This is a genomic window from Amazonocrinis nigriterrae CENA67, assembly GCF_016056305.1.
GTDB lineage: Bacteria > Cyanobacteriota > Cyanobacteriia > Cyanobacteriales > Nostocaceae > Amazonocrinis > Amazonocrinis nigriterrae.
In genome coordinates this window covers 255,303-312,973 of the sequence record NZ_JAECZC010000007.1, presented here as the reverse complement: position 1 = coordinate 312,973, position 57,671 = coordinate 255,303, and the positions used below count along the sequence as shown (strand labels likewise).

The following is a 57,671-nucleotide window of genomic DNA, read 5'->3' as shown; positions in this document are numbered from 1 at the left end:
AAGTAGAAAGACACTAAAAGTCAATAGACCACCGGCTGTATCTCCTACTATCATTAAAAATTTACGGTTTATTTTATCTACAATTACACCAGCGATCGGAGTAATTAAAAATTGTGGTATTTGTGCAAACAAATGAAATAAAGCTAATGCTGTAGCTTGATGTGTTAGTTCCCACACCCATATAGAAAAAGCAAAGGCAGTCATAGTACTGCCAATCAGAGAAATCATCTGACCCAGCCAGATGATAATAAAAGTTTGCATAATATAAAAGCTAGATTATAGCTTTGAGATTTACAAATGATTGATGACTGTAAACAGATGAATATTATTTTTTTTGCAAGTCTCTAAACTATTGGTGACTTTGTGATTGCATTTTGGGATTTAGTTTTATTTTTACGATATTTGTACATGACAAAACTAGTCACAAAAAGAATGGTAGGAATCAGCCCAACAAAAATATAGAAGATACGGCTTCCTAGCCCCCAAAATGTTCCATAATGTAAATAATGAAATGTAGAGAATATCCGGTCTGCCAGTGATAACTTTAGACTATCGACTACCTGCAAAACTTCACCACTATACTGGTCTATATATACCCCGCTTTCACCATAAAATAGATGTTCATGATTTTGACGTTTGCTGATATAAATTGCGTCTTCCGGTTTGCTGGGAATAGTTACCGAAAATGTGGTTGCATTGGGAAAGACTTGATGAGAATTTTTCAGTATTTGAGATAGCTTTAAAGGTTGTTGATTGTCAAGAGGTTTGGAAGTAACTTCTTCTGGCTGGGGAGTAAAAGTAGCTGCGTAGATCACAGGATATGTCCAATCAGAAAAATTCCAGCAAAAACCTGTAAAAGCAGTACAAGCAAGAAAGATTGCTGTGACAATTCCCGTTACTTTGTGAATATCAAAGTTTACGCGTTTAGGATGAGCATTCCATTTGATTTTGAAACCAGTAATTAGTTTGCGCCAACCAGGCCATAAAATTAATCCTGTAATGCACAGGATGAACAGCAATAGACCTGTAATCCCAACCAAAATTTGACCATTTTTACCTAACATCAAATTATAGTGAAGGTAAAGAATCACTCGCTCTAAACTGGAATCGGCTTGATTCCAATTTATGATTTCACCAGTGTAAGGATGGATGAATAGTCGAATCAGTTGATTGTTCGCGTCAAACAAATCTGCTTGGTATGGTGAAGAAACAGTTGCAGGCAATCTGATTGAATAAAATGTGAGATTAGGACGATTTGCAATTGCATATTTAACCGTTTCTAAGATTGTATCAATAGAAACCATTTGTTCTTGAGGCACAATACGTCCAACTCGCTGGCTAATCAACAATTGTTCTATCTCTGGTTTGAATACCAAAAAGCTACCTGTCAAACCGACAAAAGCTGTTAATAATCCTACAGCTAAACCAATATAGCGATGTAGCATGAAGGCTATGTCACGGAATTTACGCGATTTCATCATAGGATTTTGGATTTTGGATTAACTCCATGCTTAAGTCCTTGTTATTTAATTGAGATTTATTTCACAAAAAAGTTCTCTTATTTTCAGATATTTTTGAAAATTTTAAATTTTGAATCTTCATGCCAAAATCCAAAATTTAAAATCTAAAATTCGGAAATTTAGAACTTGATTGAGACTGTTCCCAAAACTGTGAACGGTGCGCCAGGAGAAAGCAAGTATCCTTGAGAATCGTAGTACTTGACATCAAAGAGGTTTTTAAAACTCAGCCCCACTTCATAGTTAGGTTGCCGATAAAAGACTGTAGCATCGGTTCTGACGTATGAAGGAATTATGAGAGTATCTTCTTGTTGAGTAGCTGCGCGATCGCCTACAAAAAATAATCCTGCACCAAAACCTAAACCTTTCAAATTACCGCTTTGAATTTGATAGGTTGTCCACAAACTGGCGCTATCTCTTGGTGCATTCTCCAATCTGTTACCTATTAATGAACGGTTAGTATCCTCACTCACATAGGCATCGTTATGGGCATAAGAAGCTATGATATTCCAACCAGGCAAAATTTCTCCAGCTACATCTAGTTCAATGCCTCGACTTTTAACTTCTCCAACAGGAATGGAAAAGTCAGGATCGTTGGGGTCAGTTACAGCTACGTTAGTCTTAGTAATCTCATAGGCTGCTAAGGTTGCCGTCAACTTACCATCCAAAAACTCACCTTTAACTCCTACTTCGTATTGCGTACCACGTTCTGGTTCTAATGGCTGTCTGCTAAAAACGGAATCATTCGGTTTAAAAGAACGAGTGTAACTAGTATAAAGAGACAGATTTTTGATTGGTTGATAAACTAGCCCAATTCGAGGTGAAAATGCATCATCATAACGCCGTGTAGTATTAGTTTGATCGGCATTGATGTCAGGTCTCTCTTCGCTTCTGAGTCGCACAAAATCAAGTCTTCCGCCCAGCAATATCTTTAAATTAGGTAGCAGTGCTACCTGATCTTGCACATAAAGACCTACCTTATTTGTATCATTTTCTTGCTCGAACCCTTCAAGGTTAGTCGGAGTTGCTGCACCATATACCGGATTCAAAATATCAAGTGCTGGTACTTCATAAGAAAACTGAAATGGATAACCAAAAACACTTCTGCTTAACTCAAAACCTAACAATAGTTGATGGTCAATTGAGCCAGTCTGAAATTTTCCTGTTAAGTCATTTTGCCAAGAATATTCTCTAGAGTAATCACCCACTTTGTTGTATCTTCTAGCAACAGTACGACCATCCGCAGCAATTGGATTTGCAAAATCAGCTGGCTGAAAGTTAGAACGCGCTGTGTCAACAGTTTGTACAGAAACCCCACTGCGAAATTGCCAATTTTCACTGAATCGATGATCTAAAGCAACATTTACCCGATTGGCAAAGAGTTCATAGCGATCGCTTGGTTCACCAAAGTTAAAATTAATTGGCAGATTAAAGGATCTGGTTATCGGTGGGAAGCCTCTGTCATAAGATTGGTTAAGGTTCAGGTATTCATATTGCAAATCTAAATTTGTACTATCAGCTAACTTCACTCTTAAGCTAGGAGCAAAAGTATAAAGCTCTTTAAAAGCAAAATCTCGAAATCCACCAGAGTTTTCGTAAGCAGCAATAAAACGATACAAAGAAGTGTTGTCTTGGGTGAGTGGCCCGGAAATATCAATTTCTGGGCGATAGTAACTATAACTACCAAAAGAAAATTTTGCAGAATAATAAGGTTCGCTCAGTGGTTGTTTAGTGATGTAGTTGACAATACCCCCTGGTTCTAATTGACCGTAGAGTACCGAAGCTGGGCCTTTGAGAACTTCCACTCTTTCTATAGTGGCACTATCAGTAAATCCAGTGAAATTATCTTGTCTAAAACCATTTCTGAGGTTGGCATTAGTATTAAATCCACGAATGGTATAGGTATCAGCACCAACTAAATTTATTTGTGGTGTGACACCACTGACGTTCCGCAAAGCGTCTGCAACTCTTTGTACTTGTTGATCCTCAATCACCTGTCGAGGAACTACTTGAATTGCTTGGGGAATCTCTAAAAGAGGTGTATCAGTTTTAGTTGCAGTATTCGCATCTGGAGCGTTATATCCTGAATCTGGTGAACCTGTCACTACAAGTTCAATTGGTTCATCTGCTGCGGCTGCTGGTTGTTCTGACTCTGTTTCGCTTGTTGGTTGTTCTGGTTGTGGTGTAGAAGCAGCTGGTTGTTCTTGTTGTTGTGGTGTAGAAGCAGTCGGTGCTTCTTGTTGTGATGTAGAAGCAGGTGCAATTCCTGTGAAGCCAAAAATTAAACCTTCATCACTATCAAACAACTCAACAGTTGGTAAACTCACCTCGCCGATTACTATCACCCGAATACTATTAGTATCTTGATTGGTAACGGTTATTTCTGTAATTCCTACAACTGGCTTCTCTTGACGAAAACTATTGTTGTTAGGTAAACGTAGTTGAGCGTTAGGAATATCGGCGATGTAGCTATTGCCTAAACTGCGATTCAATACTTGCAGTTGATCTCCTTTGGTGGTTTCTAAAATGATTTCTACACCATTGTCGGTAGGATTTACCTTGACTGTCGTCACTTCTATGACTTCTACCGACGACTGTACTAATAAATAAGCACTCCTGTTTGGTATGTTCTGCCCTGATGCGTCTTGTATTTCCTCCCCAAAGGCAGGATTTGTTGCCAATACACAAACAGAACTTGTCAATAATGAAATTTTGAGGATTTGACGCAGTTTCATTTCTAGCTTTACACCTAATTGAGAAATTCACGCAGTAGCTTGTCAGAGAGCATTTGTACCTGTAGAGATCATAAGCATCATTATTTTTACGATTTTGCTTATTGATAATGACATTTATTATGAAGTGCTAACTTTATTGCAAAATTTTCTTCTTTCTACAGATCTATCAGTATTGTTGTATTGCAAAGTGCAAAGTGCTGAGTAGAGACGATTCGGCGAATCGTCTCTACTGCTGAGTGCTGAGTAAAAACCAGTTGGTATCCTACGGGAAGCCGCTTTGTGTCTACAAAGTTTTGAAGAATCAACACTGTCCCAACCTATGCGGCTACGGTTATATTGAAAAACAAAAAGGCTCCACCACAGAAGCGTTAACAACAAAAACGCTCCTTAAGGTATCTATAAAACATGCAACAAGAGTTTTTGCACTCACAAACAACTTAAGGTTGTGGCGCTTTGTTTTGGTTCAAAATGCTGGTTTACATTTACATCAAGGCATAAATCACAGATTAGAGGAATCGACAAAGGATATCTTACGTTATTGAGAATTATTTGTGAAGAGGATGTTGATAATTGACAAAAAGAGTATTAAAGTAATGAGTGGAATTGAGAAAGACTTTTAATAAGCTCACAAATACTAAATTTAGTATTTACATAACTGATGCTTATGATTGTCTGTGGTTGATGATACCGCGTGGATTTGACGAACAAGGTATCTGCAACTAGGTTTCAGGTTTTTATCAGGCAAGATTCTGCATTTAAAAAGGGTGCATCCCAATGCCAGAAAGTACAACGCATCTAGATGACAATTGCAAAAAACTCTCACTTAGGAAATTTTCTACATTTGTAGAGATACTGCGGTACAGAAGTAACAGACAATCAGATATAGAGGCTTTTACCTTTCTGCAAGATGGCGAAACGCAAGCAGCAAGCTTGACTTACCAAGAGTTGGATCGGTGCAGTCGAGCGATCGCAGCGCAACTCCAAGAGTTAAACTTGAGCGGGGAACGTGCTTTATTACTATATCCACCAGGATTAGATTATCTAGCTGCTTTTTTTGGCTGTTTATATGCTGGGGTTGTGGCTGTTCCCGCCTATCCACCACGCAATCAACGCAACACCCCCAGGATACAGGCAATCATTGCAGATGCACAGGCTAAGATTGCCCTGACAACAACAGCGCTTTTACCAAGCTTACAATCTTTACTAAAAGACAAAGCAGACTTAAATAATTTGCAGTGGCTTGTCACCGACAACCTACCAGACGGTAAAGAAGAAGCTTGGCTTGAACCTGCAATTGACATAGATAGTTTAGCTTTTTTGCAATACACATCAGGTTCCACAGGTACACCCAAAGGCGTGATGCTGAGTCATGGTAACTTGTTGCATAATGCTGCGGCAACATACGAATTGATGGGACATTCCCCTAATAGTGTGTTCGTCTCATGGTTGCCTACATATCATGACATGGGATTAATTGGTGGGATTTTGCAACCTCTTTATGGTGGGTTTCCTTGCATCTTAATGCCGCCAGCGTCCTTTCTCCAGCGTCCTTATCGTTGGTTGCAGGCGATTTCTGAGTATAAAGGTACGACGAGTGGCGCACCTAACTTTGCTTACGAGTTGTGTATGCAAAAAATTACACCAGAACAAAAACAAACTCTGGATTTGAGTAGTTGGAGTGTGGCATTTAACGGTGCTGAACCCATACGACACGAGACTTTAGAAAGGTTTGCGTCTAGCTTTGCCGACTGTGGTTTTCGTAAACAAGCATTCTATCCTTGTTACGGTATGGCGGAAGCAACATTGATGATAGCTGGGGGTGATAAAGCTGTTTTCCCTAAAATCAAAACAGTGGAGAAAGCTGCATTAGAACAAAATCAAGTAATTGACAAGATTATTGGCGAAGAGGTACATAGTTTAGTTAGCTGTGGTCAAACTCTGCCACAACAACAAATTGTGATCGCTAATTTAGAAACTTTAACTCGCTGTCAACCAAAAGAAGTAGGGGAAATTTGGGTATCTGGCCCCAGTGTGGGGAAAGGTTATTGGCATCGAAAAGAGGAGAGTAAAGAGGTTTTTCAAGCCTTTTTATCAGACACCGGTGAAGGGCCTTTTCTTCGCACCGGTGACTTAGGCTTCTTGGATAATGGGGAAATTTACATCACCGGTAGGGCTAAAGATTTAATTATCATTCGTGGGCGTAACCTTTATCCCCAAGATATAGAACTGACCGCAGAACGTAGTGATTCTTCATTGCGTATTGGTAGTGGTGCAGCTTTTGCAGTAGAAGTAGAAAATGAAGAACGGTTAGTAGTAGTTCAAGAATTAGAGTTTCGTGCTAAACCGAATTTAGCAGAAGTTACTACTGCTATTCGCCAAGCAGTCGCCCAAGAACATGAAATACAAGCTTACGCAGTTGTTTTAATTCAAGCGGGTACTATTCCCAAAACTTCCAGTGGAAAAATTCAACGCCGCGCTTGTAAAGCAGAGTTTCTTAATGATAGTTTACAGGTGGTAGGTAAAAGTATTTTGGATAGTGAGGAGGCAAGCCTTACACAAGATAGAAATTCTCTAACCTCATACTTGCAAGAATTAATTGCCCAAGCATTAAAAATACCAGTATCAAAAGTTCAAACCCAACAACCATTAACAGCTTTGGGAATTGATTCCTTGATAGCTTTTGACCTCAAAAATCAAATTGAGGTAGATTTTGGGGTGGATGTATCTATTAACGAACTTTTACAAGATGCGAGTATTGAACAACTAACAAAACAAATCTTAACTCATAGAGATAGTAAGCAAAAACGGCTAGAACTTCAGCCAATTTCTCGTCAAGGACAACTACCCCTGTGTTTACCCCAAGAACGCCTATGGTTTTTGGAACAATTAGAACCAGGAAATCCATTTTATAATGTAGCGATCGCAATTCAACTCAATGGCGTTCTCAACCTAGACATTCTTCAACAAAGTCTCAATGAAATTATCCAGCGTCATGAAAGCTTGCGAACCAGTTTTGTCTCTGTAGAAGGTCAACCCGTGCAAATAATTCATCCTAGTTTGGATGTGAAACTAGCGAAAGTTGATTGTACTTACCTCGACAATACCACATATGTAGAAAATTTAATTTTAGCAGAAACTCAACAACCTTTTGACTTATGCCAAGCGCCACTATTACGCACTCAAATTTTGTGTATAGCAGAAAATAAACATTTGCTATTATTGACCATGCATCACATTATCTCTGATGGCTGGTCAGTCGGTATTCTGATTCAAGAACTTGCAGCATTATATCAGGCTGTATTGGAAAATAAACCTTCACCTTTATCTGAGTTAACCATTCAATACGCCGATTTTGCTTACTGGCAAAGACAATGGTTGCAACAAGAAAATTTAAAAACCCAACTTAATTATTGGCAACAGCAACTTAGCAATAGTCCACCTCTATTGCAATTACCTACAGATCGACCGCGCCCGAAAATTGCGACTTTCATCGGTAAAAAGCACAATATTACATTACCTCAATATTTGAGTCCAGCGGTGAAAGAATTGAGTCAAAAAGAAGGTGTCACCGTCTTTATGATACTCTTAGCAACTTTTCAGACATTATTATATTCTTTATCTCATCAAGAAGATATTGTTGTTGGTTCTCCTGTGGCTGGTCGTAACCATCCTCAAACACAAGGATTGATTGGCTTTTTTATTAATACTTTGGTGCTGCGTACTAACTTCAGTGGAAATCCTACTTTTCGAGAGTTATTAGTACAAGTCAAACAAGTAGCATTAAAAGCCTATGCCCATCAAGACGTACCTTTTGAAAAGCTGGTAGAAGAGTTACAGCCTAAACGTAATCTCAGCTATAACCCTTTGTTTCAGGTAATGTTTATTTTCCAAAATGCACCTATACCATCAATTGAATTACCTGGGTTAACATGGCAACCCCAAGAGGTAGATAGTGGTTCCTCAAAATTTGATATGAAACTGAGTATTTGGGAAAGTGCAACAGGATTTCAAGGTTCATTTGAGTATAAAACAGACTTATTTCAATCTTCTACTATCAGTCGCATAGCAAGTCATTTTGAATTATTGCTGCAAAGTATAGTCAACCAACCAGATATGCATTTACAGGAGTTAGCTGCTATGGTGATAACAGCAGAAAAAGAACAACAAACTCTGCAAGATAAAGCATTAGAAAGTATTAGTTTACAAAAACTGAAGTTGAGCAAGCGGACTGTAATTAGATAAAAATTAAACAATTGATGATATTTAATATTTATAGGAGTAATTACAATGAACTTTGTACAGTATTGGCAAAATATCTACCAAAAACTCCAACAGCAATTCTTGCCCTTAGTTTATAGCGATGATTTAAAGAAATTATCATTATTTTATGGTACAAAATGGGGGAATGAAAGTGGCGATCATATGTATGCCCAGCATTATGAAAAGCATTTTGCGCCTATTCGTAAACAGGAATTAAAAATTTTAGAAATTGGGATTGGAGGTTATGACAATCCAGCAGATGGTGGTAGTTCATTAAAATTATGGAAAACTTACTTTCCCAATAGTATGATTTATGGAATTGATATTGTAGATAAAACAGCGTTTGCAGAAGACCGGATTAAAATATTTCAGGGTAGCCAAGATGATGAAGATTTTTTAAAAGAAGTTATAGATGAAACTGGCAAACTAGATATTATTATTGATGATGGTAGTCATATTAACCAACATGTAATCAAATCCTTCAAAACGCTTTTTCCTGCTTTGAAGGACGGTGGTATATATATTGTGGAAGATACCCATACTTCCTATTGGCCTAGTCTAGTAGGTGAAGGGTGGTCAAACTTTGGTAAGGGAAACGTATATTTAGAAAGTTTGGCAAAAGTAGGCGGTAGCCTGGATTTAAATCACCCACAAACAAGTATGAATTTCTTCAAAAGATTAATTGATGGATTAAATTATGAAGAGTTTTTATTTCCGGGTTATGTTCCTTCTTATTTTGATAAACATATAGTTGCTATGCACTTTTACCACAATTTAGTTATTCTTTATAAGGGTAATAATATTGAAGGCAGCAACATTTTAGAAAACAATACGCTGCAACCATATATATTAGAAGCATTGGGTATCAATTCATTATGTGAATTGGGTCTAGATTTTGATAGTGTTGCCGACCAATATGTGCGTACTGATAATTAAGCATACAAGCTGAAGTATTACTTCTGCTAAAAAATTATGAACATTTCCCATTCCTCACAACCTAGTCTTAAAAGTTTGGGTATTCCTAAGCGTCAAGCTGTCAAAGACTTGGTTCAGATAACCCCCCTGATAGCTGATAATTCTTTACCATTACTGATACAAGCAACTGTAGAAGGAGTCAATTTAGTTGCTTGGGTAGCGAACAATCAAAAATTGATTAAAAAACATTTAATCAAGCATGGGGGTATTCTGTTTCGCAACTTCCAAGTTAAAGATATAGCGGAATTTGAACAGTTTATCCAAGAGGTTGCTGGAGAGTTATTAGAATACCGCGATCGCTCTTCTCCTCGCAGTGCAATTCAAGGTAAAATCTACACATCTACAGACCATCCAGCTAACCAACAAATCCTACTTCACAGCGAAAACTCCTACGCTGCTAATTGGCCTTTAAAAATCTTCTTTTATTGTGTAAAACCAGCACAGCAAGGAGGAGAGACACCCATCGCTGACACGCGTAAAATTTATCAAAGAATTTCTCCTCAAATTCGGGAAAAGTTTGCTGAAAAACAAGTGATGTACGTCCGCAACTTTGGCGATGGTTTTGGTTTACCTTGGCAAACCGTTTTTCAAACAACTAACCGAGAAGATGTAGAAGAATTTTGTCACCAGAATAGTATAGAATTTGAGTGGAAAGCAGAAAATAAATTAAGAACTTACGCCCAGCGTCCAGCCATTGCCAAACACCCAATTACAGGTGAAACAGTGTGGTTCAATCATGCTGTATTCTTCCATATTTCTAGTTTAGAAATATCAATTCGTGAAGAATTATTAGCAGAATTTAGCGAAGCTGACTTACCACACAATACTTATTATGGAGATGGTTCACCCATTGAACCAGAAGTATTAGATGAAATCCGTGCAGTTTACCAACAAGAGACAGTAATTTTTCCTTGGCTGAGTGGTGATATATTGATGTTAGATAACATGCTAACTGCCCACGGTAGACAACCATTTATAGGTGATAGAAAAGTAGTTGTAGGTATGGCAGAGGCATACAGCAAAGTGCTAAGTGCTGAGTAGAAAGCAAGTTATTTCAAGGCTTTTAGCAATCAGCACTATCTTAAACTATGCTTCGACTGCTATACAACATATAAATTTCTCTTTCTTTCCTCTCTCTGCGCCTCTGTGTCTCTGCGTGAAAAAAATATTTTCAACTATTCATGCAAGAGAAATAATAATCAAGAATTTCTTCCAAATTATTTAACCAGATTAACAATGTTTCCAGAAATTCAGGGATATCAACTTTCATCCCAACAAAAATATTTATGGCAAATACAACAACCTGCTAGCCAAATATATCAGGTTAAAAGTGTTGTTTCCATTACCGGAAATCTCAATATTGAATTACTCAAAAATGCCATAGAACAGGTTGTAAATCGTCATGAAATTCTTCGTACATGTTATAAAGTACTTCCAGGGATGACAATTCCTGTACAAGTCATCACTGAATCTGGGATTAATTGGAAGCAAAACTATGATTTAACAAATTATACAGCTGAAGAACAAAAACAAAAACTGTCCTTATTGTTTGAGGAATTTAGTCAACAGGCATTTAACTTAGAGACTGGAACACTTTTACATTTATCATTAATCACTTTATCTGCTAATAAATATAAATTATTCATCAGTTTACCTGCATTATCTGCCGATAGAGACACACTGAAGAATTTCATCAAAGAAATTAGCTATACTTACGCTAATAAATATAATAGTCTTGAAGAAGTCATGCAGTATGCTGACTTGGCGACCTGGCAAAATGAACTCTTGTCAGCAGCAGATACAGAAGCAGGTAGAGAATACTGGCTGAAGCAAGATTTTTCGGCTTTGCAAGCATTGCATCTACCTCTAGAAAAAGAGAATGTTGCTGAATTCGCATTTCAGCCAGGAACTTATACTTTTAGTTTGAATGCACATCTTGTAGAACAAATAACAACACAGTATCAATCTTCGGTAGCTAATTTCTTTTTAGCTTGTTGGAATATTTTGTTATGGCGTCTCACAGGACAAGAAAACTTAGCTATTAGTGTTGCTACCAATGGACGTAAATATCAAGAATTAGAATCAGCATTAGGACTTTTATCTAAGTATGTGCCTTTAAAATACCAAGTTAAAGAAGATATAACTTTATCTCAATTTTTCAATGAGCTTCAGCAAGCTGTTGCTAAAAATTATAACTATCAAGAATATTTTAGTTGGGATAAGCTAGCAGATTTGTCGGGCAATAACTTTTGTTTTGAATATGATGAGATTAGATTAAATTATAATTTTGATGATATATCTTTTACAATTGACCAGCTAAAAGCTTGCATCGATAGCTACAAAATCAAACTTGCTTGTATACGTCAAAATGATTCATTTGATATAGAAATTACATACAATATTAATTATTTTTCAGCAAGAGATATTCAACGTTTAGCAGCACAATTCCAAAAATTAATCGAGAGTGCAATTTCTCAGCCTGAAGCTATCATCAGCCAATTACAAATACTCAGCAACAGCGAAACTCAACTACTTTCTTTACTGAACAATACTAAACTTGATTACTCAATCAATAAATGCATCCATCATTTATTTGAAGAACAAGTAGCTAAAACACCGGATAAAGTCGCTATAGTCTTTGCTGACCAAAAATTGACCTATACAGAACTAAATCATCGTGCTAACCAAATTGCAGCCTATTTACAACAATTAGGTGTAGGAGGAGAAATATTAGTAGGGCTATGTGTTGAACGTTCTTTAGATATTGTCCTTGGTATCCTTGGCATTCTGAAAGCTGGTGGTGCTTATGTACCTTTAGATCCTACATACCCCAAGGAACGCTTGGCGTATATGTTGCAAAACTCCCAGGCAAAAGTATTGTTGACTAAGGAGTTTTTAATCGAAGAATTACCAGAACATTCAGCCCAATTAGTTTGCTTAGATAAAGACTGGGATTTAATTGTTCAGCAGTCAAGAGAAAATTTAAAACAAACAGCTATTTGTAGTAATTTAGCTTATATAATTTACACCTCTGGTTCAACAGGAACGCCAAAGGGAGTCAGAGTTACCCATGCTAATTTATGTCATTACGTCCAAGCAATGCAAACAGCGCTGGATATTGTAGAATCAGATAAATATTTACACACTGCATCAATTGCTTTTTCATCTTCTGTTAGACAGTTGATGGTGCCTTTAACTAAAGGTGCAACGGTGGTCATTGCAACTTCCGAACAGCGAAAAGATCCGTTGACACTGTTTGCAGAAATTAAGCAACAGCAGGTGACAGTTATTGATATCGTTCCCTCTTACTGGCGGAACTGTAATCATTTACTGAGTAACTTAAAACCAGAGTTAAGAACTACTCTTTTAGATAACAAATTACGCTTAATTGTCTCTGCTAGTGAACCTTTATTATCAGATATTTGCACTCAATGGCGGTTTGGCTTGCAACACAACGCCAGTCTCATCAATATGTTTGGTCAGACAGAGACATGTGGCATAGTTGCAGTTTATCCTATTGCGATCGCACAACACGAAAGAGTACAAATCATTCCTCTTGGTCGTCCCATTCCCAACACCCAAATCTATATCTTAGATAAACATCTGCAACCTGTACCCATAGGAGTTGCTGGTGAATTATATATTGGTGGCTTGGGTATTGGTCAAGGCTATTTGCATCGTCCAGACTTGACAGCCGAAAGATTTATACCCAACTTCTTGAGTACAGAACCAGGAACACGGCTATACAAAACTGGGGACTTAGGACGTTATTTACCAGATGGTACAGTTGAGTTTATCGGACGCAGCGACCACCAAGTTAAAATTCGCGGTTTTCGCATTGAATTAGCAGAAATTGAAGCAGTACTTTGTCAACATCCATCTGTGCGGGAAGCTGTGGTTGTGGCGAGGGAAGACTCACAAGAAAAGCGATTAGTTGCTTATATAGTATCTAATGATCAGAGCGTTCAAAATTCCAACTTCAGTAACTACCGCAGCTTTTTAAAAGAAAGATTGCCTGATTATATGATGCCTTCTAACTTTGTAATGTTGGAAGCATTACCTTTAACACCTAATGGGAAACTCAACCGTCAAGCATTACCTGCACCAGAACAAGTACAACTTTCACAAAAAACGCCCCATACTTTAGTAGAAGAGGTAATAGCAGGAATTTGGGCACAAATTCTGCATCTTGATTTGGTAGGAATTGATGATAACTTTTTTGAATTAGGTGGACACTCGCTATTAGCAACGCAAGTTGTTTCTCAAATTAGAGAAATATTACATATAGATTTACCTCTGCGGAGTTTATTTGAATCGCCAACTGTCGCTGCACTTGCGGAACGTGTAGAATTAGCGCTGAATATGGGAGAAAAACAGCAAGTATCGCCCATAAAACCAGTGGTACGAAATGGCAAATTACCACTTTCTTTTGCCCAGCAGCGACTCTGGTTTCTCGACCAGTTAGAACCAGATAACAGTACTTATAACCTATCTCTATGTGTGCGACTCCAAGGTGTGCTAAACATAGCAGCATTAGAACATAGTCTCAACGAAATTGTTCGCCGTCATGAAGTTTTACGAACTACTTTTACAGCAGTAAATGGGCAGCCAGTTCAGATTATTGCTTCGATACTGAGTATTAATTTGCCAATTTTAGATTTAAGTAAATTATCAAAATCAGCACAAGAAATAGAAATTAAAAAACTAGTTAAACAACAGGCACAGCAATCTTTTAATTTAACTAGTGCCCCACTATTCAATGCCATAATCTTACAAATATCCGAGCAAGAATATGTGTTAGTATTTACCATACATCACATCATTGCCGATGGTTGGTCAACAGGCATAATTGTGCAGGAATTAACAGCACTGTATGAATCTTTTTGTACTAACAAACCCTCATCATTAAAAGAACTACCCATCCAGTATGCAGACTTTGCCGTTTGGCAAAGAGAATGGTTGCAAAAAGAGGTGTTATCATCTCAAATAAACTACTGGAAGCAACAGTTGAGTGGTAGTTTACCAGTATTAGAACTTCCCACCGACCGACCAAGACCAGCTATTCAAACTTTTGTTGGTGGAAAACAGTCGTTTCAAATTTCTTCAAGTCTCACCGCAGCACTCAAAACTTTGAGTCGAAAAGAAGGTGTAACGCTGTTTATGACTCTATTAGCAGCATTTCAAACTTTACTCTATCGCTACACTCAGCAAGAAGATATTTTAGTAGGTTCACCGATTGCTAACCGTAATCGGGTGGAAATTGAAGGACTGATTGGCTTTTTTGTCAATACTTTAGTACTGCGAACTGACTTATCTGGCAATCCCAGTTTTCAAGAATTACTCAAACGAGTACGGGAAGTCACACTTGGCGCTTATACTCACCAAGATTTGCCCTTTGAACAGTTGGTAGAAGAGTTACAACCAGAGCGCAATTTGAGCTATACACCACTATTTCAGGTGATGTTTGCATTGCAAAATGCTCCTCTTGAAGAACTGAAACTTCCAGGTTTAAGTATTAATTTAGAGGAAGTAAATACTGAAAAATCTGCCTTTGATTTAACTTTGTTCTTAACAGAAAGCAATCAAGGCTTGATGGGAGTGTTTGAATATAACAGCGATTTGTTTGATGCTGAAACCATCAGCAGAATGCAAGGGCATTTTCAAACTTTACTAGAGGGAATTGTAGCTCATCCTAACCAGCAACTATCAGACTTGCCTATATTAACTGTTTTAGAACAACAACTGTTTACTGACTGGAATAAAACAAAAATCGAGTATCCTTGTGTTTGTATTCATCAGCTATTTGAGGCGCAAGTCGAACGAACACCCAACACTGTCGCAGTGGTGTTTGAAAATGAACAACTTACTTATAGAGAACTGAATACCAAAGCCAATCAACTCGCTCATTACTTGCAAAATTTAGGAGTAGGGCCAGAAGTATTGGTGGGGATTTGTGTAGAACGTTCTTTAGAAATGGTTGTAGGGCTGTTAGGTATTCTCAAAGCAGGCGGTGCTTATGTACCTTTAGACTCAGCCTATCCTCAAGAACGATTAATGGGGATGTTGTCAGATGCTGAAATATCAGTTTTACTTACTCAAAAACCGTTACTAGAAAATTTACCACTTCATAATGCTCAAGTAGTTTCTTTAGATATTGAGTGGGAGAGAATTTCACAACAGTGCGATCGCTACCAATTCAACACAGTAACTCCCGAAAACTTAGCCTATATAATTTACACTTCTGGTTCCACTGGAAAACCCAAAGGTGTGCAAATTTCTCATGGTGCTGTTGTCAATTTCCTAATGGCAATGCGCCAAACTCCTGGCTTAACTGAAGAAGATATATTACTGTCTGTCACTACATTATCTTTTGATATTGCAGCTTTAGAAATATATCTGCCTTTAATTGTAGGCGCTCAAGTAGTTATCGCTAGCCGTCAAGAATCCTCTGATGGCATACAATTGGTAAAACGCTTAAATTCCTGTGGTGCTACAGTCATGCAAGCTACCCCAGCAACTTGGCGAATGTTGCTGTCTGCTGGTTGGAGTGGTAATCAACAATTAAAAATTCTGTGTGGTGGTGAAGCACTTGATTACACCTTAGCCCAACAATTACTGCAACGGTGTAAAGAATTATGGAACATGTATGGCCCTACAGAAACTACTATTTGGTCAGCAATACATCAGATAGAAAATAACGTTTTTGTGGGTCATCCTATCGCTAACACAGAATTTTATATCCTTGATTCATATCATCAATTATTGCCTATAGGTGTAGCTGGTGAATTACATATCGGTGGCGCTGGTTTAGCGCGTGGTTATTTAAATCGACCAGAACTGACAGCACAAAAGTTTATAGCTAATCCTTTTAATTCAGATGCCACTTCTCGGTTGTATAAAACTGGGGATTTGGTGCGTTATCATCCAGACGGCACAATTGAATTTTTGGGAAGAATCGACAATCAATTTAAACTGCGAGGCTTCCGAATAGAATTAGGAGAAATAGAGGCGACAATCAATCAACACCAATTTGTGCAAGCCAGTGCGGTTGTAGTTCGAGAAGATGAACCAGGTGATCAACAATTGATTGCCTATGTAGTGATTAAACCAGAACAAACATTGGCAATTGCTGATTTACGCCGCTTGTTAGCTGAGAAATTACCTAATTACATGGTTCCTTCAACTTTTGTTATGCTGGAGAATTTGCCCCTAACACCTAATGGTAAAATAGACCGTCGAGCGTTACCTGCACCTGATACAAACAGAACTAATATAGAAGAAATTGTTGTTGCACCACGCAATTCGATTGAGGAAGTGATTGCAGAAATTTGGAAGCAAGTTATTGGTCTTGAACAAGTAGGTATCAATGACAATTTCTTTGAGTTAGGTGGGCATTCACTATTAGCCACTCAAGTAATATCTCGCTTGCGAAAAACTTTTGAAATAGATTTATCGCTACGTTCTTTATTTGCATCCCCGACAATAGCTGAACTAGCCAAAACTATCCAACAGACAATCAAAGCCAAACTCGGATTAAATCTTCCTTCTATCCAATCGGTGTCCCGAAATACCGATTTACCACTGTCGTTTGCTCAAGCAAGATTATGGTTACAAGAACAACTTTATCCGGGCAGTTTTACATATAACATATCAGCAGGCGTCCGCCTGACAGGATTCCTTAATATAGCTGCATTAGAGCAAAGCTTAAATGAAATCGTGCGTCGTCATGAAGTATTGCGTAGTTATTTTACTTTAGTAAATGGGCACGCATTGCAAGCGATGCCTATGGCAACGTCTTTGACGATCGCTCCCACTTTAAATGTAAATTTGCCAATCATAGACTTATGTCATTTACCAGAAGCAGAACGTTCTAGCGAAGTGCAAAGACTGGCTATTGAAGAATCACAACGCACCTTTGACTTATCTCAAGCGCCCTTGCTGCGATGTACTCTCCTGCATCTGGACGAGAACGAACATATTGCATTGTTGACAATTCACCATATTGTCTCTGATGGTTGGTCAATGGGTGTGTTAATTCAAGAGTTAACAACCCTCTATGCAGCCTTTTGTGCAGGGGAAATATCCCCACTTCCAGAACTACCCATCCAGTATGCAGATTTTGCTGTTTGGCAACGTCAATGGTTGCAGGGTGATGTCTTACAAACCCAACTTGACTACTGGCAGCAGCAATTGCAGAATTTACCTGTTTTACAATTGCCTACAGACTTTCCCCGCCCAGCACAGCGTACCTTCAGAGGCGCAAAACAAACTCTGATATTACCCAAGAGTTTATCTCAAGGTCTGAAACAATTGAGTACCAATGCCGGAGTAACGTTGTTTATGACTTTGTTAGCTGGGTTTCAGACGCTACTGCATTACTACACAAACCAAAACGATATTGTGGTGGGTACCGATGTCGCCAACCGCAATTATGCAGAAACAGAACCATTAATTGGATTTTTTGTCAATCAATTGGTGTTGCGTACCGATTTGGCAGGAAATCCCAGTTTTGACGAATTGTTGGAGAGGGTACGCGATCGCACTTTATCAGCCTACACATACCAAGATTTACCTTTCGACAAATTAGTAGAAGTACTAAATCCTGAACGTGATTTCAGTCGTTCGCCTTTATTTCAGGTGAAATGTATTCTCCAAAATGCGCCAATGCCACCGCTAGAATTGCCGGGTTTAACACTCAGCCTGTTAGATATTGATAAAAAAGTTGCAGAGTTTGACTTACTCTTAGTACTGACAGATACAGAACAAGGAATAATAGCAGATTTGAAATACAGCACAGATTTGTTTAAGACTGCTACTGTATCTCAAATGTTGACAAATCTGGAAATAATTCTCAGCCACATTGTGTCACAACCTGATGTTAAACTGCATGAGCTAACAGCAATGCTTGCGGAAGCGGACAAGCAACAGCGTCTTTTTCAAGAGCAAGAGTATCAGAAGACTATTCAACGAAATGTAATGAACATTAAGCGCAGGTCTAAGTAAAAGTAAAAAGGCTTGAAGAGAATTATTGTGTAAATAATGTTTTAGATCACGCAGAGGAGACACTGCGTTGCGCGGGTTAAGAGCGTTGAAGCAAGTGTCGTCGGCTCTGCCGACTTGAAGCAACTGGCGTCGCGCAGAGGCGCAAAGAAAGAGTTATCAATTGAGATTTTTGCAAATGGAAGAGTTACAAAATACCCCAATACCAGATAATCAAGTACCTATAAAAAGTCAAGTATTTAAGCGTAAATCGCTCAAAATATCTTCACAAGATTTAATTGATACAGAATATTTAGAACCAGGAAAAAACTTTCCTTTGGTGATAAAATCTTCTGTAAGAAAGGTAGATTTAGCAGTTTGGGCATCTAGTAATAGGGATTTTATAGACACGCAGTTGTTGAAACATGGAGCTATCCTTTTCCGGGGTTTCAATGTGGAGACTGTTGCAGGATTTGAGCAGGTAATTAAAGCGATTTGCTTTGAAGCTTTGGAATATCGTTATCGAGCTTCACCACGTACTCAAGTGAGTGACAGAATTTATACGTCAACTGATTATCCTGCTGATCAAAGTATCTTTCCTCATAATGAACATGCTTATTCTCCTACCTTCCCTTTGAAAATATTCTTCTTTTGTCTGACACCAGCACAGCAGGGAGGAGAAACACCGATTGGCAGTTGTCGGGAGATTTTTGAGCGGATAGATCCCAAAATTCGAGAACGTTTCATGGAAAAAAAAGTCATGTACATGCGGAATTTTGGTGATGGTTTTGGCTTACCTTGGCAAACTGTATTTCAGACAAATGAAAAAGCAAAAGTAGAAGAATATTGCCGTATTCATGATATAAAAGTTGAATGGAAAGATGGCGAACGCTTAAGAACACGTCAAGTTGGCCCGGCTGTTGTTAAACATCCTCGAACAGGTGAACTTGTCTGGTTCAATCATGCAACTTTTTTTCACGTTTCTACCTTAGAAAAAAATACCCGCGAGGCACTATTAGCAGGTTTCAAGGAAGAAGATTTACCAACTAATACATATTACGGTGATGGTTCTCCAATCGAACCTTCAGTTTTAGAGTCTCTACGCGAAGTTTATCAGCAAGCAATGGTTACTTTCCCCTGGCAAAAAGGGGACATCTTAATGTTGGACAATATGTTAGCAGTGCATGGACGCCGCCCATTTGTAGGGCCACGCCAAGTTTTAGTCGGGATGGCAGAACCGCTAAATATCAAAGAACTTTAAATTTTACAATTGGATTTTCGGAATATGGCTACAGAAATAATTGAGGGTTTTGAACTTTCACCTCAACAAGAGCATTTATGGTTATTACAGCAAGTAACTCCAAGTTCGGCTTATTTTGTTAAGTGTGCTGTTCTCATAGAGGGAAATATCGAGACAACTAAATTAGTTGCAGCTTTACAAGATGTTGTGAATCGTCATGAAATTCTCCGCACTACATTTAAATTTGTACCTGGAATGATGATTCCAGTTCAAGTTATTACTAATGGCAACGTCAGATTCAATAACCACTATAATCTAGATGGTTATACTTATCAGGAACAATCAGCGAAAATCGCAGCAATTTTTCAGAAATTTAAGCAGCAAAACTTCGACTCTGAAACAGACTCACCTTTGCATGTTTTGTTAGCTAGTTTATCGCCATTAAAGCATGTATTATTTATTGGTTTACCTGCTCTTTATGCAGATACAAAGACTCTCAGAAATTTAGTTTGTGAACTTAGTCGTTCATATGCTAATAGTCAGCAACTATTGGCAGAACCACTACAATATGCCGATTTCTCCCAATGGCAGAATGAATTGATAGAGTCAGAGGCGGCTGAAATTGGCAGAGAATATTGGCGTAAACAAGATTTATCAGATATTCTTCATTTACAGTTGCCTTTTGAAAAGCATATTACTGAAGAAACAGAATTTGAACCAGAGTTTTTGAGTTTGAAAATTAATCCTAATTTTAAAGATAATATTGCAGCGATCGCTCAAAAATATAATACTTCTCCTTCTATATTTTTGCTAGCTTGTTGGTCAGTTTTACTTTGGCGTTTGACTCAACAACAAAACCTACTTATTGGTAAAGTTTTTGATGGCAGAAAATTTCCAGAACTACAAGAGGCGATGGGTTTATTTGCCAAATCCTTACCACTTCCCTGTCATTTGCAAGAAAAATCAACATTTTCAGAGGTATTACAACAAATCAGCAAAACTGAACATGAACTTTACAAATGGCAGGAATGTTTTTCTTGGGAGTTAATTAAAAACCAAGATGCAAATATTTCAGATTTATCTTATTACCCTATATGCTTCGATTTTGAAGAAAATTATGTAAAATATACCGATAGTAATATATCTTTTGCAATTCAAAACCATTATGCTTGTATTGAGAGATTTAAAATAAAACTTTCTTGTGTGCATAATCATGATGCTCTATTTACAGAATTTCATTATGATTCTCAACGTTTTGATGCACAAGATATACAGCGCTTGTCAGAACAATTTCACACTTTATTAGAAAGCGTAGTAAAGAATCCTGAAGCCGTAATCAGTGAGTTGGAAATTTTAAGCGATCGTGCCAAACACCAACTAATAGTAGAATTTAACCAAACCCAAGCTGATTACCCCAAAAATAAATGTATTCACCAGTTAATTGAATACCAAGCACAGCAGCAACCAAATAATATTGCTGTGGAGTTTGAGAATCAAAAATTAACCTATGGACAACTCAATAGCCGTGCTAATCAACTAGCATATTACCTACAACAAAATGGTGTTACACCAGGAACTTTAGTAGGGATATGTGTTGAGCGCAGCCTTAATATGATTGTTGGGATTCTTGGTATACTCAAAGCTGGTGGTGCTTATGTACCTTTAGATCCAACTTATCCTCAAGAAAGATTAACTTGGATTTTAGAAAATTCCCAAACATCCGTTTTATTAACTCAGCAACCATTACTAGAAAAATTACCAACACATCAAGCGCAAGTTATTTGTTTAGATACTGATTGGGAAATCATTGCACGCCAAAACCAAGAAAATCTAACTCTGCAACTTACACCTAATAACTTAGCTTATATTATTTACACTTCTGGCTCTACAGGCAAACCAAAAGGAGTGCAAATTACCCATCAAAACCTCGTTCATTCGACAACCGCTCGGATTAATTATTATCAAAAACCTGTCAGCCGCTTTTTATTACTTTCATCCTTTGCCTTTGATAGTTCAGTCGCAGGTATCTTTTGGGCACTTTGCTGTGGAGGAACTTTAGTCTTACCCCAAGAAGGTTTACAGCTAGAAATACCAAAGCTAGTTAAGTTAATTTGTGAAAATCAGATTTCCCATCTTTTAAGTCTTCCTTCCCTCTATGCTCTAATTTTGCAACAAGCAATACAGGAACAACTAGCTTACCTACAGGCTATTATTGTTGCTGGCGAAGTATGCCCCAGTGAGTTAATAAAACTACATCAAAAATATCTGTCAGAAGCTTCTTTATATAACGAATACGGCCCAACAGAAGCAACTGTATGGAGCAGTGTTTATCTTTGTCAGTCTCAAGAATTAACACGAGTTCCCATCGGTCGTCCCATTGCCAATACCCAGATTTATATTTTAGATGCAAACCTTCATCCTGTTCCTATTGGCGTTCCTGGCGAGATATATATTGGTGGTGACGGTATCGCCATAGGTTATCTCAACCAGCCAGAACTAACCGCCGAGAAATTTATCACTAACCCATTTAGCAAAGAACCAACAGCACGCCTATATAAAACTGGAGATTTAGCTCAATACTGTGTAGATGGAAATATTGAATTTCTCGGAAGAATTGACCAGCAAGTCAAGATTCGCGGCTATCGTATTGAACTAGGAGAAATTGAAGCAGCTTTAAAACAACATCCTACAGTACAGGAAGTTGTAGTTGTTGCCACAGAAGAAAATCCCCGCCACATCGCCTATATAGTTCCTAATCAACAACCATCTCCTTCTAGCAGTGAATTTCGCAGCTTTTTAATGAAAAAGCTACCTGAATATATGATGCCTTCCGCCTTTTTGATGTTGAAATCTTTGCCTGTATTACCTAATGGCAAAGTAGACTATAAAGCACTACCTAAACAGGTGCAAGTTCAACTAGAAGAAACTTTTGTGGCTCCTCAGTCTGAACTTGAGCAAATAATTACTAATATATGGCAAGAGGTGCTGCAAGTTGAAAAAGTAGGTATCCATCATAATTTCTTCGATCTCGGCGGTCATTCATTATTGATGGTACAAATTCATACTAAACTGCGTGTAGCTTTAAATAGAGATATATCAATGGTTGAATTGTTTGAATGTCCAACAATTAGCATGTTGGCAAAACATTTAAGCCAGAAACAAGAGGAACAGCCTGCTTTTAAGCCAAACCCCGAATCAGTTCAAGCCCGCAGAGAGTCGAATCAGCAACAAAGGCAACTCAGACAAAAACATCGAGCAATACTACAGTAGTAGGCTGAATATGAATAACTATAATACATTTAATTGCCTTGATGAAATAGCTATTATTGGCATGTCAGGTTGTTTTCCTGGAGCTAAGAATATTGAGGAATTTTGGCAAAATTTGCGAGATGGTGTAGAATCAATTTCTTTTTTTACTGAAGAAGAATTAGTGTCTTCAGGAATAAATATAAATGAGTTGAATCAGCCTAATTATGTCAAAGCCAAAGCGATATTAGACGATATAGATTTATTTGATGCTGCATTTTTTGAATTTTCCCCAAAAGAAGCAGAAATCACAGACCCGCAACACCGCCTTTTCCTTGAACATGCGTGGACTGCTTTAGAAAATGCTGGCTACGACTCGAAAACCTACACAGGTCAAATTGGAGTCTATGCGGGTGTGGGAATGGACACTTACTTTTTGTTTCACCTTTATCCCAACCGCGAACTTATAGAAGAATCAATAGGGAAATTCCGAACATTAATTGGTAATCGAGGAGACTTTCTACCGACACTTGTCTCTTACAAATTAAATTTAAAGGGGCCAAGTGTCAATGTGCAAACTGCCTGTTCCACTTCATTAGTAGCAGTTCATTTTGCCTGCCAAAGCTTACTCAACGGCGAAAGCGATATTGCTCTGGCTGGTGGGGTTAACATCACTTTGCCACACAAAGCTGGTTATCGCTATCAGGAAGGAGGAATTTTATCTCCTGATGGACATTGCCGCGCTTTTGATGCCAAAACACAAGGAACTCTGACTGGTAATGGTGTAGGCATTGTAGTATTAAAGCTATTAAAGAATGCGATCGCAGATGGCGATTATATCCATGCTGTCATTAAAAGTTCAGCTATTAATAACGATGGTTCTCTCAAAGTAGGTTACACTGCACCGAGTGTTGATGGGCAAGCAAAAGTCATTGCTGAAGCTCTTTCCATATCTGGAGTTCATCCCGAAACAATCAGTTATATAGAAACTCATGGCACCGGAACAAATCTTGGTGATCCCATTGAAATTGCAGCATTAACTAAATCTTTCCGTACTACAACTCAGAAAAAGAATTTCTGCGCCATTGGTTCACTGAAAACAAATATTGGACACTTAGATGCAGCAGCTGGTATTGCTGGTTTTATCAAAACGGTTCTGGCACTCAAGCACAAACAAATACCCCCCAGCTTACATTTTGAAAAGCCCAATCCTCAAATTGATTTTGCCAACAGTCCCTTTTATGTGAATGTCCAATTATCTGAATGGAAAACAAATGGTACTCCCAGACGTGCTGGGGTGAGTTCCTTTGGTATTGGCGGCACTAATGCTCATGTAATTTTGGAAGAAGCCCCTGTTTTTGAGCTGGGGTGCAGAGGAGCAGGGGAGCAGGGGAGAGGACATCAATTATTAGTACTCTCGGCCAAAACCAGCACAGCCTTGGAAACTGCCACAACTAATTTAACTAATTATTTACAACAACATCCAGAACTGAACTTTGCAGATGTTGCCTATACATTAAGTGTAGGTCGTCGTGCATTTGAATATCGGCAATTTGTAGTTGCTGCTGATATTGAAGATGCAATACAAGCTTTAACGACACAAGACCCACAAAGAATTTTCACCCATCACCAACAACAACAAAATTTGTCTGTAGTTTTCATGTTTCCTGGCCAGGGTTCGCAATACATTAATATGGGTTGGGAACTCTACCAAACACAACCAATATTCCGTCAACAAATAGATAATTGTTGCGAAATCCTCAAAGAATATTTAGCAATAGATTTACGCGATATACTCTATCCCAGTACAACAAAAATTCAAAACCAACAACAATTAATAGAGACAAAAATTGCCCAACCTGCACTATTTGTCATCGAGTACGCCTTAGCAAAACTATGGATGGCTTGGGGCGTAAAACCTGATGCAATGATTGGTCATAGTATTGGCGAATATGTCGCCGCTTGCTTAGCTGGAGTATTTACTGTTGAAGATGCCCTACGGATAGTAGCTACTCGTGGGCAATTAATGCAACAACTTCCTTCAGGGAAAATGCTAGCCATACCACTATCAGAGTCGGAACTTCAGTCTTTGTTGAATGAGCAAATTTCCCTTGCAGCTAGCAATGCACCCTCGCTTTGTGTGGTTTCTGGAACTGAATCAGCAATTGCAGATTTACAACAAAAACTCAGCAGCCAAGGTATAGATTGCCGCCAACTGCACACCTCCCATGCCTTTCATTCTGTGATGATGAACCCCATCATCCCAGCATTCACAGCAGAGTTACGCCGCATTCAACTTCAGCCACCCACAATTGCTTTTGTATCTAATGTCACTGGCACTTGGATTACTACTGAACAAGCCACAGACCCCGACTATTGGGCGAAACATCTAACCTCTTGTGTACGTTTCGCTGATGGTATCGCTCAACTACAGCAACAGTCAGGGCAAATTTTCCTCGAGGTTGGGCCTGGGCGGACATTGAGTACTTTACTCAAACAATATTCACAACTCAATGAACAACAAATTATACTCAATTGCTTACGCCATCCCCAAGAACAACATTCAGATGTCACCTTTTCACTCAACACTTTGGGTCAACTTTGGTTAGCGGGAGTTGAAATTAATTGGTCTGGCTTTTATAGTGAGCAACATTTGCGTGTGCCTTTGCCGACATATCCTTTTGAAAGGCAGAGATATTGGATAGAACCACAATCACCTGTTAGTCGTGTTAGTCAAAGTCAAAAACAATCAAATATTGCTGAGTGGTTTTATACCCCAGTTTGGAAACAGTCAGTAACAGTAAAGCCTTTGGCAATTGAGAAGCTAACACAACAAAAGTTGTCTTGGTTGCTATTTGTTGATGATTGTGGATTGGGAAGTGCGATCGCTAGTAGTTTACAACAACTAGGGCATGATGTAATTATTGTCACAGTAGCACAACAGTTTGGCAAAGTTAGCGATCGCACATACTGCATTCATCCCCAACAAAGAAATGATTATGATGCTTTGCTCCAAGAATTACACTTATTGAATTATCCTTTAGATAAAATTGTCCATTTTTGGGGCGTTACCCAGAATCATCAAATAACATGGGAACAAAGTCAAGCTTTTGGCTTTAACAGTTTGCTTTTCCTCGCCCAAGCACTTGCTGAACAAGGTTTTACAAATGCACTCGAAATCTTTGTTGTTACTAATAACTTACATAGCGTTATTGGTGATGAACAACTATGTCCAGAAAAGGCAACTGTTTTAGGCCCTTGCCAAGTAATTGGACAAGAATATTTCAACATTACCTGTCGTAGCATTGATATTGTTCTGCCAACGCAACAACATTTACAACAAAAACTAACTGAACAACTTTTAGATGAATTTACAACACAAACAACAGATTTAATAGTTGCTTACCGTGGGCATTATCGTTGGGTTCAAAATTTTGAACAAGTAAAGCTAGAAGCACCTACTTTTCAAAATATACAATTGCGTCAAGGGGGAGTTTATTTAATTACTGGTGGTTTGGGAGGTATCGGTTTATCCTTGGCAGAATATCTTGCCCAGACCGTGCAGGCAAAAATTGTATTGATAGGACGTTCTAACTTACCTGAAAAAGATAAATGGGAACAATGGCTAGAAACTCATGATCAGCAAAACTTTATCAGCCAGAGAATCAAGAAAGTTCAGGCATTAGAAAAGTTTGGTGCAGAAGTTTTAGTCAAGAGTGCTGATGTCACTAATCAAGAACAGATGCAGGCATTAAAAACACAAGTAATTGAACGTTTTGGTGCCATTCACGGTGTCATCCATGCGGCAGGTATTGCAGGTGGCGGCATGATACAAATAAAAACTACACAAGTAGCAGCAAATGTTCTTGCCCCAAAAGTGCAAGGAACATTAGTTATAGATCACATCTTCCAAGGTGAAAAATTAGATTTTATAGTACTTTGTTCGGCTCTTGCTTCTATTGTCGGAGGATTTGGTCAAGTAGATTATTGTGCTGCGAATGCTTTTTTGGATAAATTTGCTCAGAAGAATTCTCACAATACTATTTGTATTAACTGGTGTGCTTGGCAAGAAGTAGGAATGTTCGTTAATACTGCTGTGCTAGAAGAACTGAAAGAACGGCGTCAAAAGCACGTACAAGCTATTAAACCTAAACAAGGAATTGATGCATTTAATCGGATTTTGGCAAGCAGTCTGTCTCAAGTTGTGATATCTAAGTATCATCTACCAACAGCAATTGAGCAAAGCTATTCTAAAATTTCCTTAGAGCATGAATTCAAAAAAATCCAAAATCAATTTTCAAATGCAAATTTGTCGAAGTCACTCCATTCTCGCCCCAAATTAAAAAATGATTATGTTGCTCCTAGGAATGATGTTGAAAAAACTATCGCTAAGATATGGCAAAATATTTTAGGTATAGAACAGATTGGTGTTTATGACAATTTTTTTGAGTTGGGCGGTCATTCCTTGTTGGCAACACAAGTGATTTCTCAAATACGAAAAGCTTTGATAGTAGAGTTACCTTTACGCGAACTTGTTTCTGAATCTCCTACAATTGCTCATTTAGCTGAAGTAAGTACTCAATTGTTGATGGGGAAAATAGCAGAATTATCAGAAGAAGAAGTACAACGGCTTTTAGAGATTTAGTGTAATACCAATCCTATGTGAAAATGTAGTTAATTTTTCAGAAGCAAACTGCAAAGTACCCAAAGAATGCAAAGAAAAAGGTAATTATTTAGTGGAAGTTTATTTAAAGTTAATTATTATTAACAAAATAATAAGTGCAAAATTAATAGAGATATAATATGACTGAATCCGATGCGCTGTTACAACAAAAACTGAATTTATCACCAGCGAAAAGAGCGCTTTTTGAAAAGTTGGTACAAGGTAAATTGAGAGTTACTACAATTCCTCGGCGTCAACAATCGGATTCAGTTTTTCTGTCTTTTGCTCAAGAGCGACTGTGGTTTTTTGAACAGTTAACGCCCAATCAATATTTATATAACGAGCCTTCGGCTTTCCGTCTTCAGGGTAAGTTGAATGTAGATGCAGTAGTGCAAAGCATTAATGAAATTGTGCGGCGTCACGAAATTTTACGCACCACATTTACTACGGTAGACGGACAAGCACAGCAAATTATTGCTCCCTCATTGACTTTAGAGTTACCAATAGTCAATTTAGAATCGCTAGCTTTGGAAGTACAGGAGAGTGAGGTAAGAAGGCTAGCGACAGTAGAAGCACAGCAACCATTCAACTTAAAAACGGGGTCGCTGTTGCGAGTAACTTTATTGCAATTGGATGCAGAAGAGTACGTATTGTTGTTGACCATGCATCACATTATCTGCGATCGCTGGTCTAGTACAGTACTGATGCGTGAGATAGCGGCGTTGTATTCAGCCTTCAGCCAAAATCAGCCCTCGCCACTGCCACAACTGCCAATTCAATATGCTGATTTTGCTGTATGGCAAAGGCAATGGCTAGTAGGAGAGGTTTTAGAAAAACAAATATCTTACTGGCAACAGCAACTTCATGGCGCTCCCAGTTTACTAGAGTTACCAACTGACCGTCCGCGACCTGCACTGATGAGCTATCGCGGTGCGGAAAAGTCGGTTGTTTTGTCCAAGGAACTAACACAGAAACTTAAACAGCTAGCACAGCAAGAGTCAGCAACCCTATTTATGACCTTGCTAGCAGCGTTTCAGACTTTGCTCTACCGCTACACCCAGCAAGAGGACATCTTGGTAGGCACGACAATTGCTGGCCGCAACCGTGAAGAATTAGAAGGGTTAATTGGATTTTTTGTTAATACCTTGGTGTTGCGTACCAACTTGAGCGGTAACCCTAGTTTTCGAGAGTTGTTGAGTCGAGTACGTGATGTAGCTTTAGGAGCTTATGCTCATCAAGATTTGCCTTTTGAACGGCTAGTAGAGAAACTACAGCCTCAACGAAACTTAAGTCATACACCATTGTTTCAGGTAATGTTTCAACTGCAAAATACTCCCACAAGCAGTATAGAATTGCCAGATTTAACTTTGATGCCTTTAAAGTTTGACAACGAAACGGCAAAATTTGATCTGACTCTGGAGATGGCGGAGAACGAGTCAGGAATGATTGCCAATTTAGAGTACAACACCGATATTTTTTATCCAGAAACTATTATTCGGTTGTTGAAGCATTTCCAAATATTATTAGAGGGTATAGTTGTTAATCCTGATCAGCGTTTGTCAGACTTACCATTGTTAACAGCAAGTGAGGAAAATCAACTTTTAAAAGAGTGGAATAATACACAAAATGATTACCCTCAAGACCAATGTATTCATCAGTTCATAGAAGTTCAGGCAGAGAAAATACCCCATGCGATCGCAGTAGTATTTGAAGAACAATATTTAACTTATCAAGAACTTAATCAAAAAGCTAACCAACTAGCACATTACCTCCAAAAACGAGGCGTGGGGCCAGAGGTGTTGGTAGGAATTTGTGTAGAGCGTTCTTTGGAAATGATTGTGGGAATTTTAGGCATCCTCAAAGCGGGCGGGGCTTATGTACCGCTTGATCCAGCATATCCCCAAGAACGTCTAACTTTCATGTTAGAAGATGCTAATTTAGCTTTATTATTAACTCAACAACGATTGCAAGAATGGCTACCTCAAAATCAGCATCAAACTATTTATTTAGATGCAGATTGGCAGTTAATCACTCAAGAAAATCATGAAAATTTGCAGACAAAAGCGACAACTGCAAACTTGGCTTATGTGATTTATACGTCAGGTTCCACAGGTAAACCCAAGGGAGTGATGGTGCAACATCATTCTTTAGTAAATTATACAGAAACGGCAATTGCTAAATATGCACTGAAGGCAAGCGATCGCGTTCTGCAATTTGCCTCTATCTGCTTTGATGCAGCAGCAGAAGAAATATTTCCTTGTTTAGTACAAGGGGCTACTTTAGTGCTGCGGAATGATGCTATGTTGAGTTCAATTCCAGCTTTTTTACAGCAATGCCAAAAATGGGAAATTACTGTATTGGATCTGCCAACAGCTTTTTGGCATCAAATGACTGGGGAAATTTTCAGAGAAAATTTGCACCTACCTGAAGAATTACGGTTGGTAATTATTGGTGGAGAGAAGGGATTATCAAAATATTTGCGAATATGGAGAAAATATGTAAATTCACAAGTACAATTAATCAATTCATACGGCCCTACAGAAGCCACAATTGTAGCAACTATTAGCAATTTATCTAACTGCCAAATACAAAATCCTGAATTATCAGAAGTGCCAATTGGCAAAGCAATTGATAATGTACAAGTTTATATATTAGATTCTCATCTCCAGCCTAATCCTATTAGTGTACCTGGGGAACTATACATAGGTGGTATGGGTATTGCTAGGGGATATCTCAACCAACCTCAACTAACAGCAGAAAAATTTATTCCCAACCCTTTTAGTAATGAACTAGGGACACGTCTCTATAAAACAGGTGACTTAGCCCGTTATTTACCTAATGGCGAAATTGATATTTTAGGGCGGGTTGATGATCAAGTAAAAATCCGAGGTTTTCGCATTGAATTAGGCGAAATTGAAGCGAGATTAAACCAACATCCCAAAGTTAACAAAGCAGTAGTAAAAGTTTGGGAGGATGAACAAGGTGATAAACGTTTAGTAGGATATGTCAGTTCCCAATCAAAACCACAACTAACAGTTACTCAACTGCGAAGCTTTTTGAAGGAACAACTGCCAGAATACATGATACCTTCTGCCTTTGTAATTTTAGAAAATTTACCTCTCACTCCCAACGGCAAAATAGACCAACGTACATTACCTGTACCAGAAAGATTTCGCCCAGAATTAGCAGCTAATTATGTAATACCACAAACTGAAATAGAACAAACTATTGCTAATATTTGGCAAAAAGCTTTAAATCTTGAAAATATCGGTATTCATGATAACTTTTTTGAACTCGGTGGGCATTCATTGCTAATGATTAAAGTTCATAGTGAATTGCGTGAAAGTTTTAAAACTGATTTAGCAATGCTTGATTTATTTAGATATCCAACTATCAGTTCCTTAGCAGATTTACTGAGTCAATTCAAAAATCAAACTTCATCCATTAAAAAGACGGATAATCAGGCAGAAACAATTACAACTGCTAAAGAAAAACAAAGAAAACGTCTAGAAAAAATGAAATCACTCAAAAATATTTAAGGAATTATCTAAAAATGGTCGATTCAGCAGCATTTCATCTTAATGGCTCAGAAATAGCGATTATTGGTTTATCAGGACATTTTCCTGGGGCAAAAAATATTGAAGAATTCTGGCATAATTTGCAAGCGGGTGTAGAGTCAATTACCTTTTTTACAGATGAAGAACTGATAGCTTCAGGAATAGACAAGGCTATAGTTAATCAACCTAATTATGTTAAAGCTAGAGGTGTATTAGCAGACGCAGAATTATTTGATGCCTCCTTTTTTGGGTTCACTCCTAAAGAAGCAGAAATTACTGATCCACAACATCGACTGTTTTTAGAGTGTGCCTGGTCAGCTTTAGAAAATTCTGGCTACAATCCAGAAAATTATTTTGGTGCAATTGGCGTTTATGCTGGTAGTGGTTTGAGTGGCTATCTATTTAATGTTTATACTAATGAAAATATTCGTAATTCTGTTGATGGTCATCAAATAACAATTGGTGGCGATAAAGATTATTTAAGTACTCGTGTTTCTTACAAATTAAATTTACAAGGGCCAAGTTATACCATTCAAACTGCCTGTTCAACTTCATTAGTTGCTGTTCACTTAGCATGTCAAAATCTCCTCAATGGAGAGTGTGACATGGCTTTAGCTGGTGGCGTTTCTATCAGTGCATTACGAAAACATGGCTATTTTTATAAAGAAGGGGGTATAGGTTCGCCTGATGGACATTGCCGCGCCTTTGATGCTAAAGCACAGGGCACCGTTGGCGGTGAAGGTGTGGGCATTGTGGTGTTAAAAAGATTAGAAGATGCGATCGCAGACAAAGATACCATACATGCAGTAATTAAAGGTTCCGCCATCAATAACGATGGCTCACAAAAAGTCAGCTTCACAGCACCGAGTATCAACACCCAAGCAAAAGTCATTAGAACTGCTCAAGCTGTCGCCGAAGTTGCACCCGAAACTATCACCTATATTGAAGCTCACGGTACTGGCACATCTTTAGGAGATCCCATCGAAATTGCTGCTTTAACCGAAGCTTTCCGCGCCGGTACCGATAAAACAGGCTTTTGTGCAATCGGTTCTTTAAAAACCAATACTGGCCATATGGATGCTGCGGCTGGTGTAGCAGGTTTAATCAAAACTGTTTTAGCTCTCAAGCATCAAAAAATCCCAGCCAGTTTACACTTTGAACAAGCAAACCCCCAAATAGATTTTGTCAATAGTCCCTTCTACGTCAATACTCAACTAACTAATTGGCAAAGTAACGGTACTCCCAGACGTGCGGGGGTGAGTTCCTTTGGTATTGGAGGAACAAATGCTCATGTGATTTTGGAAGAAGCGCCTGTTTTGGAACGGGGGTGCAGGGGTGCAGAGGTGCGGGGGAGATTTCAGTTGTTGGTACTCTCTGCCAAAACTAGCACAGCCTTGGAGACGGCGACAGAAAATTTAGTCCAACACTTGCAGCAAAATCAAGATTTAAATTTGGCTGATGTTGCCTACACTCTGGCGGTAGGTCGTAAAGCTTTGGAACATCGGCGAATTTTGGTTTGTCAAAATCTTGATGATGCCATCACAACCCTAACATCTCCAGATAATCCAGAAGTTTTTACCTATTATCAAAAACCCTGTCATCGTCCAGTGGTGTTTATGTTTCCTGGACAGGGTTCTCAATATGCAGATATGGGTCGAGAACTTTATGAAAGTGAACCATATTTTAGAGAACAAGTTGACTATTGTGTTGAACTACTCAAGCCGCATCTAGGTTTTGATCTGCGTGATGTCATTTACCCCAATGCAACGCAGACTCAAGAATTAACACAAACTGCCATCACCCAGCCTGCTTTATTTGTGATTGAGTATGCCTTAGCAAAATTATGGATGACCTGGGGTGTACGTCCAGAAGCAATGATTGGTCATAGCATTGGGGAATATGTAGCAGCAACTTTGGCAGGAGTTTTTAGTTTAGAAGATGCTTTAAAATTAGTTGCTACTCGCGGATGTTTGATGCAACAACTACCTGAAGGCGCGATGCTCTCGGTGCAAATGGGAGAGTCAGAAATTCAACCTTTTTTGGGTGTAGAATTAGCTTTGGCTGCTAGCAATGCGCCATCAGCCTGTGTGGTTTCAGGTTCTGTGAGTGCGATCGCAAACTTAGAACAGCAGTTACAACAGCAAGGTATAAATTGTCGCAAACTGCATACATCTGGTGCTTTTCATTCGCCAATGATGGATGCAATAATTGAGCCATTTACCAAGTTGTTGCAACAAATCAGCCTACATCCTCCCCAAATTCCCTTCATATCCAACCTTAGCGGTACATGGATAAGTGCAGCAGCCGCTACAGATCCCGACTATTGGGCAAAACATCTCCGCCAAACTGTGCGTTTTAGTAATGGAATTACTGAGTTACAAAAGCAATCAGAACGTATATTTCTGGAAGTGGGGCCTGGAAGAACTTTAAGTACGTTTGTCAAGCAACATCAAAAAACAGAGGTAGTGACACTCACCTCACTCCGTCATCCCCAAGAACAAAAGTCAGATGTAGCATTTATATTTAATACTTTGGGTCGTCTCTGGTTGCAAGGAGTAAAAGTTGATTGGTCGAGTTTTTATAGCCATGAAAAACCCTACCATATCCCTTTACCTACCTATCCTTTTGAACGTCAACGTTATTGGGTAGAACCACAACAACAGAGATTTAAAACACAAACCACAACAGATGAGCTTTGGAAATCTGTAGTAGCAATTAGGAAAACCCAAGCTCAAACACAGCTACTTGATGAAGCAACTTATTTAAGTAATAAACAGTGTTTGGATAACTTATGCGTTGCTTATATCAACTTGGCTTTGAGACATTTAGATATTTTTAAAAATGCCTCCAGCAAGTATTCTTTTGAAGAATTATATGAGCAAACCCGCATCATTCCTCGTTATCGACAGTTATTATATCGCTGGTTGGATGTATTGGTAGAACAAGGTTATTTACAGCAAGAGCAAGGGTTATTTAGCAACTTGATCCCGTTGTCTAATGATATGCTCAATACCCTTTTAGAAACAGCTAGGTTAAAATTGGCGGATTTCCCAGAATTAGTAGATATTGTTGAGGAATGTGGAGCTAATTTACCAGTTGTACTTAGAGGTGAAATAGAGCCTTTAGAATTGTATTTTTCAGCTATAAATAAAAGTACAGAAACTACAAAAACAGAATTGCCGTTGGATACCTATTTAAAAGGCATCATGCAGGCAACTTTGGAACAGATAAGAAAATTACTACCACCAAACGTCAACCTGAGAATTTTAGAAATTGGAGGCGGACAAGGAATTGCCACCACAGCTTTATTACCTGTATTACCTGGAGAACGAACAAGCTACACTTTTACTGATGTCGGTGGTTTATTACTAAATCGAGCCAAAGAAAATTTTAGTGCTTATCCATTTGTTGAATACCGTTTTCTAGATATCGAAAAACCTCCTACAGAACAAGGGTATGAACTCCACAGTTTTGATGTAATCATTGCTGTTAATGTCTTACATGTTACGAGTAACATTGGTAAAACCCTTGATCATGTGCGCTCGTTGTTAGCGCCAGGTGGTTTATTATTGTTGTGGGAAATCACAGAACCTCAATTAAATTTTGATATCACTGATGGTTTGTTGATGAATCCTTTAGAGGATACACAACGCAGTCGTGGCAATCCATTTTTATCTCAAAAGCAGTGGTGTGAAGCATTAAAATCTCATGGATTTGTGGAAGTAGCAGCGGTTTCTGAAACAGAAGTATTCGGCGAGGAAATTTTAGTTGCTCAAGCTACTACAACCGATTCTGCACCTACAGCATTTAGCGCATTTATTGACCAAAAACTAAGTGAAGAAAATACAGTTTTATTAGGTAAAAAGCCTAACATTGCTGACTGGTTCTATATTCCTACTTGGAAACGCGCTACTTTACCCCAGTATTTACCAAATGAAATCAAAACAACTCAGTCGAAATGCTGGTTAATATTGGTGGATGAGTGCGGCTTGGGTGAAAAAATAGTCAAGCGATTGAGATTAGAGGATGGAGAAGTAATTACCGTCAAAGTTGGGGAAAAATATAGCCGTCAGAGCGATCGCTCATATACAATTAACCCTGAGCAACCACAAGACTACAAGTTTCTGTGTCAAGAACTTCGCACATTGGGTACAACTCCCACCAACATTATTCATTTATGGAGTGTCACCCCAGATCATCTAGAGGAGTTTACACCACAACAGTATGAATCCTGGGGTTTTTACAGCTTAGTGTTTCTGACTCAGGCGATCGCGGAATTTTATCAAAAAGATACTTTACACATTCAAGTCATTTCTAATCATCTGCAAATGGTTACAGGTTCCGAACAACTGTGTCCAGAAAAAGCTTTAATAATTGGGCCTTGTAAGGTAATTCCGCTAGAGTATTCTAACCTGACTTGTAGTAGCATTGATGTAGTTCTTCCCTTAGCAAATAGTTGGCAAGAACAACAACTAATCAACCAACTACTTACCGAAATTTCTAGCGAAACACCTGAACAGATAATTGCTTACCGAGGACATCATCGTTGGGTGCAGGATTTTGAAGCTATCAAATTAGACACCCCAATTCAGGAAAATCAGCGTTTAAGACGTAACGGAGTATATTTAATCACTGGCGGTTTGGGTGGTGTTGGTCTAGCCTTAGCCAAATATCTAGCGAAAACTGTACAAGCTAAATTAATTTTAGTCGGGCGATCGCCTTTTCCTCAACCAAATGAATGGACGCAATGGCTATCAACTCATGATGCAGAAAATGTAGTTAGTCAAAAAATTCATAAATTGCAAAATCTGCAAGCTTATGGTGCAGAAATAATAGTAATTAGTGCCGACGTTGCTGATTATGAGCAAATGTCAGCAGTAGTTAAAAAAGCAAATTTGCAATTTGGTCAAATTAACGGAGTAATTCATGCAGCCGCAGTTGTAGGTGGAGGTATGATTCAACTCAAAACCAAAGAAATTGCAGCTAATGCTTTAGCACCAAAAGTCCAAGGAACAAGAATCTTAAATAATATTTTTCAAAATACTAAACTTGATTTATTTGTACTTTGTTCCTCACTTTCTTCCTTTGCAGGTACATCAGGAATGGTTGATTATACTGCCGAAAATGCCTTTATAGATGCCTTCGCTCACTATCATGCTACACAACATAGTAATTTCATCACATCTATTAACTGGGATAGATGGAACAGCTTAGGAATGGCCGTTGCAGTTGAAGAAAGGCATAAAGATATCACAGGAGAAGAATTAACAGCAGGAATGACTGTAGAAGAGGGTATTGAGGCATTCAATCGGATTTTATCTAGTAATAATTCGCCTCAAATTGTTGTTTCCACACAAGATTTATACAGTCAGCTTCACCCCAAAAAATCTCATAAATCCATAGAAGAACAATTAGCCAAACTCAACCAAGCTAGAACAACCCATCCCCGTCCCAACTTAAATAATGCTTATGTTGCTCCTCGCAACGAAGTGGAAATTACCCTAACTGACATTTGGCAACAACTTCTTGGTATTGATAATGTAGGTATTCATGATAATTTCTTTGAATTAGGGGGAGATTCTTTATTTGCTACTCAGCTTGTTTCTCAACTGGGCAAAACTTTCCAAGTAGAACTTTCTTATAAACGCTTTTTTGATCAACCGACAGTAGCTGAGTTAGCTGAAGTTATTGTACAAAAACTAGCAAAACAGACAAACTTAGAAGATTTAGCTCAAGCCCTAGCAGATATTGAAAAACTATCAGATGACGAAGTACAGACAATACTTGCTTTGCAAAACTTAAGTAATAATTAACTTCATTTGAAATAACTTGCTTTCTACTCAGCAACGCCAGTCCAACGCCACTTGCTTCAACGGGGGAAACCCCCGCAACGCAGTGGCTCCTCAAGTCGGGAAACACGCCCATACGGCTGGCTCCTCAGCACTTTGCTATACTCTTAATTTCTCTCTGCGTCTTTGCTTGCATCTCTGCGTGAATAAAAAAATATCTACTACATTTACCCAAAAATAGCTGTAATCAAAATCCTTTGAAAATGAGTGAACTTTCTCAAAGAATAGCTGGTTTATCCCCAGAAAAGCTGAAACTCCTTACACAAAAACTGAACCAAAAAAAAGGTAATCTTTTATCAAAAACTCAAATCAAACCTCAAAGTCGGGAATCCAATACTTTTCCCCTCTCATTTGCCCAGCAAAGGTTATGGTTCCTCGACCAATTGGAACCTGGAAATCCAGCATTTAATATTTGTCAATTTATGCAGTTGACAGGTTTATTAAATGTAGTAGCGCTGGAAAAAAGTTTTCAAGAAGTTGTCAAACGACACGAAATTTTACGGACTACATTTACTATAATTGATGGGCAACCTTTTCAGGTAATTAATCCTACTGCTGTATTTCAGCTAAAATTATTAAATTTACAAAAACTGAGTCTAGATGAAAGAGAAGTCGAAGTTCTGCGGCTGGCTAATGAAGAAGCTCAACAACCCTTCAATTTAGCTAAAGATTGTTTAGTACGAGTTACTTTATTGCAATTAAGCCAGACAGAACATGCATTATTTTTGTCAATGCATCATATTGTTTCTGATGGTTGGTCTATAGGCATTTTAATCCAAGAAATAACAACGCTTTATAAAGCATTTTCTCAAGGTTATCCCTCGCCGCTTCCTGAACTGCCAATCCAGTATGCTGACTTTGCAGTTTGGCAGCGACAGTGGTTGCAGGGAGAGGAAATGATGACTCAACTTGAATACTGGAAGCAGCAATTAGGTAATAGACTAACTGTCTTGAAAATGCCAAGCGATCGCCCCCGACCAACAGTTCAATCTTACAATGGAGATAGCCAATTTTTCGTGTTAGAAAAAGCGATCACTGAGAAACTAAAAACTCTCTATCAACGAGAAGGTATTACACTATTTATGACAATACTTGCAGCGTTTAAAATTTTGCTGCACTGGTATACAAAGCAAGAAGACATAGTTGTGGGTACTGATATTGCTAACCGCAATCAACTAGAAACCAAAGGATTAATTGGGTTTTTTGTTAATCAGTTAGTATTGCGTACCAATTTATCCGATAACCCCAGCTTTAAAGATTTGCTCAAGCAAGTTCGTCAGACAACCTTAGACGCTTATGTTCATCAAGACTTGCCTTTCGACAAGTTGGTAGAGGTTCTCAATCCAAAACGTAATCTCAGCCAAACACCTCTTTTTCAGGTCAAGCTTGTTTTAGAAAATACCCAAAACCACACATTTGATTTTTTGGGATTAAAAATTACTCCCATCAATCTTATAAAACAGGCAGTTCAGTTTGATCTACTTTTAGAATTAACAGAATTTGAGCAAGGATTATTTGGTTTATGGGAGTACAACACAGACATGTATGAAACTACCACTATTACCCAAATTTCGGCAAATTTTCAATTGCTTCTTAAAGCAGTTGCAACACAACCTGAAGCCAGTCTAAATGAGCTAAAAAAAATTATTGATGAAGCAGACAAGCAACAACGCTTGAGTCAAAAACAAGCTTGTAATAGTGCTATCCAAAGAAGCTTAAAGAATATTAAGAATATTAAACGTCAGGTTAATGACATATCATAATTATAAAAATAATGATTTTAATATTAAATATCAATTCAAAAGTGCAAATACCGACTTAATTATTAATAATTTTTCTCCTAACAACCAAAATTTGCTTCCTAATTGAGAGGTTTCACCATGCAAAATATTACAATGGAAGGTTTTCAACTTTCGCCACAGCAAGAACATCTATGGTTACTGCAAAAAAACGATAAAAACTTTGCTTATCGTATTGATAGTGCAATTTTGATTGAAGGAAATTGTAATATCAGTCGTCTCGAATTAGCCTTGCAAAAAGTGATTCATAAATATGAGATACTCCGCACCTGCTTTCGTTGTTTACCAGAAATGTCTATTCCAATTCAGGTAATTAACAACAGCACACTAGCTTTAAATCAGAAGCACAACCTTAGTGATTATAATCCTGATCAACAAGCTGCTCAAATCGAACTGCTTTTTCAGCAATTGCATGAGATGCCTTTTGATTTAGATAAAGGTTTAATTTTACATATATATCTAGTGAATATATCATCAGAAAAAAACTTATTATTTATTAGTTTACCTGCTATTTGTGCTGATACTGTAAGTTTACAAGTTTTGGTAAAAGAGATTGCTGATTCATACTCTGACGAATTTTATGGGCAACTTTCTGATGAGCTATTGCAATATGCAGATTACTCTGAATGGCAAAATCAAATACTAGAATCTGAAGAAACTAAAATCGGTAGAAAATTTTGGATTAAGGAAGCAATTGATAATATTAAAAATCTTAACTTGCCACATCAAAAAAAAGTTAATAATCAAGATATATTCTTGCCTGAGAATATTACTTTATTAATTAGCTCTGAAGTCACCCAAAAAATAGATATTTTAGTTCAAAAATATAACATTTCTGCGAATATCTTTTATTTAACTTGTTGGCTAATTTTACTTCAACGTCTGAGCGGAGAAACTAAAATTATTGTTAACACTGGTGTAGATGGCAGAAAATATGATGAATTAAAAGGGGCATTGGGGCTGTTTGCCAAATACTTACCGCTGTATTCTGACTTAGAGGATAATTCGCAATTTGTTCAATTATTACAACAAATTGATGAAGCTGCAAAAGAAATCTATGAATGGGAAGAGTATTTCACATGGGAAGACAATACAAAGAAAGTGGATTCATCTTTTTGTTTTGACTGGCAAGAAGAATATATAAAATATTCTGTAGAAAACTTACATTTTTCTATTTACAAGCAATACAACTGCATTGATAAGTTTAAATTAAAACTCTCTTGTAGACCACACGCAAGTGAAGTCATAGCAGAATTTTCTTATAATTCTACTTTATTTGATGTGGAGGATATCAAAGGAATAGCAGAGCAATTCCAAAAATTAGTAGAAAGTGCAGCAAACAATCCAGAAGCGAGAATTTGTGATTTAGAAATTTTAAGCGATCGCACCCTCCATCAACTGCTATTCGAGTTCAATCAAACGCAAACTGATTACCCAGCAAACAAGTGCATTCACCAGTTATTTGCAGAACAAGTAGAACGTACACCAAATAATATTGCTGTTGCATTTAACAATCAGCAACTCACTTACGCTGAACTGAATGCGCGTGCAAATAAACTAGCTCAATACTTGCAAAAATTGGGTGTAGGTGCAGAAGTTTTAGTAGGAATTTGTGTTGAACGTTCCTTAGAAATGGTTGTGGGTATATTGGGTATTCTCAAAGCCGGTGGTGCTTATGTTCCCCTCGATCCTCACTATCCCCAAGAACGTTTAGCTTTCATGCTACAAGATACTCAGCTATCAATATTATTGACTCAGCAGCATCTACTGGAAGGCTTACCTAATTATGACGTACAGACGATTTGCTTAGACACACAATGGCAAGCGATCGCACAAGAGAGTCCACAAAACCTTCTTGTGACAGCAACTCCTGAAAATTTAGCTTATGTAATCTACACTTCCGGTTCTACTGGTAAACCTAAAGGAGTGGAAATTACTCATCGTAACTTAGTTAACTCAACAACTGCGCGTATTAGCTACTATCAAGAACCTGTCAGCAGCTTTTTATTACTTTCATCCTTTGCTTTTGATAGTTCTGTTGCGGGAATTTTCTGGACACTTTGTTGTGGAGGAACCCTACACTTACCAGCAGAAGGTGTGCAACGGGAAGTAACAAAACTTGTAGAGTTACTTTCTCAACATCATATTTCCCATTTATTAAGCCTTCCTTCTCTATATGCTTTAATTTTGCAGCAAGCAAAACGAGAACAGTTAACTTCCCTGCGTACTGTCATAGTTGCAGGTGAAGCTTGTGCGCCAGAAATAGTAGAACATCATCTTCAGTTGCAGTTAGAAGCATCTTTATTTAATGAGTACGGGCCGACGGAAGCAACAGTTTGGAGTAGTGTCTATTCTTGTAATTATCCAAAAATTAGAACACAAGTATCTATTGGTCGTCCCATAGACAACACACAAATCTATATATTAGACTCTCACTTACATCCCGTTCCTATTGGTGTTGCTGGAGAAGTTTATATTAGCGGTGAAGGTTTAGCCAGAGGTTATTTAAATCAGTCTACAATTACATCTGAAAAATTTATTCCTCATCCCTTTAGCCAAAAACCAGGAATGCGTTTGTATCAAACTGGGGATTTAGCCCGATATCTTAATGATGGCAATATAGAGTTTCTAGGACGTATTGATAATCAAGTCAAAATTCGCGGTTTTCGGATAGAAATAGGAGAAATTGAAGCCTTACTAAATCAACATCCACAAGTGCAAGAAACAGTAGCGATCGCGCGTGAAGATGTACCAGGAAATAAACGCTTAGTTGCTTATGTAATTCCTCAGCTAAAATCAGCTACCACAGTTAATGAAATACGCAATTTTCTCAAAGAGAAACTACCAGAATTTATGGTACCATCGGCTGTAGTGCTACTCAAAGAATTACCTCTAAGCTCCAATGGTAAAGTTGATAGAAAGGCGCTACCCTCACCAGAGCAAGTTAGATCAGATTTAAGAGGAGAATTTGTTCCTCCTCGTACTTTTGTCGAAGAAATGCTGGCTCAAATCTGGGCAGAAGTTTTAAAACTTGATCAAGTTGGCATTTACGATAACTTCTTTGAATTGGGTGGACATTCTTTATTAACCACTCAATTACTAGCTAAGCTTAAAGAAAACTTTAACTGTGATATATCTTTACGTAGTTTATTAGAAAATCCCACTGTAGCGGGTTTAGCAGAAAAACTTGAAAAATCTTGTCCAACAGAAGTTGAAAACCCAAGATTGGATATCAAAAGTGAAACAGTTTTAGACTCTACAATTTATCCTCAAACTGTTGGTAAATTTATCCCTGAACCCAGTTCAATTTTATTAACTGGAGCCACAGGCTTTTTAGGAGTATTTTTACTTGCTGAGCTTTTGCAACAAACTAAAGCAGATATTTATTGTTTAGTACGTTCTAAAAATATTGAGTATAGCCATAAAAAGCTGCAAAATATTTTGGAAGCTTATGGAATTTGGAACGAACTTTGGAGTGATAGAATCATTACCATTGTTGGCGATCTGTCTAAACCATTTTTAGGTTTAGAAATGGAAAAATTTCAACAATTAGCATCTACCATTGATGTGATATACCATAATGGTGCTTGGGTACATCACATTTATCCCTACTCTATTCTCAAACCCACAAACGTACTGGGAACACAAGAAATCTTGAGATTAGCTAGTCACAATAAAACCAAACCTGTACATTTTATTTCTAGCTCTGGTGTTGTATCTTCAAAAGTTGAATCTGGAGTTAAATTAGCTCAAGAACAAGATAAGCTGAACGACAATGAATTTCCTAATAATGGATATTCACAAACTAAATGGGTTGCTGAAAAGTTAGTACAAACTGCGGCTGAAAGAGGAATTACCATCTCTATTTACAGACCATCACGCATATCAGGACATAGCCAAACAGGAGTTTATAATAGCAATGACTTTCTGTACAAGCTGATCATAGGTTGTATTCAACTTGGAAGTGCGCCAGATACAGATATTAGAGATAACATAGTTCCTGTAGATTATGTCAGCAAAGCAATAGTTTATTTATCCAACCAAGAAAAATCTTTAGGTAAAACCTTTCACCTAGTTCATCCGCAAACTCTTCACTCTCATACATTAATCGACCATATTCGCTCATTAGGTTATGCGATTGAGCAGATTTCTTATAACGAATGGCGAGAAAAATTACTCAATCTTACTCAAGGTTCCCTAGAGCATCCTTTGTATCCACTTGTTTCATTCTTTCCTTCTAAATCTCAAGAAAAACAAACATTTGACTCAGGTTTTCTAAAGTTTGACTGCAAAAATACAATTAATGGTCTTGCTGGTTCGTCTATCGTTTGTCCAGAAATTAATGAAAATTTATTGAATACTTATTTGTTGTATTTAATTGAAAATAGTTTAGTACAAGCTAAATAAGTTTAAAAAAGGTACATATACATAATTATGTTAATAAAGCAATAAGTATTGATATATTTAAGACTTTATTAACAAAATATTTAACACAGAGAATAAAGGAGCATTTTTGTGCAAAAAATTACATTACATCCAAATTTAAATAATTTAAAAAATTTGCTAGCTACATCAGGATTTACTCAGCAACAAAAAAACTATTTGCAAGATTTTATTTTACGTTACAATGAGCGCACAAAAACATCGAAACATATTTCGCAATCTTCGCGCCCATTTTTAGCTGATGATAAAAACTTAGGAGAGTTCAATTTACTCTTCAAAGAAATGTATTATCCCATAGTTGCTAATCGTTCTTCAGGTTCTAAAATATGGGATGTAGATGGAAATGAATATGTAGATGTCATGATGGGGTTAGGAATAAATCTATTTGGTCATAACCCTCCTTTTATTAAAGAAGCTTTAATTGCACAACTTGATCAAGGGATTCAAATTGGGCCCCAATCAGAAATTGTTGGTGAGGTAGCTGAGTTAATTTCTCAACTAACTGGAATGGAACGGGTTTGTTTTAGTAATACTGGTACAGAAGCAGTAATGACTGCTATCCGCATTGCCAGAGCAGTTACAGGACGTAATAAAATTGTCATATTTTCAGGTTCTTATCATGGTCATTTTGATGGTACATTAGTTAATAAAAATAACGCAGAAAATAATCAATATGCCATACCCTTAGCGCCTGGAATATTACAAAATTTTGTTAATGATGTTTTGGTGTTAGATTATGGCAATCCTAAATCATTAGAAATCATCAAAGCTTATCACCAAGAACTAGCAGCAGTTTTAGTAGTTCCGGTGCAAACTGCTAGACCCGCTTTACAACCAAAAGAATTTCTCCAAGAATTGAGGAAATTAACACAAGCGTCTAACATTGCCTTAATCTTTGATGAAATGGTGACAGGCTTTCGTATTCATCCTGGTGGCGCACAAGCTTATTTTGGTGTGCAAGCAGATATAGCTACTTATGGAAAAATTGTTGGTGGTGGAATACCAATTGGAGTGATTGCTGGTAATAGTAAATATATGAATGTAATTGATGGGGGTGTGTGGAATTATGGCGATGATTCTTATCCTCAAACTAAAAAAACATTTTTTGCTGGTACTTTTTGCAAACATCCCTTAGCGATGGCTGCTGCAAAAGCAGTTCTGAAATATTTACAAAGTCAAGACCCATCATTGCATCAGAAGCTAAATGAACGTACAATACAATTTGTTATGGCTTTAAACAATTATTTTGTAATAGAAAGACTACCACTCCGGATGGCAAATTTTGGCTCACTCTTTGGTTCTGCATCTGTAGAACTTGCTGAGGAAAATTCTACTCTTTCGGTAGTTATGAGCTTGTTAAAATACCATCTTATCCACAAAGGAGTTCACCTTTTAGGTGTTAGCGGTTATTTATCTACAGCCCATACAGATGAAGATATCAACTACATTCTTCAAGCTGTTAAAGATAGTGTGGAAGAACTACGTTATGGAGGTTTTATACCTTTTTATTAGTAAGTTATATTGAAAACACAGATTATGTAATTTAATCTAAAATAAATAAAAAATTTGCAGAAATAAAATCATACCTTTGTAAGTGATTTTATAGTCTTGATTTACTCAAATAAACAGCAACTATTAGGAATTAAAAATGAACCAAAACAATTCAGAAGATACAACTTTATATAAAGTTGTTGTTAATCATGAAGAACAGTATTCCATTTGGCCTGCTGACCGTGAAAATGCTCTGGGTTGGAGAGATGCAGGCAAAAGTGGACTCAAATCAGAATGTCTCGAATATATTAAAGAAGTATGGACTGATATGAGACCGTTGAGTTTAAGGAAGAAAATGTCAGAGTCCGCACAAGTGACTCAAGAATAATTAATCTAAAAATCATGGTTTTGTCTAATATAAATAAACGCATTCAGTCCCTAATCTGCAATAAAAAATCACGCCCACTCTTACCTTTTTTGCTTGCCATCATCTTTACTATAATGGTGAGTAATCAGAGTATTAGCACTGTACCTAAAAATAGTGAGATACTTTGGGATACTTACGGAATACCGCATATTTACGGTAATAATGCTCAAGGTGCTTTTCAAGCATTTGGTTGGGCGCAGATGCAAAGTCACGCCAACTTGCTCTTACGCCTCTACGGACAAGCACGGGGACGGGCTGCCGAATATTGGGGAGAGGATTATGTAGAATCAGACAAATGGGTACTGACAATGGGAGTACCCAAACGTGCGATCGCTTGGTATCAAGCTCAAAGTTCGGCTTTTCGTAGTTATATTAATGCCTTTGCCACTGGGATTAATACTTACGCCAAAGAACACGCCGATTTAATTGACGATGAAGTAGAAGTGGTTTTACCAGTCAGGCCAGAGGATGTACTCGCCCACTTACAAAGGGTTCTGCTATTTACTTTTGTAGTCGATCCGGGGCGAGTTGCAGATAATACTCATCCAGAGTCTACCCCAGGTTCTAACGGTTGGGCGATCGCACCAAAACGATCTGCCAGTGGTAAAGCCATGTTGCTGGCTAATCCTCATTTACCTTGGGGTGATTTATTCTTATGGTACGAAGCACAAATTACTGCCCCAGGTATTAACGCTTATGGGGCAACACTGGTAGGCATTCCTGTATTAGCGATCGCCTTCAATGATAATTTAGGCTGGACTCATACCGTGAATACTCACGATGGTTGGGATGCCTACGAACTGAAATTACAAAACAATGGTTATGTTTTAGATGGCAAAGTCCGCCGCTTTGAAACAGCACCATTGTTATTGAAGGTGAAACAAAAAAATGGTTCATTGCAAGAGCAAAAAATCTTGCTTAAAAGTTCTATTCACGGGCCTGTAGTCAGCGAGAAAGCTAACAAAGCCTTGGCGTTGCGCGTGGTGGGTGAAGATCGGCCAGGTGTCTTAGAACAGTGGTGGAATATGGCCAAATCTCAAAACCTCAGCGAATTTCAGCAAGCATTGCGACGCTTACAACTGCCCATGTTCACCGTCATGTATAGCGATCGCCAAGGGCATATAATGCATCTATTCAACGGTGTGGTTCCCGTGCGGCAACAAGGAGACTTTAAATACTGGCAAGGTATCATCCCCGGCGACACATCTAAAACTTTATGGACTAAAACTCACCCATATCAAGATTTACCCAAAGTCATCGACCCACTAAGCGGTTGGTTACAAAATGCCAACGATCCACCTTGGACTACTACTTTTCCCACTGCCATCAAAGCAGATAACTATCCATCCTACATGGCACCACGGGGGCCAATGGATTTCCGGGCGCAGAGTTCTGCAAAGATGTTAGCTGAAGATGCAAGCATTTCCTTTGAGGAAATGATTACCTACAAGCACTCTACACAAATGGAACTTGCCCAACGCATCCTCGATGATTTGATTAATGCAGCCCAACAAGGCAATGAATTAGCTCGTCGCGCCGCCAAAGTCTTGGCAGCGTGGGATCGTAGAACCGATGCTAATAGCAAAGGTGCCGTATTATTCAACTTCTGGGTAGAAAATGTAGACTTAGACAAGCTTTTTGCCACTCCTTGGGATGAAAAATCGCCACGCACCACACCAGACGGTTTGGCAGATCCAAAAAGCGCAGTTAAAGCCTTGGCAGATGCGGCAGCCAAAGTAGAAAAAACTTATGGAACCATAGATATAGCTTGGGGTGATGTCTTTCGCTTGCGCTACGGCAATTTAGATTTACCCGCCAATGGTGGCGCAGGAGATCAAGGCATTTTCCGCACAGTGTATTTCGCCCCAGCAGATAATGGACGCTTTCAAGCAGTCGCTGGTGATTCTTATGTAGCTGCGGTGGAGTTCTCTACGCCAGTGAAAGCAATGGCTCTCACGAGTTATGGTAATGCTACTCAACCTAATTCACCCCATGTTGGAGATCAACTGCAACTTTTCGCCCGTCAGCAATTGCGTCCAGTTTGGCGAACTCGAAAAGAAATTACAGCACACTTAGAAGAGCGCAAAGTTTTTTAATTAGGAATTATATAACAGGACTTACGCAGCTAGATTATACTAATTCTCTAAAATCCGGCAACACATTCGCTCCCCCGAAACCCAGACTAGATCTGACTTTCTTAATTACGAATTATGAATTACGAATTACGAATTGGTATTATTTGTTGAGTGTGCCAGTTCCGTGAGTCCTAATAAAATAAAAGCACTCATACTCCCATGATGGGATTATGAGTGCTTATGAATAACAAAAGAACATCACCACGAGGATTATCTGCTATGACAGACCGAAGTAGTTATAACAGTAACAGCCACTGATTAAGTAAACTGCTAAGGTAGTTACATATATTTAGTTAAAAATGCTACTTAGACGAATTGAAGTAAACCCTGAGCTTGTGAAGGGGAGCAGGGGAGCAGAGGAGCAGGGGTGCAGGGGTGCAGGGGAGATTAGGGAGTTAAGAATTATTTTCCAATGCCCCATTCCCCATCGCCCCTTATCCCCAGAGGGGGCCCCGAGTTCCCCATTCCCAATTCCCCATTCCCAATTCCCCATTCCCAATTCCCAATTCCCATTTTCAAAACTTAACCCTCTTGTGAATGCAGTTTTTGATACAATACTTCCTAAATTTTTAACAGATATCAGATTATGCTTTCTCAAGATTGCGATTCAATTTCTGTTGTAAACGATTTGGTGAGAAAAATCAGAATTAAAGAAAATCAGCTAAAAATCGCAAAAGAATCTAATATGATCTATGTAGCTGAAGCATTACAGACTCAATTGCAAGAGTTACGCTCTGAATTATCAGAGTCGCCAGACTCAGAATTGCAAGCTTTGATGAGTTTGTTAGATGATTTCTAATTTGGTTATCATCTGTCCGCAGCGATCGCAACGAAGTAAAGCAAATTGCAAGAGTTGCGATCGCTTCACTACACTGACATTACCTACCCTAGGGAAAGGTTTTCCGCTAACACTGCGGATAAAGGCTTTTAGCTGGCTAATTTCATGCATCAATATTATATAATTTCTTTATTAACTATCCTGCTAACAATCAACTTGATATTTCCTCAGTTAGCGTTAGCAAACGTTAAACTTCAACAACTACCATTAGCTCAAATTGAGACTATCGATAAAACCATATCTCCTAAAGCTGCTTTAGAAAGATTATTTACGAGTGAACAAATCAAGTCAGAGTGGTTTGCACCTGAATTTTTAGCACCAGTTCCTATAGAACAAGTGCGACAAGTAATTGCTGCACTGAAGATTCAATTGGGAGGTTATGAAGGTGTAGAGAATAATGCTCAAGATTACTTGGTTCAATTTAATCAAGCTTTAGTACCAACTAAAATAGCTCTAAATAAACAAGGACAAATTTCTGGCTTGCTGTTTCAACCACCACAAGCCAAACTGATTAATTTAAAAGACGCGATCGCGCTTTTTCAAGCATTACCTGGAAAAGTCAGTTTTCTAGTTCAAGAAGGCAAAACAATACAAGCCGAATTAAATAGCAAAACCCCTCTAGCAGTCGGTTCAGCCTTCAAATTAGCAGTCCTCAAAGCACTCAAATCAGAAATTACCTCTGGGAAACGGACATGGAAAGATGTAGTGCAACTGCAACCAAATTTGAAAAGTCTACCATCTGGAATGTTACAAACATGGCCAGATAATGCATATTTGACAGTAGATACGCTTGCAGCTTTAATGATTTCTCTCAGCGACAATACAGCAACAGACATATTAATTAACTTCATTGGAAGACAGCCTATTGAATTAGTCTCACCCCGTAACCGTCCCTTTTTAACGACTCGTGACTTGTTTGTTCTCAAAGGTTCTGAAAATCGCAACTTGCTGAAGCGCTATCGCACAAGCAAAGAAGCTCAACGTCGTGCAATACTCCAAGAATTGACAAACAAACCGCTTCCGAATGTGAATGAATTTGAAGAAACAGCTAATCCAGTTGCTTTGGATGTAGAATGGTTTTTTACAGCTGAAGAACTCTGTGGATTAATGGAACAAGTCGCTGATTTGCCTTTGATGAGTATTAATCCTGGTGTTGCTAATGCTCAAGATTGGCAGCGGGTAGCATTTAAAGGTGGATCTGAGCCTGGTGTTCTCAATATGACAACTTGGTTGCAAGCAAAGAACGGCAAAAACTATTGTGTGGTTGCTACTTGGAATAACAACGATGCACCTTTAGAACAGCAACAATTTGTGTCATTGTACACTGGGGTGATTGCTAAACTTGCAGCCAATAAATAACAAGCGATCGCACAATCACCTCAATGATCATTAATCATAAGCACCTAACCAAGGGCCAATAGGTTTATCAGGCAATTTTTGAGTGTGTACTTCTTGCTTGTAAATTTGAAAACCTCGTGCTTGGTAGTTTGGTAATGCATAAACACTATCCAAACTGCAAGTATGCACCCAAACTCGTTGTGCGCCAATTTCCCATGCTCGTTGTACTCCTTGGCTGAGTAAATGCCCTCCTAATCCTTGTCCAGTAAACTGTTGTAAAATACCAAAGTAAACAATTTCTACATTATTTCCTGGTTGACTCTCAAGTTCGATGTATCCTGCTGGTGTACCTGAAATATAAGCAACCCAAGTTTCTAACTCTGGACGATTGAGGTAAGCAAACCAACGTTCGTAATTCCATTTGAGGCGATCAATCCAATACCAGTTACCTCCTACACTGCTGTAGAGAAAGCGACTGAATTCGGGTGAAGGAATTTCTGCTTGCTCAATTCTCAAATTGAAGTCACTGAAAGTAACTGGATGTAACTGTTTGGGATCTAGCATTTCTAAATACCAAGTAGTGACTTCAACAAGCATAGTTAACAACTTTAACCTTTTGAGAAAAACTTTACAAATGTCAAATATACCAGAATTCAGGAGTTAGGAAGCAGGAACCAAGAAAATTGATTGTTAATTTTTAATTGTTAAATTAACCCCATCTGGAACTAGATAAGGCTTAATAAAAGATATACCCTATGTAAAGGAAACTATTCAACCCTTGAATAATCAACTCTTATTGAAGGAAAAATTACAAGCGAGGCTGGTAGAGATCCAAACCGACAGCGATCGCTCTCCTGTCACCAATTTAAAGCTAGATAAAACTACCGCCGCAGAAATTGAACAATTGACAACAGAACTAGAAACCATCAATCCCAATCCCCATCCTCTTTTATATGCTACTTCTTTGCTACAAGGAGCTTGGCAACTACAATACTCCACTGCTAGAGAAATCCGTTCCTTAGCTTCCCTACCATTGGGATTAAAGGTAGGTAAGGTTTATCAAGTGATTGATGTTGCAAATAAATTGTTTTTCAATCTAGCTCAAGTTAAACATTCTTTAGGGCTAATATCAGGATATGTCAAAGTAACAGCTAGCTTTGAGCCTGCCAAAGAAGATTTAGAGCCTCCAGCCAATAAACGCATCAACGTTTATTTTGATAAACGTTATCTATCAATTGAGAAGATTCTTGGTATTAATACCCATCAACTCAACCCATTTAAGGTGAAAAATGCTAATAATCCTCAAGGCAGAACAGCCACCCTTGACATTACTTACTTAGATGAAACTTTCAGAATTGGACGTGGAGGAGATGGTAGTTTATTCATTCTCAATAAATCTGATGATTTACCCAATTTCACCTCCTCGACTTGAATTAAAATAAAAGGACTCATAACTCTTTGTGTCTTTGTGCCTCCGTGGTAAAAAATATTAAACCACGAAGACACTAAGACACAAAGTATTTTGAAGTTAGAATGTAAAATATTAACCTATGAAATCCTCTCACAAACTAGCTTTAAGCTTCTATTTTATATTTAATAGCGCCAACCTCAATACAGGCAGGCGCTATGCTTTTATATAAATTCAGGGAGAAAATATAGTGGAAATAATTCCCTGAGTTTTACTAATAAGTGAGTCAAATATAAGTTTTGAAACTATGTTTGCTTATTAACTTATTATTCGGTGTGTACGTACAGAAAGTTTAAAAATCTCTGCCCTGCTTGTTTGCAGTCTGAATAATAAGTTTTGCACCGGACACTATATTACAGGGCGCTGCGGCGGCTTAACGCATTCCACAAGAAAATGGCAATTATTGCACCCAGAACTGCTACTAAAATACCCGTGAGACTGAGAGTTGAAGCCGCTAGAGCAAAACGTCCTGTACTGAAGAAGACACCCAAACTACCGCCAACAAAAGCACCAATAATTCCTAACAAAATTGTTCCTAAAATTCCGCCGCCTTGATGACCTGGGTAGATAGCTTTCGCAATAGCACCAGCAACTAGACCTAATACAATCCAAGCAAGAAGGTTCATATCTTTTAATTCGCTAAACACTTTTTAAGGACAAATACACATTAGCAATTACAACATTGAACTTTAACCTATCTCCAGAACTAATTATTGATAATCTCAAGGATGAATCACTAACCTGCAACACATTTAACTTACAGATATGATTGTGTTAACTGATGACTGTTAGCTAAAAATTAGTTAGGGCTTACGCAAGTGTCATATTTTTTTGGTGTGGGTTGTCAAAAGGAGCCGAGCCAGTAGTGTGGTGTTAGCGCAGCTGGAGCGTCGCTAACGCTGTCTTGGGGGTCTCTCCTATGAGCGATTGCCGCGCATGGTTTCTCGACTTGAACGAACTGGCATTCAAGAGTCAATAGTCCAAAAATCAAGGTTTTTAACCCGGGCAGGCGGGTTTTGTCTATGTAGCTGCGACTTCCAATGCAAGAGTGCAAGATATGAAAATCATTATTAGATTCTTCCTCCCCTGCTTTCTTGCTCTTCTGCACCCCTGCGCCTATTTGTATCAACATCAAAGTAAAACGGTATAAATTGTTGGCAACCTCTTGATTTTCATGGCTGTTTATGCGAAAGTCTGACTAAGGCTGTAAATTACAGTAAATCGATAAACTAACCGTAGTATTTTGATAAAGAGGTGATTCAAGCTGTGCGATCGCTGTAATAACTTGGTTTGGTGAATTCATGTAAACTGCCCTTGCTCGTGTAGTCTGCTATGACATTTTCAGAATTTGAGGATAGCAATTGCAATTTGCTAGCCAAGTCTGCGATGCTTTAGCCACAGCAATGTGCAATCAGACCAATCAAAACGACGAAAAGCATCACAGCCATATAGATTAGCCTTTTTTCTGGTAATGGGTATACCAAATATGTTTGGCTCAAAGTCTTTTTCGCTTTAAGCTACTCATTTACTCATGACTGGATTTTTGGCGTTGCTGAATCTGGGTATGAATTTTACCTCACGCAGAGGCGCAGAGGCGCAGAGAGTGAGAGTTTTAATTTACTGCATTTATTCATTTCATACTTCTATTCAGCAACGCCGGATTTTTGTATTGTTTTTTGTTCACTGGAGAACATCTAATGCAAGCAGATCCCAGTTCCGATCAAACTTCCGAAAAGCATGAGCCAGGTAAAACAGCCAAACAAAAGCGAACTACTGTCAATAGTTTAGGTAGTAAACGCTTTTTTGGTAGTGGCAGCAGCAGACGCTTATTTCTAGGTCGCGCTGGTTTATTTACTGCTGCTAGCGTTGTTGCAGGAGTTTTGGGTTCACCTGTGTCTCATAACAAGGGAGGGGATATTGTCCAAGCCAAGGACATTCCAGGACGGTTCTCGAAAAAGATTCGCTTCAACTATGACAGATTTGTTGATAAAGCCTATCGAGTACGTGTTGAGGCAGCCAGACGCCAACAGAGTATTCCTATTCCACCCCATCCGACAAACGGTGATGAGGAACGGTATTCTAACAAAATTGGCAGTGATAGTAGGGGGCTTCCTCACGACCAGCGCGGCGAAGTTAACCTAGAAGCTTACGACTCTTTGACCAAAGCACTGACAAGCCAAAACCCGAATGATTTTGAAAAAATCATCTTGGGTGGTACGAGAAAACTGGTTAATCCTCAAGGGCCTTTGGCAATTAGTTTAGAAGGAATCAATGCTGCACAGATAGCAGTTCCCCCACCACCAGCTTTAGCCAGTGCAGAACGAGCCGCTGAAGCAGTGGAACTCTATTGGCAAGCCTTACTACGTGACGTGGCTTATTCTGAGTTTGAGGATAATACCGCTAATGCGAAAGTTCTAGCAGCTGTTGAAGACCTCAACAAACTTTCGGCATTCTATGGGCCAAAACAAAATGGCCTTGTCACCCCTCAAACCTTGTTTCGCGGTAGCGTCACTTACCTTGATGAGTCCGACCGTTCAGGTAAAACAGCAAAACATGTGATTCCGCCAGGGGTGCTAGACGGCCCTTATATCTCACAATTGCTGCTACAAAATATTGCTTGGGGAACTCAGTCTGTTTCCGCACTGATTCGTACTGCTGTTGCTGGCAAAGACTTTCTTACGAATTTTGATGAATGGTTGACTGTCCAAAATGGAGGCAGTTCCGGCAAGTCCATTAACTATGACCCTACGAACCGTTACATAGTTACAGTTCGTGACTTAGGCGAGTACGCCCATATAGGTGGCCCTACCTATCTCGGAGCCTCTTTCATTCTCAATAGCATTGGTGTACCTTTAAATCCAGGCAATCCCTATGTCAACTCCAAGACTCAAACTGGGTCTAATGCAACATTTGCATTAGGATATTTACAAGGCTTGCTAAACCTGGCTACTTCGCGTGCCATCAGAGCTTCATACTGGCAGAAGTATTATGTGCATCGCATTCTCCGCCCAGAAGCATATGGTGGACTAGTTTACAACAACCTAGTGAATAATACTAAATATCCGATTAATTCCGAACTCTTGAATTCCAAAGCCTTAGCTGATACCTTTAGTACCTTTGGTACTTATTTATTACCCCAAGCCTACCCAGAAGGCGCACCGACACACTCCTCCTACACTGGTGGTGCTGCTGCTACTGCCGGTGTCAATGTTACATTGTTAAAAGCCTTCTTTGACGAAGACTTCGTAATTCCCAATCCGGTAGTACCTGATCCTAATGACCCTACAAAGCTAATTCCTTACAGTGGCCCATCACTAACAGTAGGCGGCGAATTAAACAAGCTGGCTACTAACTATGCTATCGGTCGTGGAAACGGCGGCATCCATTGGCGCACCGATGGTTCGGCTGCATTAGCTCTAGGCGAAGAAGTTGCCATTAGCATCCTCAAAGATGAAAGACTGACGTTTAATGAAGACTTCAACGGCTTCACCTTCACTAAATTTGATGGTACGAAAATTACGGTGTAAGTTTGGTAACTAGTGCAGGGGAGTGGGGGGATGAGGGGATGGGGAAATGAGGAGGATGAGGGAGATGAGGGGGATGAGGGAGAATAACCAACGCCCCATTCCCAATTCCCCATTCCCCATACCCTTTTTATATTTGCATCGAATTATTAAACATACGATACATTGGTTTGCCTAAGTTGCTTAAATCAAATAAAATCTAGTTTTAATTTCCAAAACTGATGAAAGCTCCTTGGCAATCTTCGTACCCAGTGACGTACCCACAGTACACCATTGCTTGTAACGGTTGGGTACTAAAACGGCTTTTGAGACTCCTGACTGAACCATTCAAAAAGCTCAGCAGTTGGAAGTTGATTCCAGTTGGGAAAATTTCCACTTCTGTACCCAGTCAAAGTTTTAAATTGGGAGAATTTACGATTGATTGGCAAGGTAGCGACACAAAACAGCCGAGTTTGCAGATTATTCATCAAAGTAATTCAACAAAAATTATCTGGCAAACATCTCCCGGTTGTAGTTTTGTCAGTGGAGGCGATGTTCGTCTCACTATTATTGAAGAACGAGGTTCTATCGAAATTGACGAACAAAAACATGCAAATTTTTCTGATCAAATTGTTGAGGGCATCAAGCAAGAAAACGATACCTTAGAAATTTATGGCCGTCTTGTAGGTCGCCAAAGTTCCAGTGACCAACCCCAATATGTTTTGAAATTGCGAACTGTAGGGTCAAAAGAACTCGATTTTCAACTGCAAATTATTGATGGGAATGTCAATGAAACACAGTTGCAATTTACAACCTCTCCAGACGAACATTTTTATGGTTTTGGAGAGCAATTTTCTGACATCGATTGTAAAGGACAATGGATACCAATCGTTTGTGAGGAAGGGGGAATTGGTCGTGGCGATCGCGGGCCGCGAACTCTCAATTTGCTGGGTGTAGCTGGTAATAGATTTTCAAGTTATGCTCCTGTCCCCTATTTTTTCACTAATAAGGGACGAGCAATATTTCTCACTAACACTGAACCTTCAATTTTCAACTTACGCGATCCCCAGATTGCAACTATACGAGTTTCATCAAGTTGTATGCAGGGGCGAATTTTTTGTGGTGAGACACCTCTCGATATTATTGAACTTTATACCAACTATGTGGGAAGAATGCCGCCGCTTCCCCATTGGCTGCATCAAGGTGCGATCGTGGGTATGCAAGGCGGTACAGCCTTAGTTCGGCAGGTTTGGTCAAAGTTGCGTGAACTTGATACCCCCATAGCCGGATTCTGGCTTCAGGATTGGGTCGGTCAACGCCGCACGATCGCAGGAAAACAGTTATGGTGGAACTGGCAACTTGATGAAACCGCCTATCCAGGTTGGCAACAGTTGGTCAGCGACTTGGCAGAGGCAAAAATTGCAGTTGGGGTATATGTCAATCCCTTTCTAGTTGATCGCCCACTCAAGTCAAACCCACAACAGCGTAATCTCTATACAGAAGCCTTACAACAAGGCTTTGTAGTCAAAAAAAATCAAGCCGAACCATACCTCATCGAAAGTACTGATTTCTCAGCGGCTTTGCTCGATTTGACTAACCCAGATGCCCGCAAATGGTTCAAAAATGTTCTTAAGGAAGAAGTGCTAGGCCAAGGTGCAAAATTCTGGATGGCTGACTTTGCAGAAGCAGCACCTTTTGAAGGAGTCTATGCTGGTGATGAATCTGGGTTAGTTTATCACAACCAATATCCTGTTGATTGGGTAGCACTGAACCGCGAAGCTATTCAAGAGGCTGGGAAAGAAGGCGACGCTTGGTTCTTCAATCGAGCCGGATTTTGGCAAACTCCATCTCACAGCACATGTATGTGGTTAGGAGATCAAAACACGACTTGGGGTATCAATGATGGCATAGTGAGTGCTGTCAAAGGTGCCATTAGTGGTGGTTTGTCTGGGTTCAGCATCAACCACAGTGACATTGGTGGGTATACAAGTATTGCTAACCCAATTCTAGAAGCCATCGGTATCGGATTTAGGCGATCGCGCGAACTACTCTATCGCTGGATGGAATTGAACGCTTTCACGCCAGTATTCCGCACCCACGAAGGCAATCAGCCTGATAAAAACGTTCAATTTTATACAGATGAAGATAGTCTGAAAACTTTCAGTTATTGGGCGAAAGTCTATGCAGCCCTGGCTGGATATCGCCAGCAATTGATGATAGAAGCTGCAACAAAAGGATATCCTATCATTCGGCATTTGATTCTCCATTACCCTGACGACCCCAATGTTTACAAACTTGAAGAGCAATTTCTCTTGGGTAGTGAGTTCTTAGTAGCACCAGTGTTGAAGCCAGGTAAAAAGACCGCCAACGTCTATTTTCCAGCTGGCGAGTGGGTTCACTTATGGAGTGGTAATACCTACGGCAATGTGACAACAGGTATAAAACAAACAGTACCCGCTCCACTAGGACAACCTCCTGTATTTTATCGCCAAGGGTCTAAAGTAGCTCAATCAGTCTTGGAGGCTTTAAAGGCAAAAAACATAGTAATTCGTAATTCGTAAGACAGTTGTCGTCACAAAAGTTTAGACAAGTTTTGCTTTGGAAATTAGTCTAATTCTTTTCAGCATAAGCAACGTAAGCCGAATTGGATAATTTATTTCTTGGAGTTCCCTTAAAAAAAGCCGGAGGTACAGCCGTGGTCATACCAATTTAAACGGTGTTTAGGGCAAATAGGGCATCGAGAATGAAGGAATACCCCGTAATGGACATGATCACTTTTGGTGTTAACTCAGCTAAGAGTTGATCGACTTTAGCTTGCAGTTGATCGAGTGTGTGGAAACAAGCCCATTTGAGATCAGCTTTTAGATGTGCCCATAGCCGCTCAATGGGATTGAGTTATGGACACTAAGGTGGTTGAAACAACTCTCATCACATTCTCAGGCAAAATCAGATGCTTACTTGTATGAAAGCGCCCTTGATCAACTTGAAGAATGTTGAGACTATCTGGATATGCTTGAGAAAATTCATTTAAAAACTGTTGATACCCAATGCTATCAACATGAGAAAACTGTAAAAAAAAGGATTCTCCTGTTGCAGGTTCAACCGCACCAGAGAGCCAAAAGGCTTTGAATAACCACTGCCATGCTCCTATGGGTTTGACTCCACAGGCACTAATCAAGCGTCCGAGCAGTGTATGCAGTCCAAAACG

25 protein-coding genes and 1 pseudogene (1 of these 26 only partly in view) are annotated in these 57,671 nt (G+C 38.7%); 19 read left to right on the top strand and 7 right to left on the bottom strand.

Annotation, left to right across the window (positions count from 1 at the left end):
• The 3 genes from I8748_RS06435 to I8748_RS06425 all read right to left on the bottom strand — a co-directional run.
• Positions 1–261 carry the 5' end (the start) of an MFS transporter gene (locus I8748_RS06435; RefSeq protein WP_198123815.1) on the bottom strand. 1,023 nt of this gene lie to the left of the window's left edge, so 261 of the gene's 1,284 nt are visible here — the first part of the coding sequence; it begins with the start codon at positions 259–261; its stop codon lies off the left edge, out of view.
• An 83-nt stretch (positions 262–344) separates the two neighbouring features.
• Entirely contained in the window at positions 345–1,481 is a 1,137-nt protein-coding gene (locus I8748_RS06430; RefSeq protein ID WP_225896330.1) for a PepSY-associated TM helix domain-containing protein, read from the bottom strand.
• Positions 1,482–1,639: 158 nt separating this feature from the next.
• Entirely contained in the window at positions 1,640–4,252 is a 2,613-nt protein-coding gene (locus I8748_RS06425) for a TonB-dependent siderophore receptor (protein WP_198123814.1), read from the bottom strand.
• Between the two features lie 774 nt (positions 4,253–5,026).
• Here I8748_RS06425 and I8748_RS06420 point away from each other — a divergent pair.
• From I8748_RS06420 to I8748_RS06350, 15 genes are all read left to right on the top strand, one after another.
• A complete protein-coding gene (locus I8748_RS06420; RefSeq protein ID WP_198123813.1) occupies positions 5,027–8,494 on the top strand; it encodes a condensation domain-containing protein in 3,468 nt (1,155 codons plus the stop codon).
• 45 nt (positions 8,495–8,539) lie between these two features.
• On the top strand, positions 8,540–9,448 hold the full coding sequence (locus I8748_RS06415) for a class I SAM-dependent methyltransferase (RefSeq protein ID WP_198123812.1): 909 nt from the start codon (positions 8,540–8,542) through the stop codon (positions 9,446–9,448).
• A gap of 36 nt (positions 9,449–9,484) precedes the next feature.
• Complete coding sequence (locus I8748_RS06410; protein ID WP_198123811.1) at positions 9,485–10,528, top strand: TauD/TfdA family dioxygenase; 1,044 nt, start codon at positions 9,485–9,487, stop codon at positions 10,526–10,528.
• A 195-nt stretch (positions 10,529–10,723) separates the two neighbouring features.
• Positions 10,724–18,490 carry an amino acid adenylation domain-containing protein gene (locus I8748_RS06405; protein ID WP_198123810.1) on the top strand — a complete coding sequence of 2,589 codons (7,767 nt, stop codon included), beginning with the start codon at positions 10,724–10,726 and terminating at the stop codon, positions 18,488–18,490.
• A gap of 175 nt (positions 18,491–18,665) precedes the next feature.
• Positions 18,666–19,727, top strand: coding sequence for a TauD/TfdA family dioxygenase (locus I8748_RS06400; protein ID WP_198123809.1), 1,062 nt, complete (start codon positions 18,666–18,668; stop codon positions 19,725–19,727).
• 24 nt (positions 19,728–19,751) lie between these two features.
• Positions 19,752–22,976 (top strand): non-ribosomal peptide synthetase, encoded by a 3,225-nt coding sequence (locus I8748_RS06395; RefSeq protein WP_198123808.1) that lies wholly within the window; start codon positions 19,752–19,754, stop codon positions 22,974–22,976.
• Between the two features lie 10 nt (positions 22,977–22,986).
• Positions 22,987–27,597, top strand: coding sequence for a type I polyketide synthase (locus I8748_RS06390; RefSeq protein ID WP_198123807.1), 4,611 nt, complete (start codon positions 22,987–22,989; stop codon positions 27,595–27,597).
• A gap of 158 nt (positions 27,598–27,755) precedes the next feature.
• Positions 27,756–31,154, top strand: a complete 3,399-nt coding sequence (locus I8748_RS06385) for a non-ribosomal peptide synthetase (RefSeq protein WP_198123806.1) — start codon at positions 27,756–27,758, stop codon at positions 31,152–31,154.
• Between the two features lie 14 nt (positions 31,155–31,168).
• Complete coding sequence (locus I8748_RS06380; RefSeq protein WP_198123805.1) at positions 31,169–36,985, top strand: type I polyketide synthase; 5,817 nt, start codon at positions 31,169–31,171, stop codon at positions 36,983–36,985.
• Between the two features lie 239 nt (positions 36,986–37,224).
• Positions 37,225–38,784 carry a condensation domain-containing protein gene (locus tag I8748_RS06375; RefSeq protein ID WP_198123804.1) on the top strand — a complete coding sequence of 520 codons (1,560 nt, stop codon included), beginning with the start codon at positions 37,225–37,227 and terminating at the stop codon, positions 38,782–38,784.
• Between the two features lie 117 nt (positions 38,785–38,901).
• Positions 38,902–43,227, top strand: coding sequence for a non-ribosomal peptide synthetase (locus I8748_RS06370; protein ID WP_198123803.1), 4,326 nt, complete (start codon positions 38,902–38,904; stop codon positions 43,225–43,227).
• Between the two features lie 108 nt (positions 43,228–43,335).
• Positions 43,336–44,775 carry an aspartate aminotransferase family protein gene (locus I8748_RS06365; protein WP_404800275.1) on the top strand — a complete coding sequence of 480 codons (1,440 nt, stop codon included), beginning with the start codon at positions 43,336–43,338 and terminating at the stop codon, positions 44,773–44,775.
• Between the two features lie 136 nt (positions 44,776–44,911).
• On the top strand, positions 44,912–45,142 hold the full coding sequence (locus tag I8748_RS06360) for an MbtH family protein (RefSeq protein ID WP_198123802.1): 231 nt from the start codon (positions 44,912–44,914) through the stop codon (positions 45,140–45,142).
• Positions 45,143–45,156: 14 nt separating this feature from the next.
• Positions 45,157–47,277, top strand: a complete 2,121-nt coding sequence (locus I8748_RS06355; RefSeq protein ID WP_198123801.1) for an acylase — start codon at positions 45,157–45,159, stop codon at positions 47,275–47,277.
• Positions 47,278–47,902: 625 nt separating this feature from the next.
• The gene (locus I8748_RS06350) at positions 47,903–48,115 is read left to right on the top strand and encodes a hypothetical protein (protein ID WP_198123800.1); all 213 of its coding nucleotides are present in this window, start codon (positions 47,903–47,905) and stop codon (positions 48,113–48,115) included.
• On the opposite strand, the gene I8748_RS06345 is transcribed toward I8748_RS06350, so the two are convergent.
• The gene (locus I8748_RS06345) at positions 48,101–48,265 is read right to left on the bottom strand and encodes a hypothetical protein (protein ID WP_198123799.1); all 165 of its coding nucleotides are present in this window, start codon (positions 48,263–48,265) and stop codon (positions 48,101–48,103) included. The genes I8748_RS06350 and I8748_RS06345 overlap by 15 nt on opposite strands.
• Between I8748_RS06345 and I8748_RS06340 the strand changes: the two genes are divergently transcribed.
• Positions 48,260–49,513 (top strand): serine hydrolase, encoded by a 1,254-nt coding sequence (locus I8748_RS06340; protein ID WP_198123798.1) that lies wholly within the window; start codon positions 48,260–48,262, stop codon positions 49,511–49,513. The genes I8748_RS06345 and I8748_RS06340 overlap by 6 nt on opposite strands.
• Before the next feature lie 30 nt (positions 49,514–49,543).
• On the opposite strand, the gene I8748_RS06335 is transcribed toward I8748_RS06340, so the two are convergent.
• Entirely contained in the window at positions 49,544–50,089 is a 546-nt protein-coding gene (locus I8748_RS06335) for a GNAT family N-acetyltransferase (protein ID WP_198123797.1), read from the bottom strand.
• A gap of 181 nt (positions 50,090–50,270) precedes the next feature.
• Here I8748_RS06335 and I8748_RS06330 point away from each other — a divergent pair, with 181 nt between their 5' ends.
• Positions 50,271–50,924 carry a PAP/fibrillin family protein gene (locus I8748_RS06330; protein WP_198123796.1) on the top strand — a complete coding sequence of 218 codons (654 nt, stop codon included), beginning with the start codon at positions 50,271–50,273 and terminating at the stop codon, positions 50,922–50,924.
• 389 nt (positions 50,925–51,313) lie between these two features.
• Here I8748_RS06330 and I8748_RS06325 read toward each other — a convergent pair whose 3' ends face one another.
• Positions 51,314–51,586 (bottom strand): GlsB/YeaQ/YmgE family stress response membrane protein, encoded by a 273-nt coding sequence (locus tag I8748_RS06325; RefSeq protein WP_198123795.1) that lies wholly within the window; start codon positions 51,584–51,586, stop codon positions 51,314–51,316.
• A 1,071-nt stretch (positions 51,587–52,657) separates the two neighbouring features.
• Here I8748_RS06325 and I8748_RS06320 point away from each other — a divergent pair.
• Complete coding sequence (locus tag I8748_RS06320) at positions 52,658–54,487, top strand: vanadium-dependent haloperoxidase (RefSeq protein ID WP_198123794.1); 1,830 nt, start codon at positions 52,658–52,660, stop codon at positions 54,485–54,487.
• A 218-nt stretch (positions 54,488–54,705) separates the two neighbouring features.
• Entirely contained in the window at positions 54,706–57,024 is a 2,319-nt protein-coding gene (locus tag I8748_RS06315; RefSeq protein ID WP_198123793.1) for an alpha-glucosidase, read from the top strand.
• A 320-nt stretch (positions 57,025–57,344) separates the two neighbouring features.
• On the opposite strand, the pseudogene I8748_RS06310 reads toward I8748_RS06315, so the two are convergent.
• Positions 57,345–57,671: pseudogene (locus I8748_RS06310) on the bottom strand (hypothetical protein); the annotation flags it as partial.

Excerpts from the sequence above, each read along its gene's own strand:
- I8748_RS06360 (WP_198123802.1), top strand. The coding sequence starts at position 44,912 with ATGAACCAAAACAATTCAGAAGATACAACTTTATATAAAGTTGTTGTT.
- I8748_RS06380 (WP_198123805.1), top strand. The coding sequence starts at position 31,169 with ATGGTCGATTCAGCAGCATTTCATCTTAATGGCTCAGAAATAGCGATT.
- I8748_RS06335 (WP_198123797.1), bottom strand. The coding sequence starts at position 50,089 with ATGCTTGTTGAAGTCACTACTTGGTATTTAGAAATGCTAGATCCCAAA.
- I8748_RS06375 (WP_198123804.1), top strand. The coding sequence starts at position 37,225 with ATGAGTGAACTTTCTCAAAGAATAGCTGGTTTATCCCCAGAAAAGCTG.
- I8748_RS06425 (WP_198123814.1), bottom strand. The coding sequence starts at position 4,252 with ATGAAACTGCGTCAAATCCTCAAAATTTCATTATTGACAAGTTCTGTT.
- I8748_RS06355 (WP_198123801.1), top strand. The coding sequence starts at position 45,157 with ATGGTTTTGTCTAATATAAATAAACGCATTCAGTCCCTAATCTGCAAT.
- I8748_RS06315 (WP_198123793.1), top strand. The coding sequence starts at position 54,706 with ATGAAAGCTCCTTGGCAATCTTCGTACCCAGTGACGTACCCACAGTAC.
- I8748_RS06340 (WP_198123798.1), top strand. The coding sequence starts at position 48,260 with ATGCATCAATATTATATAATTTCTTTATTAACTATCCTGCTAACAATC.
- I8748_RS06345 (WP_198123799.1), bottom strand. The coding sequence starts at position 48,265 with ATGCATGAAATTAGCCAGCTAAAAGCCTTTATCCGCAGTGTTAGCGGA.
- I8748_RS06400 (WP_198123809.1), top strand. The coding sequence starts at position 18,666 with ATGGAAGAGTTACAAAATACCCCAATACCAGATAATCAAGTACCTATA.
- I8748_RS06410 (WP_198123811.1), top strand. The coding sequence starts at position 9,485 with ATGAACATTTCCCATTCCTCACAACCTAGTCTTAAAAGTTTGGGTATT.
- I8748_RS06325 (WP_198123795.1), bottom strand. The coding sequence starts at position 51,586 with ATGAACCTTCTTGCTTGGATTGTATTAGGTCTAGTTGCTGGTGCTATT.
- I8748_RS06415 (WP_198123812.1), top strand. The coding sequence starts at position 8,540 with ATGAACTTTGTACAGTATTGGCAAAATATCTACCAAAAACTCCAACAG.
- I8748_RS06390 (WP_198123807.1), top strand. The coding sequence starts at position 22,987 with ATGAATAACTATAATACATTTAATTGCCTTGATGAAATAGCTATTATT.
- I8748_RS06385 (WP_198123806.1), top strand. The coding sequence starts at position 27,756 with ATGACTGAATCCGATGCGCTGTTACAACAAAAACTGAATTTATCACCA.
- I8748_RS06320 (WP_198123794.1), top strand. The coding sequence starts at position 52,658 with ATGCAAGCAGATCCCAGTTCCGATCAAACTTCCGAAAAGCATGAGCCA.
- I8748_RS06405 (WP_198123810.1), top strand. The coding sequence starts at position 10,724 with ATGTTTCCAGAAATTCAGGGATATCAACTTTCATCCCAACAAAAATAT.
- I8748_RS06370 (WP_198123803.1), top strand. The coding sequence starts at position 38,902 with ATGCAAAATATTACAATGGAAGGTTTTCAACTTTCGCCACAGCAAGAA.
- I8748_RS06395 (WP_198123808.1), top strand. The coding sequence starts at position 19,752 with ATGGCTACAGAAATAATTGAGGGTTTTGAACTTTCACCTCAACAAGAG.
- I8748_RS06420 (WP_198123813.1), top strand. The coding sequence starts at position 5,027 with ATGCCAGAAAGTACAACGCATCTAGATGACAATTGCAAAAAACTCTCA.
- I8748_RS06350 (WP_198123800.1), top strand. The coding sequence starts at position 47,903 with ATGCTTTCTCAAGATTGCGATTCAATTTCTGTTGTAAACGATTTGGTG.
- I8748_RS06430 (WP_225896330.1), bottom strand. The coding sequence starts at position 1,481 with ATGATGAAATCGCGTAAATTCCGTGACATAGCCTTCATGCTACATCGC.